Consider the following 57,671-nt stretch of genomic DNA (forward strand, 5'->3'; position numbering starts at 1 on the left):
TATTCTGAACGCCGCGGAAGCGGGAGCGGACGTTTCCGTAACGGGAACGGTAAGCGGTGACTTCAACGCCGGGGATACGGTGACCCTAACGGTCGACGGAACAAATTATACGGGAACGGTAGACGCCCTTGGCGCATACAGTATCGATGTACCGGGCAGCAAACTGGCGACCGATGCGGATACCACGGTAGACGGAAGCGTAACGACGACGGACGCGGCCGGAAACGTAGGAACAATAACAGAAACAAAAGCCTATACGGTGGATACCACATTACCTGTACCGGTCTTGGAAATAGACGACATCACTGCCGATAACATCCTGAACGCCGCGGAAGCGGGAGCGGACGTTTCCGTAACGGGAACGGTAAGCGGTGACTTCAATGCCGGGGATACGGTGACCCTAACGGTCGACGGAACAAATTATACCGGAACGGTAGACGCCTTGGGCGCTTACAGTATCGATGTACCTGGAAGTGCTTTGGCGGCCGATGGGGATACCACGGTAGATGGTAGTGTAACCACAACGGATGCAGCTGGTAATTCTGCAAGTGCTACGGATACACAGGTATATAGTGTAGATGTAGTAGCGCCAATTCCAACATTGACTATCGACGACATCACGGCGGACAACATCCTGAACGCTGCGGAAGCGGGAGCGGACGTTACCGTAACGGGAACGGTAAGCGGTGACTTCAATGATGGGGATACGGTAACCTTGACGGTGGACGGCACGGACTATACCGGAACGGTAGACACCTTGGGCGCCTACAGTATCGACGTACCGGGCAGCAAACTGGCCGCCGATGCCGATACCACGGTAGACGGAAGCGTGACCACAACGGACGCGGCCGGAAACGTAGGAACAGTAACAGAAACAAAAGCCTATACGGTGGATACCACGGCACCGGTACCAACATTGACCATAGACGACATCACTGCGGACAACATATTGAACGCTGCGGAAGCCGGTGCGGACGTTTCCGTAACGGGAACGGTAAGCGGTGACTTCAATGCCGGGGATACGGTGACCCTAACGGTCGACGGAACGGATTATACCGGAACGGTAGACGCCTTGGGCGCCTACAGTATCGATGTACCGGGCAGCGCACTGGCCGCCGATGCCGATACCACGGTAGACGGAAGCGTGACCACTACGGATGCAGCTGGAAACTCTGCAAGTGCTACGGATACACAAGTGTATTCGGTAGATACCACATTACCTGTACCGGTCTTGGAAATAGACGACATCACTGCCGATAACATATTGAACGCCGCGGAAGCGGGAGCGGACGTTTCCGTAACGGGAACGGTAAGCGGTGACTTCAACGCCGGGGATACGGTGACCCTAACGGTCGACGGCACGGATTATACCGGAACGGTAGACGCCCTGGGCGCGTACAGTATCGACGTACCGGGAAGCGCACTGGCCGCCGATGCCGATAGCACGGTAAACGGTAGCGTGACCACTACGGACGCAGCTGGTAATTCTGCAAGTGCTACGGATACACAAGTGTATTCGGTAGATACCACATTGCCAATTCCAACATTAACTATCGACGACATCACGGCCGATAACATATTGAACGCCGCGGAAGCGGGAGCGGACGTTACCGTAACGGGAACGGTAAGCGGTGACTTCAATGACGGGGATACGGTGACCCTAACGGTCGACGGAACGGACTATACCGGAACCGTGGACGCCCTTGGCGCCTACAGTATCGACGTACCGGGCAGCGCACTGGCGGCCGATGGGGATACAACTGTTGATGGTAGCGTGACCACTACGGACGCGGCCGGGAACTCTGCAAGTGCTACGGATACGCAGGTATACACTGTAGATACCACATTACCGGTACCGGTCTTGGAGATAGACGACATCACCGCGGACAATATATTGAACGCTGCGGAAGCGGGAGCTGACGTTTCCGTAACGGGAACCGTATCCGGTGATTTCAATACCGGTGATACCGTTACTTTAACGGTGGACGGAACAAATTACACGGGAACGGTGGACGCCCTTGGCGCGTACAGTATCGACGTACCCGGCAGCAAACTGGCCGCCGATGCCGATACGACTGTAGACGGTAGCGTGACCACCACGGACGCTGCCGGAAATGTAGGAACCGCGACGGATACCCAGATATACACAGTTAATACCACTTCTCCGGCAATCACAATTGATACTGTCGCAGGCGATGATATTATAAATGATACTGAAGATGACAGTCCTGTAACGATAAGTGGTACTACCTCCAATGTAGAAGACGGACAAATAGTGACGGTAACATTGAACGGAGAAACGTATACTGCTCCTGTTAGTTCCAATACTTGGACCTTGAATATTCCGGCTTTGGATGCCCAAGCCTTGGACGCTAATGAAACCGTTACTGCTGATGTAAGTAACCTGGGAGGTAATCCTGCAGCTCAAATAACTAGGGATATTGAGCATGATGCAATAGCTCCGGTACCGGTCTTGGAGATAGACGACATCACGGCGGACAACATATTGAACGCCGCGGAAGCGGGAGCTGACGTTTCCGTAACGGGTACGGTAAGCGGTGACTTCAACGACGGGGATACGGTGACCCTAACGGTAGACGGCACGGATTATACGGGAACGGTGGACGCCCTTGGCGCGTACAGTATCGACGTACCGGGCAGCAAACTGGCCGCCGATGCCGATACGACTGTTGACGGAAGCGTAACGACGACGGATGCCGCCGGCAATATAGGAACGGCAACTGATACACAGGTATATAGTGTAGATGTAGTAGCGCCGATTCCAACATTGACCATCGACGACATCACTGCCGATAACATCTTGAACGCTGCGGAAGCGGGAGCGGACGTTTCCGTAACGGGAACGGTAAGCGGTGACTTCAATGCCGGCGATACGGTGACCCTAACGGTAGACGGAACAAATTATACGGGAACGGTAGACGCCCTTGGCGCGTACAGTATTGACGTACCGGGCAGCAAACTGGCCGCCGATGCGGACACCACGGTGGACGGAAGCGTGACCACTACGGATGCCGCCGGAAACTCTGCAAGTGCTACGGATACACAGGTATATAGTGTAGATGTAGTAGCGCCGATTCCAACATTGACCATCGACGACATCACGGCTGACAACATATTGAACGCTACGGAAGCGGGAGCGGACGTTGCCGTAACGGGAACTGTCTCTGGAGATTTCAATGAAAATGACCCGGTAACCTTGACCGTCAATGGTACAGATTATATAGGAACGGTTGATGCTTCCGGAAACTTTAGCATTGATGTTCCGGGTAGTGAATTAGCTGCCGATGCAGATACTACTGTCGAAGGAAGTGTTTCTACGACTGATACTGGTGGAAATACTGGAACATCCGTAGAAACAAAAACATATAGTGTAGATAATTCTGCGCCGATAGTGGCATTGACTATCGATGATGTTACGGATAATAAAAGTATCGATGCTACCGAAGCTGTTTCGGATGTTGCAATAACGGGAACGGTAACTGGTGATTTCAATGAGAATGATGTAGTGTCCTTGATTATCAACGGAAACACTTACACAGGTACTGTTGATTCCCTAGGTAACTTTAACATAGACGTGCCCGGTAGTGATTTGGTAGCGGATGATGACACTTCAATTGAAATAAGTCTGACAACCACCGATACAGCAGGTAACAGTATTACGGTAAATGAAACTAAGGCTTATAGCATTGATGTCGTAGATAATGATCCAGACAATGACGGACTGACCAATGATGAGGAAGCTGTTTTAGGTACTAATCCAAACAATCCGGATACGGATGGTGACGGAATTAGTGATGGAGAAGAAGTCTTGGACGATACGAATCCGCTAGACGATTGTGATTCGGATGGAGGCGCTCCTTTGGGTACATCAGATTGTGATGATGATGGTCTTTCCGTAGATGAAGAGGAAGATCGAGGAACGGATCCTAACAATGCCGATACCGATGGCGATGGTATATTAGATGGTCAAGAGGTAACTGATAACACCGATCCGTTAGATGGCTGTAGTTCACTTGGGGGTACTCCTCCCACAGGTAGTGCATGTGATATTGAAGTTAAGAACGACCTAGTAACGCCACAGTTGAACGATGGTAGATTCATTATCACAAATATTGAAAGCTTCCCAAGAAATACGGTGGAAGTCTATAATCGATGGGGTGTGAAGGTGTACGAAACAGATGGGTATAACAATGCTGATAAAGCCTTTACCGGTGTTTCGAACGGAAGGGTGACCATTCAACAGAAAGAAGAGTTACCGGTGGGCGTTTATTTCTACATCATTAAGTATGTAAATAACAACGATCAGCGTTCTCAATCAGGATACCTCTATATAAATAGATAATTACCAACCACTAGTAGAAACAAAATCATGAACAGATTAGTTTTAGTTGTATTACTTTGTTTGGGCGCCCTGAAAGGGGCTGCCCAACAAGATGCACAGTACACCCAATATATGTACAACACCATAACGATCAACCCAGCTTATGCGGGCTCAAGGGGTACGTTTAGCGCAATGCTTCTACACCGCTCTCAGTGGGTCGGTCTCGATGGTGCACCGATGACCCAAACTTTAAACGTGCACAGCCCTATTGGTAAAAGATTGGGCCTAGGGCTGTCTATTGTTAACGATGAAATCGGAAATGGAACCAATCAAGATACTTATTTCGATATTCCTGTTTCTTATACCGTTCCTGTATCGCAAGAAGGTAAATTGTCATTTGGGGTAAAGGCCGGGGGTCATTTGCTATCCGTAGATTTTAATAAACTCCAAAATTACGAGATGGAGGCTAGGGGAGTAACGGCGGCAAGTATCGATAAAAAGTTTTCACCAAATTTTGGTGCGGGGGTTTATTACCATACCGAAAATTTCTATTCTGGACTTTCAATACCCAATTTTCTAAAGACCGAGCATTTTGACAATTCAGGAGAATCAGTTTCTTATTTAGCCCAGGAGCGAATGAACTGGTACTTTATTACGGGTTATGTTTTCGAGATGAATCGTGATGTGAAGCTAAAACCTGCCGTATTGTTCAAAGCGGTCAAGGGTGCACCCTTGCAAGCGGATCTATCTGCTAGTGTACTGTTGAGGGATAAATTTTCAATGGGCCTAGCTTACCGTTGGGACGCTGCCGTGAGTGCGATGGTCGGGTTTCAATTTTCGGACCAATTTATGGCCGGTCTTGCCTATGACAAAGAAACGACTGAATTGGGCAGTACCCGATTTAATGATGGTTCTTTCGAAATCTTTTTACGCTACGAAGTATTTAGAAGAATTCGCAGCACCATTTCACCACGTTTTTTCTAATAGCACTAATCATTGGCCAAGTAGAGAAACCCTTGAAATTCAAGGTTTAAATCGTCTAGGGAAACAATATAAAAATACACTCCCGAAGGCAGTCCGTTTTCACGACCGATAACGAAATTATTTTGGTTCGAAAACCCGTTGAACTCATTGGTATAATCATCCAACTCAAAAACTTTAGAACCATTTCGGTCAAAAATCATAATGTGGTTATTGGGTGATAATGCCAATTCAGGAATTTCCAAGAAATCGTTGATACCATCACCGTTCGGGGACACAAAGTAATTTTCAAGGTCGAGAAAATCACGTGGTTCTCCGAAAGCCCCAAAAGTGAGCACTTCATAATCATCGGGAATAAAAGAACCGGAAATGGCTACCCCATTGATCAGATCACCAACTGAAGACGGGCCGCCCAACATTTCCCATTGATCGGTAGTTTTACTCCACCCGACAATAACAATTTCTTCGACCACCCGACTCAAAGAGGCAATGTCGCTTCGATCGTTCCAAGAAAGTTGTACCGAAGAAGGTACGGAACCTTCCAGTCGCCAAAATTCAGTAGTGCTGATATCACCAAGGCCATTCGCTTTGGTATTGGTATTAAAGGAGGTAAAGGTCGAGGGACTATTCGGATCTTCAAAAAAGTAGGCCGCTTTCGCCAGAGCGTTCACTCCCTCGGAGTTCAGAATCAAAGGTCGCAATTGTTCTACATCGCCCACCGGAAAGTTAAAACTTTGCTGATTGTTGATGCTGGCATAACCGTCGACCTTACTGATATCGTTTTCTCCAAATGAAAACCCTAGATCCAGAAAGTTCAATGTAGTTGCGTTTTGAGTTCTAGGGGTCAATACGTTGCCCGAAACAAAATTGGCATTGTTGGCCACATTGACCGGAATATCTAGAAAAGTGCCGTTTTGGGTCATAAACTCTACATCGAAAAAAGTAGGGGGCAAGCTACCACTAATATTGCGCAAATTGGTGCCATAAAAACCGGCGAGGCCTTGGTTCTCATCAAAAGAACCATCGTTTATGAGGTCGGTATGAAAACCCATTTGACCTCCATCATGTAAACGAAGGTTGCCCGTATTGTACAAAGCGGTTTGGGCCTGAGCGGTTGTCGCCCCTACTAACATCAATAAAAATGAAATTGTCTTATTCATAATCAATTGATTTGGTGCCAAGCTGAACCATCGCTTTGCAGCTGAGTCACACCTGCTGGTAAGCTAGTTGAAGGTGTTCCGACAGAATCAATAAATGAATCTATAGTTATTGCTCCTCCTGTGATATTTTTTAATATATAAATTTTACCGACGTTAATGCCTGTGCCACCTGTGGAAGGCGCAGGTAAATTTACTGTGGTTGCATTACCAATAATTACTGTATGATCGTCATCGGCAACAAATATAGAACCGCCGCCAGCTTCTGTTCTTATATTGGTTGAGAATGCACCTTTTACTGTGACATTAGTTATTCCTGCACTTGGTTCATCAATAGTTAAAGCTTGAAATCCGCCAACATCAAAACCTATTTGGTCCGCTTCAACTCGATACACACCCGTGTCGGGGTCACTTGAAAAGCCATAGGCAAACCCATCACCGGCGGAAAAGGTTGCAGCTCTAACTTGTCCACCAGAAACATGGAATTTAGCAGCAGGTGTTGTTGTGCCTATTCCTATTAAACCAGCTCCGTCAAAGTATAAGTTTGAACCGTTCAAATTATACGTTCTATCTTCACCAAAGGTTTGTGTCAAGTCTGTAGTAGAAAGATTTGCGCCAGCATTATCATCTACATATTTTTTGGTAGCTGCATCTGCATCAAGGGTAGGAGTGCCAAGATTAACGATTTTTTGGGTGTTTAAATCGATACTGGCTGTAGGTACACCAAAACCACTTAAGGGAATATTGGCCTTGTCTAATTTAGCATTGGTGATGCCTGCATCTCTTACCTGTAATATATCTGATGCGGTTTCAATAGTTGCACCATCTACGTTAACGCTGAAATCATTGGTGCCTGATAGCGTAAGTCCGTCACCTCCAGTATAAGTAGTCGATCCACCGTTATCTGTACCGATAGTCCAGACTAAGTTATCTTGGTCCCATTTTAAAATTTGTCCATTGGTTGTTGCACCCATATTATTAAGGTCATCTAAAGTAATTGTATTTGGTGCTATCTTAGCTGATGTCACCGCATTGGCATTGATGTTTTCTTCAAAAACAGCGTTTACGGTCAATTCATCAGTACCTATAACATCGTCGGCAATGACAGTAGCCGAAGTAGGTCCGGTCACTTCTCCAGCTAAATCATTTACAGCAAAAGTTGTTCCGGTAAGAGTAAGTCCGGCTCCACCCGTATAGGTAGTAGAACCTCCAGCATCTTCCCAAGAGACGGCCCCGGCTCCATTGGAAGTCAAGACTTGATTGGCATCACCACGATCTCCGGCAATTTCTATACCGTTGTAAAGGACTATATCCCCATCATTCTGAATGGTAAAGGCTTTGTCGGAGGCTAGCTGAGGAGCTTGTCGGGCGCCACTATTGTTATTCAATACAAAATGAAAATCGCCTACTCCGAAGTTCCCTGTTCTTTGAAACACCAGAGAACCTTTTCCATCATTGAATCTATCGTGAGCAAACAATATGCCTACTGCCGACCCGGCACCTTCTTGTCGGTTCTGCACTTCTAAAGGATATGATACATTTCCACCAACATTATCTATGATATGCACTTTAACATTATTGTTTATAGCCTGGCCGTCAAGACCAATACCTAAAGCTCCGTAGGCTCTCCCGGATACTACCCTTGCTTCATAATCCCATATGAAACTTGGGTTGCCATTCGTCGGGTGAAAAAATTGGGAAGGATCACCGTTTTCATCTGCAAAAAATATTGATTTTGATTGACCGGTATGGCTTGCTGCAGAAGCTATCTCCCATTGTCCGTTGGTTTCGCTCCATCTCATGACTTGGCCGTCTGCATCGGCCCCCATATCACTAAAATCTTCAAGAGCGATGGTAGCATCCTTAATTTTTAGTGACGTTATAGAATCGTTTTGTATGGTCAGAACCCCAGCGTTATCCATGGTGGCATCGCCGCTAATTTCTAACTGTTGGGCTACATCGCCTGCACCTCCAATAAGAATTGAACCATCGGTTAAGGCTCCGCCCGAGGCTACCGTTGCATCGACATAAGCTTTTGTGGCGGCATCTTGGGCAGCAGTGGGATCCAATAATTCTTTTATTTGTTGATTTAGCGCACCGTTTCCTGCTGCTAGTACTTCACTCAAAATAGGTGTAGTACCTGTAGCAGGTACATTGGCCCAAACTACATCTCCACTGGCATCCGTAGTTAAAAATTGCCCGTTAGTTGCAGAGGGCTCGATTTTAAAAGGGTTTGCAGCTGTACCTGTACCTGTTAGAGTAGTGCCGTCCACTACTTCGGTAGACCCTCCACCGCCACCTGCAAGGGCCGCATCGATCCCTGCCAAGTGTGCTTCTACATCGGCTGTTGCAGCCGTATAGTTAGCGGGGGTAGCTGCCACGGGTACCTCACCGGCATTTTGGTCATCGGTACCTCCACCACCAGCCAAAGCACTTAAATCAACTTGATTGGTAGAACTGGCCGGGTTGCTAAGCGTCAGAATATTTGTAGCGTCGTCGAACAATAAATCTTGTAACTCGTTAGTGTCACTTATATCGACCCCCGTAATATTTATAGCATAGGGCGTAGCAATAGTACCATTACCTGATACGATGGTATTGGTGCCATTCTCTATTTTGGTATCTGAACCATCAGCAGTGGGTAAAGTCACAAAACCTGTAACCCCGGTAATCGATAGCTCGTTACCGTTGTTTAGTTCCAAACTTTGAATTTCGTTCGTGGCATCGGTATCTCCGTCAGCGGCAATATTGGTCGCATTGGTAGTTATTTGAGTCTGCAAGCCAGAATCGTCATAAAATGCGCCGTTATCGGTTCCTGCACTAATAGCGTTACCAAGATCATTACTGATGATATCAGCGTTTGTGATAAAGCCTTCATCGTTGGTGAAATCTGACAGGTTGATATTATCATTATCCAATGCAAAAGCACCTACGGAGTTCTCAGAAAGTTTATCTTGCGTAACCGAATTGTTCTGAAGCTTTCCTTGGCCTATCGATCCATCTTGAATATCAATACCGTTGATACCGCCATTCACAATCTGTTCACTATTAATGCTGTTCGGGGCAATTTCGAAGTTGCTGCCATCCGCCGTAGGCGTAATCACAATAGTACTAATATCATTAACCAAGGGGTCAGCGGTTAGGTTTCCGCCTTCTCCGTTTACGTTACACATATTATTCCACTGTGCGCCATCATAATAATATATACAATCTGCGGTAGTATTATAGACCATGGCCCCCCGATTAGGGACTATGGTGGTCATTTGCAAAGAATCTACCCGGGTAATCACGAGAACCTTGTCAGAGCTTTGAAGCTCTAAAAGAGATGCGGCATCAATGGTCTGGGGGTCATCACCGATTTTGACCTGGGCCTGTGCAGCCGTCGTTACAAGAAGACCGATCAGTACGAAAGGTATTGCTAAGTGCTTGAGCATATGATCAAGATTTAAGGTATTAGGGTCAACAAAAATATAATTATCTGTATACATTACTAACTTATCAGGATAAACTACTTGTTCGTCTAGTTAAACGGAGAAAGTTTTTCCTACAAAGTACATTCTTTAACCTTCGGTATGTCAAAAATGAATTAACAAAAGTTTAGATATGACCGTTTTTTTAAAACCGGTACTTGTGCTTTCTTTATGAACTTTTTAAATTCAAGAACACATATGACCGAGGGTTTGGCCGCTTAGAAATAGGCTCTCACGCAAAGTGAGACCTGCTAAGCCGAATCTAATTTATATATTAAAACAATCTGATGAAGAATATCCCTACCTTGATTTTTATACTTTTTATTTCTTTTTATACCGCTGCGCAAAATGGTGACCGTAATGTTTTGAGAGGTACGGTTTTATATAGAAATGTACCGGTGCCGAATGAAAATGTAATTAACATTACGACAGAGAATGCCGTAATTTCAAATGATAAGGGTCAATTCGCCATTGACGCCAAAGTGGGTGATGAATTGGCGTTTACTGCTGTGAATTATCAGTTGAAGGTTATTAAAGTCACCAATGAAATAATTGCAAATGGTCGTTTGGTCGTTGAAGTAAAAGAAAAGGTGACCGAGCTTGACGAAGTTGTGGTTACACCGGAGAATAGAGAACGGTTTTTAAAAGTACAGAATCAAGAGTTCAAAGAAGTTGAATACGAAATAGACCGTTCTACCGAAGTGGAAAATGTGTCGCTGAGCCAAACGGAAAGGGGTATGCAAGACGGTTTAAACTTTGTCAATATTTTCAAGGCCTTGTCTAAAGTGGCCCAAAAAGATGGGCAGCAACGGCCGAAATTAAAAATGAGCGAAGTATTACGTCAGGTATACGACGATGAATTTTTTGTGGTCGACCTAAAACTTTCACAGGCACAGATAGACGATTTTCTTACATATGTCGATGGCCGTGCGCCACAGTATGATCTGTTATTGAAGAAGAACGAATTTCAATTGATCGATTTTTTGGTGACCGAGAGTGAATTTTATCGCGAACAAATGAATGAAGAAGAGTAGTGTCTTTCTACTTATGTTATTTTGGTCTCTTACGTCGGTGGTGGCCCAAGACTTTTTTTCTGAAAAATTGGAAGGAAGGGTCTATAGTAAAGATGGCGATGTGGCGGCTACGCACGTATTGAACACCACTACCAAAAAGGCAACGATTACCGATATCAACGGTTTTTTTTCCATTGCAGTAAATCTTAACGACACTTTGGTATTTTCGGCGATACAGTATCGACGCAAAGAAATGGTCGTTACCCTTTCTGTGTTGGAAAGCAAGCTTTTAATGGTGCCTCTCGATGAAGCACTGACCGAGCTGGAAGAGGTAATTGTTATGCCCTATAACCTTTCGGGCGATGTGGGTCGCGATCTGAACCGTTTAAAAACGGAGCCTGTCGTTACGGCTTCTACGTTAGGGTTGCCAAATGCTTATGCAGTTTTTCCAAGTCAGGCCGAACGCTTGCTGAACGAAGCGACTACGGGTGGAGGTATACCTTTTAATCCGATTATTAATGCCATCACCGGGCGTACAAAAATGTTGAAATCACGGGTAGCAAGAAACGCGACCTACAACAGAACACAGCGAGTGCGTAGCTTTTATGCCGATTCTTTATATGTTTCTAGGTTTAAGATTCCCGAAGATAAAATAGACGATTTTATGTATTTCTGTGAAATTGATCCTGTTTTTCAAGTTACCGTCGATACCCACGATCGTTTAAAGATATGGGAGTTTATGCGACGAAAGAGTATGGTTTACCGAAAAAACAACAATCACGATTGATACCGTTTTGGCATAGGTTTTGTTTATTTTTGCAACCACTAAGGCCAGCATATGCAACACTTTAAAAAACTCTTCTTTCTTTTAGTCCTCCCCCTTTTTGCATTTACGGTAGCACATAAGTTTTATGTAAGTGTGACCAACGTAAATTTCTCTGAAAAAGATCAGGCTGTTCAGATTACGTCACGAATATTTATTGATGATTTCAATCGCCTGTTAATGGCGCGATATGATGTAGATGCCGAGCTTGATACGGAAAAGGAATCAGAGCTTGCCGACGAATATATCGAGAAATACCTGCGTAGCAAATTTGTTGTTTCGATAAACGGAAAACCCATACAGTACAATTATATCGGAAAAAAATACGACGCCGATGTGATGATATGTTTTATCGAAGTTGCAGATATAAATCTGACCGAATTGAAATCGATAGCCATTGAAAATGAAGTCTTGACCGATCTTTTCGACGACCAACAAAATGTGGTTCACATCAATGTGAATGACAAAAAGAAAAGTTTTGTACTTCTTAAATCTCGTACTAAAGGAATGTTAAACTTGTAACATTCAATTAACATATCCTTAAAAAACTTTATTTTTCACGGATTATAAACTAACGAAGAATATGAACAAATTCAAGTATCACATTTTTTCCGCTCTCTTTTTGTTCGCTACTTTATCAAGCGCTCAAGAGCAGCAAATGAAACAAGAAAGAGAACCGGGTCACTACAACCAAAGCAAGTTCAAGCAGCTTTATGAAGAATTTGCAACCCCCAACGCCTACCGGTCTGCTTCAGGGGCGCCAGGTCCTGATTACTACCAACAACAGGCAGATTATGTTATGGATATCGAACTCGATGACAAAAATGCCAAAATTTATGGGGAAGAGACCATTACCTATACCAATAACTCACCCGATAACCTAGAATACCTATGGGTTCAGTTAGATCAGAATGTAAGGGCCAAAACCTCCAAATCACCTTTAAGAGATGGTGGTGGGGTACCTATGGCAGAGCAAGCCGGTAGTTTTGTCCAAAAATATATTACAGAACCTTTCGATGGTGGATTCGTAATCGAACATGTTAAAGATGCCAATGGCAAACCTTTGAAATATACGGTCAACCAAACGATGATGCGTATTGATATTCCGCAACCCTTAAAGAGCAAAGAACAAATTTCATTTTCTATTAAATGGAACTACAATATACCAGACCATACCGTTAATAGGGCACGTTCAGGGTACGAATATTTTCCTGAAGATGGCAACCGTGCCTATGTGATTGCACAGTTTTTTCCGAGAATGGCAGTATATAGCGATGTAGAAGGTTGGCAAAACCATCAATTCTGGGGTAGTGGTGAGTTTGCGCTCCCTTTCGGTGATTACGAAGTGAACATAACAGTACCCGATGATCATGTGCTCGATGCGACCGGAGTACTCCAAAACCGGAAAGATGTTTTTTCAAAGGAAATGATGAATCGTTACGAAAAAGCGAAAAAGTCGTACGACAAGCCGGTATTGATCGTTACCCAAGAAGAGGCCGAAGCAGCTGAAAAGAATGTTTCAGAAAAGAAAAAAACCTGGAAGTTTAAAGCTAAGAACGTACGTGATTACGGTTTTGCCACTTCGCGTAAGTTTATTTGGGATATGCAAGCCGTTAAACTGGGCAATCGTGATGTAATGGCTATTTCAATGTACCCAAAAGAAGGTAATCCGCTATGGGAAGAGTATTCGACCAAGGCAGTGGCGCATACCTTAAAATCGTACTCGTCGCATACCTTTGATTACCCTTACCCCAAGGCAATTTCCGTTCATGCAAAGAACCAGGGTATGGAGTACCCGATGATATGCTGGAACTATGGCAGACCTAATGAAGATGGTTCCTATTCTGATCGTGTAAAATATGGTATGATCAGTGTAATCATCCACGAAGTGGGGCACAACTTCTTTCCGATGATCGTGAACTCCGACGAGCGTCAGTGGGGTTGGATGGACGAAGGTCTAGATACCTTTATGCAGTTTGTGGCCGAACAAGAATTCGGTGAAATTTATCCGGAAGCTATTGCGCCCAATAGCAAATATCCATCGCGTAGGGGAGAACCCTCTAAAATCGTGCCTTATATGAGCGGTGACCAGAGTACTATCGCTCCCATCATGTCCAACCCTGAAAATGTTTATCAGCTAGGACCAAATGCCTACGGAAAACCAGCTACGGCCTTGAATATTTTACGAGAAACGGTAATGGGAAGAGAACTTTTTGACCATGCCTTTAAGACGTATTCTCAACGATGGAAATTTAAACACCCAACACCGGAAGATTTTTTCAGAACGATGGAAGACGCTTCGGCCGTTGACCTTGATTGGTATTGGAGAGGATGGTTTTACACTACGGATTATGTGGATATTGGCGTGAAGGGAATCAAAAAATACTATGTGACCGACAAGCCAAGTAAAAAAATGCAAGAATATATGGCCGCCCGTAACATTACGGAAGCTGAATTGCCTCCATTAGTTTATTTGGCAGAAGAAGGTAGTGAAGATGCCGACCCGAACCTAAAGGGAAAGGCACCGACCGAAAGTTCAAAGACCTTGAAAGAGTTCATGATGGACAATTTGACCGAAGCAGAGAGAGCCGCGGTAAAAGAGCCTAAGTATTTTTATGAGGTAACCTACGATAAACCAGGTGGCATTCCCATGCCATTGATCGCTGAGTATACCTATGCCGATGGCACAACTAAAAATATTACTTACCCCGCAGAAATATGGCGTAAGAACGATAAAGAGGTAAGTGTCGTAATTTCCTCTCAGGTTGAGCTTACGGGTATAGTAGTCGACCCTAAAATGGAGACTGCCGATATAGACGTCACCAATAATGCTTGGCCTTCAAAAGAAACTCCGTCAGAGTTTGATGAGATGAAGGAGAATATCAAGGGTAAATAATTCGATATTTTTTTATTGATATAAGACCCGTTAGATTCTTTACTTTACCCAATGGAAGCGGTAATAAAAAAACCTAGCGGGTCTTTTTATGCAACGAACACAATCTTCACTATATTTGTCTTATGTATTTGATGCAATTTCTTTTTATTAGTGGTGGAGAGATATTCTTTATCATGTTTATTGTGGTCATGGTATTCGGTGCCGATAAGATTCCGGGTATTGCAAAGGGCCTTGGTAGCGGTATGCGCCAACTTAAAGATGCAACCGAAGATATTAAGCGTGAAATTCAAAAAAGTGCTGATAAGCAAGGCATAGATACCAGTTTTGTCGATGATATCAAAAAGGATATCAATGACGTAAAAGAAAACCTGACTTCAGGTATTGGTACTGATATTAAAAAAGAAATCGACGAGGTAAAGAAGAACGTTGACGACGTTACGGGAACCATCAAAAGAAACTAGATTTGCTCGAAAAGATTCTTGAAAAGATTCTTAAATGGGACAGTGATACTTTTGTCTATCTCAATAACCTAGGTATAGAGGATTATGATGTTTTCTGGACTACTGTAACCAATTTCAATACTTGGATTCCCCTTTTTATTCTATTTATCGTATTGATTTTCATAAAATATCCGAAGCGGGAAGCTTTCTTCGTAATCGGTACTATATTGGTGATGGCACTTTTTGTAAGTACGATTACCGATCTCACAAAATATTCGGTTGCACGCTTACGACCCAATAATGATGAGGAAATTAATACCCTTATCCGAATCTTAAAGACGCCAACGACCTATAGCTTTTTCTCTGGTCATTCCTCTAGTTCTTTCTCTATTACGACCTTGGTAGTGTTGTTTCTGAAAAACCGATTTAAGTGGAGCTGGTTGTTTTATATATGGCCCTTAATTTTTGTAATGAGCAGAATATTCGTCGGGGTTCATTTTCCAGTAGATATTATTGTAGGTAGTACGGTGGGTGTTCTTTCGGCCATTTTCTTCTATATGCTCTATACGCGATTTATAGCACCCTCGTTAGGGTTAGGCCATCCCTGACCGGTAAGAGAACTGTTTCTACCCTTTTGTCTTCCTTCAATATCTTATTATAGTTTAGTAGTATAGGGGTCACTTTATCTTTTTTGTCGACAGGTTCTACCACTTTGCCCGACCAAAGCACATTATCGGATAGAATAACGCTTCCCGGCCGTGTTTTTTCGAGTACAAGTTCGAAATACTCGGGATAATCTTTTTTTTCAGCATCTATAAAAACGAGGTCAAAGGTGATATCTAGTTTAGGTATTATCGATTTGGCGTCTCCAGTGTGCTGCGATATTTGACTTCCGTAGCCGCTTTTATCAAAATATTTTCTTTGAATATCTTGAAGTTCTTCATTGATATCAATGGTGTGTAGCTGACCATCTGGTTGCATACCTTCGGCCAAGCAAATAGCTGAATAGCCAGTATAGGTGCCTATTTCTAAAATATTTTTTGGTGCAATAATTTTTGAGAGCATACTCAACACTCTACCTTGAAAATGCCCGGTAAGCATTCGAGGTCTCAGTATTTTTAAGTGTGTTTCTCGGGTGAGTTCTTGAAGTATTTTTGGTTCATCTTCCGAGTTGCTCTGTATGTAATTCTCCAATACCGGCGATAGAAAGTGCATATCACTTTTTGTGCAAATATATAGTACTTTAGAACTTCGAACACAGTACAAACAAGAAGTTGATTAATGGGAGAATTTTTTTTAAGAAAAGCCACGGTCTCAGATTTAGAACATCTTTTAAGATTTGAACAAGAAATTATTCGGGCAGAGCGGCGGTTCGACCCCACCATAAGAAAGGGCCAAATCAGCTATTACGATATTGAAGAATTAATTCTTAGTGATGAGGCAGAAGTATTGGTCATCGAGAACAAAGATAAGCTTGTAGCTTCGGGCTATGCTAAAATACGGGAAGCAAGACATTATTTAGACCATGAGGTGTATGCTTATCTAGGCTTTATGTATACCGATCCAGAGTGCAGAGGTATGGGTTTAAATCGAAAAATTGTTGACGCCTTGCGAGAGTGGTCATACAACAGAGGGGTTAAAGAAGTTCGATTGACCGTATATCAAGAAAATTTGGGAGCTGTAAAAGCTTATGAAAAAGCAGGTTTTAAAAAGCATATAATCGAGATGCGATTAGAAGATGACAAACTTGACGAAGGGCCTACGGAATCGGCATCATAATCGTATTTTTGAATAAACTTTTTTCTATGCAGTTTGAAAATACGCTTGGGTTTGCCCAGTCGCTCGATAAAGCCGATTCTTTGGCAAAATATAGAGATGAATTTCATTTTCCTCAAGTAAATGGAAAGCAAGCCATCTATTTCACGGGAAACTCTTTGGGGTTGCAACCCAAACGTACCAAAAACTACATTGATGAGATTATGACCGATTGGGCAGAGTTGGCAGTCGAAGGCCATTTTCACTCGAAAAAGCCTTGGTGGGACTATCATGAGCGGTTAGCGGAACCTATGGCAAAAGTCGTAGGGGCAAAGCCAGAAGAGGTCTGTGCGATGAACACACTGACCGTCAATTTACATTTGCTTATGGTAACCTTTTACAGGCCTACTAAAGAGCGTTACAAGATTATTTGTGAAGAAAAGGCATTTCCTTCCGATCAATACATGTTGCAAAGTCAGGTGAGGCATCATGGTTTTACACCTGAAGAGGCAATTGTAGAGGTAAAAAAGAGAGAAGGCGAGAACCATTGGCATACAGAAGATATCTTAAAAGTTATCGAAGATACAGGTGATGAGTTGGCCCTGGTTCTTATCGGTGGGGTCAATTATTATAATGGGCAGGTTTTCGATATGGAAACCATTACAACAGCGGGTAAAAAAGTTGGCGCTATGGTAGGCTGGGACCTTGCGCATGCTGCTGGTAATATCGAGCTAAAGCTTCATGATTGGAATGCAGATTTTGCAGCTTGGTGCAGTTATAAATATATGAATAGTGGCCCGGGCAATGCTTCGGGAATTTTTATTCATGAGAAGCATTTAGATAAAAAAGACATCAATCGTTTCGAAGGATGGTGGGGCACCAAAAAAGATTCTCGGTTTTTGATGAAACCCGAATTCGAAGCACCAGCGTCTGCCGATGCTTGGCAACTAAGTAATCCGCCGGTATTGTCATTAGCACCGTATTTAGCTTCTTTAGAGATGTTTGAAGAAGTGGGTATGAAGGCGCTCATAGATAAACGAAATCTTATTGTATCATATCTAGAATATGTTCTGACTGAAATAGATAAACAGACCGAAGGATCCTTTGAAATAATTACACCTGAAGATCGAGGCTGTCAATTATCTGTTTTTTTGCATGGTCAAGGTAAAGAACTTTTCGATTATTTAATGAAGAACGGTGTTGTTATCGATTGGCGAGAGCCTAACGTAATACGCTTGGCGCCTGCGCCCTTCTATTGTTCTTTTGAAGATATGTTCAGGTTTGGCCAAATTCTGAAACAAGGTATACGCTCTCTGGCATGAGAGGTAGTGTCTTAATATAGAAATCGACTATTTTAAACAATTCGGCTCCTTAGTTTTTCAGTAATAAAAAGCATTTCTTCTTTTAGTTTGTCTTCATCAATAGGTTTACTGATAATGTGCAAAGGGTCGGTTTTGCGGGCACGTTCTAGGGTAGGCCGGTCTGAATTTCCCGTTAGGAAAACAAATGGTATTTGATATTTGTCTTTTATCGTTTGCGCTAAATCAATACCGCTTAAAGAGCCTGATAGCCCAATATCTAAAAATATAATGTTCGGGGTGTTGGTCTCGATAAAAGAAAGAGTATCGGCACCGGTGTCGACAGCTCCCAGCACTTCATGACCTAAGGTGGTCAAGGCTTCTTCTAAAAACATTTGGATGATAAAATTATCTTCTACGATTAAAATACTTAAATCCATATAATCAATTATTCATCAAAATTTTAAAATTTCTATCTAAGATATCTGCTCAATTTCTTTAAAGCTTATAATGTAATAGGTGCCCGGTTTTGAGTTATCTTTTTCAATATTTCCTCGTAATTGCAGCACTAATTTGTGAATTAGTTTCAAGCCTAACGATTTGGTGTTTCTAAAATTAACGTCCGCAGGAAAACCGGATCCATTATCGCTGATCACCATTTTATAATTGTAACCGGATGATTGAACTTTCTCCAATCTTATAAAAATCACTCCTTTTTTAGTGTCTTGAAAACCATACTTAAGAGAATTGGTAATTATCTCATTTATAATAAGGCCTAGGGGTATCGAAGTGTCGATATTAAGGTAAATGTTATCGATTTCGGTCTCTAAGGCTATATCGTTGTCCCTACCTTTCATCGACTGTATAAGGGCCGTAACCATTTCATTGATGTAGGTGTTGTAGTCTATTTTGCTTAGGTCACCACTCTTATATAGCATTTCATGAACCATACCCATAGAGTTAATTCGGTACTGGCTATACCTAAATAGCATTTTTATGGTTTCGTCTTTGATGAAACTCGATTGCAAGCTCAATAGACTAGCTACTACTTGAAGGTTATTTTTTACTCTATGATGTATTTCTTTGATAAGTGTATCTCTTTCTACTAGTTGATTTTCGATACTCTTGTTCAACTGTGATATTTTAATATAATTTTTATTTAGAAAGTAGGTAACGATGAGTAAAAAAAGAACACCTGCAGAAAGCATGGCCGCGTTTTTATAAGTATCTCTTTTGAATTTTGCCAGCTTACTACTGATCAATGCAGTATTATTTCGAGTATAAAGTGTCCAGGTTTGTGCACCATCTAGACTTATTTTTTTATAGAAATATTCTGATTTTCCGTTTTCATCGACCTTATCTAAATCTTCGGTAAATTCACTATAAAGTTCTTGATTTTCATCGTAATATATTTCATTCGATGCATTGAGTAGACCAATATTCTTTCCCTTAAAGGTGTCGAACCAATTTTGAATATTTAGATTTAGCCCGATAACACCGATTTTTTTGGTAGCTGAAAACAGCGGACTAAAAAAACGAACGGTAGGCCTGTGCGGAAGCTCAATTTTACCATCTTCGATATTCAGATCTAATTGAGAGATATAGACTTGCCCTTTGTCAGCTTTCAGGGCCTCTCGAAAATAGTAGCGATCACCTTTATATTGAAGTTTCTCAGGGTTTGTTATTTGAAGCGAATGGTTTTGCATTTCCGCTCTAATAATTTCATTTCCGGTATCATCTATTATTCGGGCTTGAAAATAGTTGTCATCAAGTTTAATGAATGCTCCTAATTTTCTTGCAATAGACTCAGGGGGATCACCGGCCATAAGTTCAAACTCAACCATATTGCGAATAAGGGCAATATTTTTTTTGCTTATCTTAAATAGGTTCATAAACTGGTTCTCAGCATCCTTTACCCTATTAGTTGCTTTTACCTCTTCAATTTCATATATGTTTTTCTTGTAGGTCGAAATTCGTCTCACTACAGATGTCCATAGTAGTACGTTGGTGATAAGAAATAATATAAGCGAGATAATAATCAGATTAACATTAGTTAATTTGAACTTCATATTGTTAAGCAAATTTGATTTAAGTGATTGAATTAAAAGAAAGTAGGTTAAGCTTGGCGTTTTTAATTCAAAAATTTCACTCATAAAAATATTATTTTTTTTTCAATAAAGCTCTCTTATTTTAAGAAATATCTTACATAATTACACGCTCAAAACCACAGTTTTCGCAAACGTTTGCGAAGATGTTCATTGTGAGTTGGTTAAGTTAAAACCGTAAGAAGTGATAATTTATAGTGCCGTCTTAAGCTCATATCTAAGTCGAAAGATTTTCGATTTTTAGATTATATTCGTCGACCAGATATAGGGTTACTATGAAATCTTTGCTTCTAATTTTTACTAATGCCCGATACTTTGGTCCCTCATGGGTTTTTGCGAGTATTAATATTCTATTCGGTACTTGGGCCATCTATATCCCCACGGTAAAAGAGAATCTTGATATCGACAAGTCGCAATTGGGTATTGCCATATTTTTTTTGGCGTTGGGTGTTTTTATTGTATTTCCTTTTGCTTCAATTATTATAAATCGTATCGGAGTCGGCAAGGCCACGCGAGCGGGTGTGATTTTAAGTTGTTTCGCGGCTCTATTTCCCCTTTTGGCACCAAATTATTATTTGCTGGCCTTTTCACTTTTTTTATTTGGGGCATGCAATGGGTTTACAGATATTTCAATGAACACTTTGGTAACCGAAATAGAGAAAGAAGATAAACAGAAGTTTATGTCGGCCTCTCATGGTTTCTTTAGTCTGGGCGGGGTCTTGGCCGGTTTGGGTAGTTTTTTAATTGGGCCTTTAAATAATCCGCCTCTGCATATGGGGTTGGCCGTAGTTTTGGTATTGATCGTAAATGCTTTCTTTCATAAGCGTTTTAAAGATGTGGTCGCTGCCACTGAAGAAAAAGAAGCCTTTAGCCTTAAATTATTTAAACCTTTGTTGTTTTTGGGGATTATTTCTTTTGTTGCCATGGGCAGTGAAGGCGCTATTGTGGACTGGAGCGGACTTTATCTCAAAGAAATAAGTTTGGCACCTGAAATTCTTTGGGGTGCAGGTTTTCTTGGTTTTCAAGTTACTATGACCGTAGGTCGCTTTCTGGGAGACGGTATAAGTTCGAAAATAGGTTCTATTAAAATGGTAACTATCGCTTCGATTGTGGTGATGCTAGGCTATGCTCTGGTTTTAACTACCGATATTTATATGGCTATCATCGGGTTTGCCTTGAGCGGACTTGGTTTTTCGGTTATTGTACCAGAGGTCTTTCGCATCGGGGGCAATGTTAAAGGTATAGATTCTTCGCAAGGCGTCTCGTTTATAGCCGGTACTGGTTATACAGGGTTTTTATTGGCACCACCACTTTTAGGTTTTGTAGCCGACACATCGTCTCTTGTAACCTGTTTTATAGTATTATTGGGCTGTGCACTACTTATACTTTCTGCTACAATTGTACTTCAGCGCCGTTATGGCAAATAACATATCGTATTATTTGGAAGTGGTTGCCTCTAAGCCTGTAAAATAAAGTTTGAAGCTTCCATCTTCGTTTTTGTGCATTTTTGCCAATTTTAGGCCTCCGACGTCGGTATAATCTTCCCAAGTGGTAATCATCGAAGGTTCTTCTTGGTTCGCTTTGCGAAATACCCACTCTTTTACGATGTAATCGTCCTCAAAATAAAAATCATACGCATCACCAGGGGTGTAACCTCCTTCTTGGCCATAGGTAACCGTTAATTTTTGCATCGATTTTTTACTCATAGGAGCTTCCACATCGGTAGAATGTTGGGTTGAACTTCCGTTTTCATCCCAAAGAATATTTATGGGTGCCATTAACCAATATTTGTCGTTTATAAAACTGCCATTGGTTTTGTAAGCGGTACTGTCCATCTCCTTGCGGCTATAGGTTAGCGTGTCTTCTGCGGTTATGGCGGTAACTTCATTAGATTTCGGTTTCCATACCCAGCTTCGTTCATAATGGGAAGTATCGCGATCAACATTGAAGGTGAATTTAAGTTCTTCGATATTGTTCCAATTTTCGTAGCCATTGGCATAGGCTATTTTCTCTAAAAGACTCAACTCTTTTTTTGGTGTTTCAGTCTGTGTCTCTTCCTTCTTAGTTTCTTTACAAGACAAAATAACAATAGAAAGGATTAGGATTGCGGATAGATATTTCTTCATGACGAGTGGTTTTTTCAAAGATAACAGCTTTTAGAACCTAAGTATAGGATATGAAGGAAAACTTATCAAGGCTTGTTGAGGGGATTCAGGGTATTCAATTCCAATAAATCTACCATTTCTTTTGGTGATATTTCTTGACGCACTGCCCGTGTTGGCATTTAAATAAATTGCTTAATTTTGAGCATATCAAAATAGATAAAATGAGTTCTAAAAAAGGAAAAGTACAAGAAACGATAGACGAGAAATTATTGGAGGAAAGAAAAGTGTTCTTATGGGGCATGGTCGATGATGATACCGCCAAACATGTTATCGATCGTCTTATGTACTTAGATATGCAAAATAATAAAGAGATTCAATTATTCATTAATAGCCCTGGTGGCTACGTAACCTCTGGCTTTGCCATGTACGACACCATCAAATCGCTAAAAAGCCCGGTATCGACCATTTGTACCGGTCTAGCGGCTTCTATGGGTTCGATACTATTATCTGTAGGCAAGAAGGGGAGAAGGTTTATTCAACCTCATGCGCAAGTTATGATACATCAACCTAGTGGTGGTGCTCGTGGCCAAGCATCGAATATTGAAATACAGGCCAAAGAGATTATCAAGACCAAAGAATTGAGTGCTAGAATTTTGGCAGATAACTGCGGACAAGATTATGAGAAGGTCTTAAAAGATTTTGATAGAGATTATTGGATGAATGCTGAAGAGTCAATTGAGTATGGCATCGTTGATGGTGTACTAGAATAGAGCTATTTTTAACAGCATGAAAAAAGTCCTTCGCAAAATTAGTTGTGAAGGACTTTCTTTTTGGATATATATAGGCGCTTTCGCGGAATGTTCAACTTATTTACGCATCAACAACATTTGATGGATGACCGCTTAGAGTTAAAAGAATATTAAATCAATTTAAAACCGTTCAGGATGCTCTATAATTTCTCTTGCCCTTGTTTTTAAATCTTCAAGTTCTCTTTTATTTTTCTTGTTCAACAGATTCATCATCATGGCCATACGGTTATTATTCTCAAAGTGATTTCTTTTTTCGTCTAAAAAGTTCCAGTATAATGCATTGAATGGGCAAGCGTTTTCTCCCAGTTTCTTTGTGTGGCTATAATGGCAACCCTTACAATAATTACTCATTTTGTTGATATAGTTTGCGCTACTTACATAAGGTTTGGTGCCAACGATGCCCCCATCGGCAAACTGACTCATGCCCCTGGTATTGGTAATTTCGACCCATTCTATGGCATCAATGTAAATACCAAGATACCAAGCATCGACTTCGTCAGGGTCGGTCATGGTTAATAGGGCGTAATTGCCGGTTATCATCAGGCGCTGAATATGATGGGCGTATGCTTCGTTCAGGCTTTGTTTAATGCTATGCCTTAAGCAGTTCATTTTAGTATCAGCGGTCCAAAAGAAATCGGGCAATTTATTACTATTCTCGAGCTTGTTAAGGTTGGCGTAATTGGGCATTTCTTTCCAATAAATACCTCTCATATATTCTCGCCAGCCTAAAATTTGACGTATAAAACCTTCTACTTGAGAAATATGTATTGCATCGGTATGGTTGTAGTAATAATCTAATACCTTGTCAATTACCTCTTTAGGAGATATCATTTTGCTATTCATAGCAAAGGACAATCGAGAGTGAAAAAGAAAATGCTGATCGGTGTGCATAGCATCTTGAAAGTCACCAAAATGAACCAGGAAATTTTGAACGAAGTAATTTAATACGGAGAGACTATCTGAGCGCGAAGTGGGCCAATTAAAATTGGTGGGGTCAATCTCCCCGAAGTAATTGATATCGACCTGTTCAATATCGTCAAAAATGGATGAGACATCTTTTCTAAAACCGCGTTCATGGGGTATTTCGGGTTCACCATTCCATTTTTTACGGTTACTTTGGTCAAAGTTCCATTTACCGCCTTCGGGTTGCCCACTGTTGACCATGATATGATGCTTTTTCCGCATCATGCGATAGAAGCTTTCCATTATCAAGCTCTTTTTATTCGCGAAGAAATTTTTAACCTCGTATCTAGAAGTATAAAAATGTTCGGTGTCGAATACTTCGGTTTGTAATTTTATCGATTTGCAAGTGTTATTTAATTGAAGATCTAATCGATATTCATCGGGTAGCAGATATTCGAATTTTGTGGCGTTCGCCCGATCGATGCCGTACTGAATAACTTTTGTTAAGTCTTGAGGGTTTTTGGGGTCATTGATTTTGAGATAAATTACCCGATGGCCTTTCTGCGTTAATTCCCTTGAAAAGTTACGCATGGCGCAAAAAAAAGCGACGATTTTTTGAATATGATGCTTAACATAGTCTGTTTCTTGTTTCATCTCTGCGATGATGTAGGTCACATTATTGTCCACTTTTTGAAACCAAGAGTGCTTGTGGTTCAGTTGGTCGCCTAAAATCAATCTTAAGGTATGCATGGCTATGTAGTATTCTGTTTGTTTGTGACTACTAAGTAAATTAGAGAAAAGCTTTTCGATGGCCCTTATCGCATTTTAGTTGAATGTATTTAAATCTATCGTTTTTGATTTTGCTATAAAAAGCTGTTTAAACCTTATATTTGTTCGATTTGCCGATTTTCATGGTAAATGCCAACAATAAATAATGAAGGTCTGATTCATTTTTTAGAAGAGAATCTTTTATTAATAAATATCTCATTTTTAGCCCCTTTCAAATTTTAGGGTAGCATATCTTATATATGATTCAAAATCAGAAAAACATTGCCATTATTGGTTCAGGGCTAGTTGGATCATTGTTGGCTATCTATTTAAAAAGGCTAGGGCACACGATAACGGTTTTTGACCGAAGACCTGATATACGAAATATTACCTTTTCGGGCAGGTCAATCAATCTTGCCATGAGCAATAGAGGGTGGAGAGCTTTGAAAGAGGTAGGTATAGCTGACGAAATCAGAAATTTGGCCATACCTCTTGATAAAAGGGCGATGCACGTAATCGGCGAACCCATGTATTTTCAGAAATATGGTAAAGATGGTGAAGCAATTTGGTCAATTTCACGGGGAATACTGAACAAACGTATGATCGATTTGGCCGAAGAGGCGGGGGTTACTTTTCGATTCGAAGAGAAAGTTTGGGATGTTAACCTGCCGGAAGCTAAAATTTATACGGGGCAATCTGAAAAAAGTGAGTGGAAAGAGTACAAGTATGACATGATTTTTGGATGCGATGGTGCCTTTTCAAGAGTTCGTCATAAAATGCAAAGACGTAGCCGATTCGACTATTCTCAAGATTTTATTGACGTTGGTTATAAAGAACTCTCTATACCACCGAATGACGATGGCACCCATAAATTTGATAGTAACTCATTTCATATTTGGCCACGGGGTAAGTTTATGCTTATAGCTATGCCAAACCTAGATGGCAGTTTCACCTGTACCTTGTTTTTGCCATTCGAAGGTGAGGTATCTTTTGAAAGTCTAAAAACCAAAGAAGAGGCAAAAGCCTTTTTTAAAGAATACTTTCCGAATGTGCGTAAAGAAATCGAAAACCTGACTGGTGATTTCTTTAAGAACCCGACTAGTGCGATGGTGACTATGAAGTGCTACCCATGGTCGTATTGGGACAAGGTCGCTTTGGTAGGAGACTCTGCCCATGCTGTAGTACCTTTTTATGGTCAAGGAATGAATGCGGGTTTTGAAGATATTTATATTTTGAATAAGCTTATTCATAAGTACGGAGATGACTGGGGTCGTATTTTTCAAGAATATCAAGAAGATAGAAAGCCAAATGCAGATGCGATTGCAGAATTAAGCTATCGTAATTTTGTCGAAATGAGCAGTAAAACCGCAGATCCTAAATTTTTACTTCAAAAAAAGATAGAAAAGCATTTTGCGGCCAAACACCCTGATAAGTGGATACCGGTCTATAGTAGGGTAACATTTTCAGAGCGACCTTATGCGGAAGCCTTGGCTGTCGGGGATGCTCAAGAAAAGGTAATGAAAGAAATAATGCAAATACCCAATATTGAAAATAAATGGGATAGTGTAGAGGTGGAACAGAAAATTTTGGAACTACTTTAATTTCAAAATATTCACTAAAGTTATTGCATAAAAAAAGCCGCTCATGAGCGGCTTTTTTACTTATATGAAACACTGTTACATCTTAGCGAACAGTTTTTGCATTTTTTCTTGCTCTTCTTCAGCCAATACAGGATCGACCAAAATTCTACCACTATGCTCATCGGTGATAATCTTCTTTCGAGAAGCAATTTCAACCTGAACCTGAGGTGGTATGGTAAAGAAAGAACCACCTGAAGCACCTCTTTCGATTGGTACAACGGCCAAGCCATTCTTTACGTTATTGCGAATTCGTGCATAAGCCTTTACCAAACGTTCTTCTATTTCGGTTTGGTACTTTTCTGACTGCTCTAATAAAGACTGCTCTTCTTTCTCGGTCTCGGCCAAAATAGCATCGAGTTCACTCTTTTTGTGCTTAAGGTGTGCCTCACGCTCACTTAATCGCTCTTTGGTTTCAGAAATAACCACTTTCTTTTGTTCAATTTGCGCTTTGAACTCTTTAATGTTCTTTTCGGCCAATTGAATTTCAAGCTCTTGAAACTCTAGCTCTTTACTGATGGAGTTGAACTCTCTACTGTTACGAACGTTTTTTTGTTGCTCGTTGTATTTTTTAATAAGTGTCTTGGCTTCCTCGATCAAGTTTTTCTTCGCGCCGATTTCAAAATTAATGGTTTCAACATCGGTCTTCAACTTGTCAATTCTGGTTTTAAGTCCCAGAACCTCGTCTTCCAAATCCTCAACTTCTAGTGGTAGTTCGCCTCGAACGTTTCGTATTTCATCTACTCTTGAATCAATCAATTGCAGGTCATACAATGCCCTAAGTTTTTGTTCTACCGAAGCCTCTTCTTTTTTTGCCATAAATTTTTATAAATACTTGATGGGATTGGTTTTACTTTCCGATAAACGGACTGCAAAATTAGGAATTTTTTTTGTAAGATAGTCAACTAAAATATTTTTTGTAAACTGTTCTGTTTCATAGTGTCCTATATCGGCGATCACTATCTTGTTTTCAGCTTTGTAAAACTCGTGATACTTTAGGTCTGAAGTTATGTAAACATCTGCTCCTGCTGATTTTGCGGCTTCAATTGCAAAAGCTCCACTTCCTCCCAAGACAGCAACCTTTTTAATCTGTTTCCCCAACAACTCTGAATGTCTGACTATAGATGCATTCATTTTTTTCTTCACATGCTCGAGAAATTCAATTTCGTTTACAGAATCGTTCAAGGTGCCGACCATTCCTATACCTATGTTTTGGTCTGTATTGTCTAAAGTTGAAATTTCATAAGCTACTTCTTCATATGGGTGAGAGTCCAACAGGGCTTTTATTATTTTAGATTGATGAATTTTAGAGAATACTACATTGATCTGCGTTTCTTTTTCATAGTGTAGTTCCCCAACATTGCCTTTTGACGGATTGGCGTCTGAACCTGCTTTATAATTACCAATACCATCTATGCTGAAACTACAGTTGCTATATTTGCCAATATTACCTGCACCTGCTTCGAACAGGGCTTCTTTTACACTATTGACATTTTCTAGAGGAACATAAGTAGTAAGTTTTTTGAGAGTTCCCTTCTGGGGAATCAAAATTTTAGAATCCGCAATACCAAGTACTTCGCATATTTTGGCATTTACGCCCTGCGGAACATTATCGAGTGCGGTATGCATACTGTAAATTGCAATATCGTTTCGAATGGCCTTTAACACTACACGTTCTACGTATGTGCGCCCGGTTATTTTTTTGAGTCCTGAAAAAATAATAGGGTGAAAGCTTACAATTAGATTACACCGGTTCGCAATAGCCTCGTCAATAACGCTTTCCAAAGTGTCTAAAGTCACCAAAACTCCAGTTACCTCTGAATTTGGGTTACCGACTAAAAGCCCAACATTATCAAAATCTTCAGCATAGCCCAGTGGTGCCAGCTCTTCTAAAACGGTACTAACTTCTTTTACGGTCATATAGGTTTTTCTGCTGTCTAAAGATAAAATATTATAATTTCGCCTTAATGCAAGTACTTAGAAAAATTCTATTTCCTGTCTCGATTGTTTATGCATTTGTAGTACATCTGCGCAATTACTTCTATGATAAAGGTTTTTTTAGTTCTAAATCATATCGAACACCTACTGTTTGCATAGGTAACCTAAGTGTAGGCGGTACTGGAAAAACACCTATGATCGAGTTTTTGATTTCTAAACTTAAGAGCGATTACAAGGTCGCCATTTTGAGTAGAGGGTACATGCGAAAGTCGAAGGGCTTTATTCTAGCTAACGACAATAGTTCCGTCGAAGACATAGGTGACGAACCTTTTCAGATTTTTAACAAGTTTTCTGAAGTGGTTGTTGCCGTCGACGCTAACAGACAAAATGGTATTGAACATTTAGAGCGGGAATGTAGCCCAGATATTATCTTGCTAGATGATGCATATCAGCACCGTAAGGTAAAAAGTGATTTTTATATTTTATTAACGGCCTTTGACAATTTGTATGTTAATGACTGGTATTTGCCCACAGGAGATTTACGAGATGCAAAAAGCCAAGCTGACAGGGCTCATACCATTGTGGTAACGAAGTGCCCTTCTGATTTAACTCTGCAAAAGAGAAAGGAAATTATAGAAAAGCTGAAATTAAAGGCTTATCAACAAGTCTTGTTCAGCTTTCTGGCATATAGTAAAATGATTGTAGGTCATGAAAGTGAATGCCCATTGAATGATTTGATAGGAAAAAAAGTGACTTTGGTCACAGGTATCGCCAATCCACGTCCCTTAACTTCGTATTTAGAGGAGATGGGGCTGTCTTTCGAGCATTTGAAGTATAAAGATCATCACTTTTTTACTTCAGCAGAACTGGAAATGTTAGCTCAAAAGGAATTCGTGCTAACAACTGAAAAGGATTATGTACGTCTAAAGAACAACCTATCGAATGTACATTACATTGCTGTTGCCCATAAATTTTTTGACGATGGTGAACAGTTATTGTTAGAAGGTCTAAAAAAGATTATGTAACCGAACTTCTTAGGTTTTTATTGTCAAAAATGTTTTCACCTATTTTCTGGTAGAAAACTTCGGGTTTAAAAGGTTTGGTTATTACATCGTTACACCCCGCAGCATAAAAACTTTCTAAACTATCGTCAAGTGAGATTGCGGTAAGCGCCACTATCGGTGTGATCTTATCGAATTTACGAATCTCAATCGTCGCCTCCTCTCCACCTATACCGGGCATATGAATATCCATTAAAATACCGTCGTACTTATTCGCTTTGGCCAAATCGATGGCTTCACCACCATTGTTGGCTATATCGCTTGTGATTTCTTTTTTGGTCAGCATTTTCTTGGTAATTACCTGGTTGATCTTGTTATCTTCAACAATCAATAGGTGCAGCCCTTTAAATTCAAAGTCCTTTTCAGATATTTCAAACGGTACGTCATCGACTAGGGCGTCTTTGCTCTTCATGTCTAGTTCAAAAAAAAACGAACTTCCTTCGCCTAACTTACTCTCTAATTGTATTTTACTGTCGAATAAGCCTAATAAACTTTTAACTATTGTCAAGCCTAATCCTGTACCACCGTATTCGCGATTAATTTGAATAGATCCCTGCTCAAAACCTTCGAAAATATTTTCTTGTTGATCTCGTGAAATTCCGATACCATTATCTTTGACCTCAAAGTAGAGTTTTACATTTTCCTCTTTTTTCTCCACCAAATTAGCGATTACCTTAACTTCTCCGTTTTTAGTAAATTTTAGAGCATTACCCACAAGGTTCATAAATACCTGCGACAACTTAATGGGGTCGCTCATTAGATGGGAAGGTATATCTTCATCGTACTCCAGAATAATATCGGTATCATTACTGTGGGCACTTTGTTGAAGTGAATCGATAACTTCTTGCAAAATCTTTTTGAGATTGAACTCAACGTTCATCGGCTCTAACTTGTCGGCATCGATTTTGTTGATCTGAAGAATGTCATTAATGAAGTTAAGTAAATAATCACCTGAAAATTTTAGTGCTTTAAGATGTTCTTTTTGGTTTTCACTAGGGTTTTCCTCCAATAGAAGGTGAGTCAGGCCGGTAACTGCATAAAGAGGAGTACGTAATTCATGGCTTACTGTCGACAAAAAGTTTGTTTTTGCCTCCATAGCAGTAACCGCTGCATCTCGAGCTCCTTTGAGTTCGGTGTTTTTGGTTTGTAAAAGATCGTTCGTTTTTAACTTTATCTGATTGTTTCTAAAAAGTGAAACCGCTAATAGAGTTATGATGATCAGCAATGCAGAGGTGAGAATAGCGGCAATGTCAGACTGGTTTTTAGATTCGTTCAATTCTTCGATTTTTTGTTCTTGGCGCCTTATTTCATCGCTCATAAAATCGAATTGAATTTTTTCTGCTGTCTTCGTTTCTGTTTTCATTTTGGCAATGTTGAACAACGAATCTCTAATATGCAGTAGATTTTTATTGCTTGCCAATGATGAATCATATTTCCCAAGAGATTCATAGACCTTTGTGAGCAATTCATTGGCTTCCCAAATTTCTTTGGCGAAAGCATTTTCTTTGGCAAGTTTTAGAGCACTCTCAGCGTTGGAGGCACTTTCCTCTAAGTTCTCCGTTACAAAATTAAGTTGAGCCAGCCCTAAATATGCTTTTGCGGCCAAAAACTCACTTTCATAAATGTCTGTATTGATTATGAGCGAGTTAAAGTTCTTAGCAGCACTTTCATACTTCTCAAGGTTCATATAGATCTTGGCCTCTACCAGTAGTACATTATTGAAAAAATTACGGTCGTTGTTGAGGTGCTTGGCTTCATTAAGTAAAAATATAGCTTGAAAATTCTTTCCGTCATGAAACAAAAGAATAGCTTCTATATACTTTTGCATAGCATCGCCATAGGGGTATTCGATATCTTTTAGCAAGGCTTTTGCACGGTCCCAGAAAAAATAGGTAGTTTCTTCTTTATTTAGTTTTAAATAAAGCAATGCATGTTCTTGGTAGCTGTTAATCAAAGATTTTACATCTTCATTTTCTTCTGCCGCTTTCGATGCTTTTTCTAATTCTTCAAGTGCTAGATCGGTCTGACCTTGATTGCTAAATATTCGGGCTCTATCGAAATATATTTTGGGGTCTTGAAGTTCAAGGGTGTCTTGAGTTTCAAGTATAGATTCTTGAGCGGTACTCTTTAAAAATGAAAAGAGAACCACTAATACTAGAATTAAACGGTAAGTTGCTATATGTCTAAAATTAAATTTCAAACGTAATTTTTATGTCTCAATAATTGGATTAAATCGACAATTCTACTACTGTAACCGGTTTCATTATCATACCAACCAATTATTTTTACCATCTTTCCAATTACAGAGGTCATCTCAGAATCAAACGTACAAGAGTGATAACTATTGTTTATATCGATAGATACTATCGGGTTTTCGGTATATAAAATTATGTTTTTCAATTCATTAAGCGAATTTTTTTTAAAAGATGCATTAACTTCTTCTATCGAAGTCTCTTTTTTAACATTGAATGTGATATCGGTCAGAGAGCCGTTCGGTACAGGTACTCTTATGCCGCAACCACCGATTACATTGGCCAAATGGGGAAAAATTTTAGTGAGTGCCTTTGCCGCACCGGTGGTGGTAGGTACAATCGATTGCGCTGCTGCCCTGGCCCTTCTTAAATCGTGATGAGGTTGGTCATGCAAACTTTGATCACTCGTGTAAGAATGAATGGTAGTTATATAAGCTTGTTCGATGCCGCATAGTTCGTCTATAATTTTAATCATTGGAGCGGCGTTATTGGTCGTGCAAGAAGCATTCGATATAATAGCGTCAGATTCTTCGATAATAGCTTCATTAACACCCAAAACTACCATAGGAATGCCCTCATCTGCAGGAGGGGCGGAAAGAATAACCTTGGTTGCCCCATTTTTGATATGATACATAAGAGTATCACGAGTTTTGAACTTGCCCGAACATTCAATAACTATGTCAACTTCATTTCTAGACCAATCAATTGTTTTTGGTGAAAGATGGTTCGTAAGCTCAATTTTCTGCCCTTCAACGATTATTTGATCCTGATCGTAACCGACCTCACACTCAAAAACACCATGAATGCTATCGAATTTCAGAAGGTGCGATAAAGTTCGGGCATCCGCTAGGTCATTAATGGCAGTTACCTGTAACTCGGGATGTCTGTGCAACATTCGGAATAGGGTGCGACCAATTCGTCCAAACCCGTTGATGCCTATTTTTGTTGTTTTCATGGATTTTTGGGGAGGTAAACTTCCTAAAGGAGCTCAAAATAACTTAATCAATATGCTTATGGGCCTTGTATGACGATCTGACCAAAGCACCACTCTCCACATGTCTAAAGCCCATTTTTAAACCTATTTCTTCGTACTTCTTAAACTGCTCGGGAAGTATAAATTCTTTCACAGGGAGATGTTTTTTTGAGGGTTGTAAGTATTGGCCAATGGTTACAACGTCGACTTTTGCATTTCGAAGATCTTCCATAGTCTCGATAACTTCTTCCTCAAGTTCTCCAAGACCTAGCATTATGCCCGATTTGGTACGGTTTACACCGCTGTCACGAAGGTATCTAAGTACTTCAAGACTACGGTCGTATTTCGCTTGAATCCGCACTTCTCGAGTGAGTCTTTTAACGGTTTCCATGTTATGGGAGACCACCTCTGGAGCTACTTTCACGATTCTATCGATATGTCTTTCTATCCCTTGAAAATCAGGAATTAAAGTTTCTAGGGTGGTATTCGGGTTCATACGACGGATTGCCTTTACGGTTTCCGCCCATATTATAGAACCCATATCTTTTAAGTCATCACGATCTACCGAGGTAACAACTGCATGTTTAATACCCATGATCTTAATAGATCGGGCCACTTTTTCAGGTTCGGCCCAATCAACCGTTGATGGGCGGCCCGTTTTAACGCCACAAAAACCGCATGACCGGGTACATACATTACCTAAAATCATGAAGGTCGCAGTACCTTCACCCCAACATTCGCCCATATTCGGGCAGCTGCCCGATGTGCAGATGGTATGCAAGTCGTATTTGTCGACCAGACCTCTTAATTGTGTATATTTCTTACCTGTAGGAAGCTTTACCCTTAACCATTTTGGTTTACCTTTTGGAGGTGCTACACTAGCTACGGTGTCTGTGCTCATACTTAAACTCTGTTTGGTACAAATATACGAAACTAATAAGGGTTAGTTGTTAAAGCGAGATAACCGATTTGATACATCGGGTTCACGTCGTATTAGTCTATCTTATGTGTCTTTACCCCTAATAACTTGGGCCAGAAGCTTTTTTGCCCTCAGAATTTTAACTTTTACATTGTTGATAGGCTCATTAAGTTCTTCGGCAATATCGGCGTAACTTAATTCTTTGAAGTATCGAAGATTGATAATCTCTTGATAATGGGGTTTTAACTTCTTAATATGTGAAAGAAGATTGGCAAGATTTTGCTCTGAAATTAAAAGATCTTCTGCCGATGGTGCGTCGTCGAGTACCTTTCTCACCGAGTCTTGATTTCCACCTGTTTCTAAACTTTTTTTTCTCTTTCGAATAAGGTCTACGTGAATATTCTTCGAAATAGCGATGAGCCAAGTTTTAAACTCGTACTTCTCGTTATACGTATTCAATTTGTCGAACGCCTTAGAGAAGGTTTGAATGGTAATATCTTCGGCGTCGTTTTCGTTTTCGGTTCGCTTAAGTTGAAAGCCGTAGACTCCGTTCCAAAATTTATCCAACAAGTGGCTATAGGCAATTTGGCTACCCGAAAGCGCTTTTTTTATAGTGGCTTGGGTATCGTCGGGTGATGCCAAGGCTGGGGGCTTTTTGTGTTAGGGGGTCTGTAATTCTGACCCAGATTCGTTTCTGCAATCTTGTTCACTCGGTAGTTTACCGCACATGCCACACGCTTCACCTTCTTGGTTCAAAAACGGACTTTGACTTGCACAGGTACCTGCGAATTCACCATCTTTTTTAGACCAGATTTTAATGGCGATACCGGCAAATGCCAAAGCCAATAAACCTACGGTCAATAATATCAACTTCATAATTCGTTCAATTTGCTACAAAGATACAAAATAAGCCCCGAAACAAAAGTCTCGAGGCTTGAGGATATATAAGTGCTATAGTTGATTTTAGTACGCGATATTAGCAACAATATTTTCAACCGTTGGGGTTTGATTGCCACCCTTGGGTTCTATAGTAATATAGCTTATGGCTTTGTCGGCATAAGGTAGTGCCAATAACTTTTCTTGACTATCGGCTTCATGAATTATACCTAGGTTGACCATGCTGCCATTGACTTCGGCCCACATCTGATAACATTGGTCTTGGGGTAAATTCGGTAATTTACTGACATTAATGTACGAAAGTTTCTTGACCGGGTTAATATAAGCTACGGCCTTAAGCTCTTTGGCCTTTTTATTGCCCTCAACACTAACTTTTTTGGTCTCGGGGTTTTGAAGAACGATAAACTGATTGCGAACATCTTCTAACTGCTCGCGCATAGTTTCTTCTAAATCGTCTATTTTATTGTTAACGATAGCATTCTCTTCCTGAAGACTTTGATTTTGGTCCCAGAAGAAAAAGCTTGCACCTGCAGAAATTAAAACAGCTATACTGGCCGCAATGGCCATTCTGTAAAATTTGTTACGGCCTACATGCTCTTTTCTCACCCTTGCAAAAACCTTGTCGCGAAGCTCATCGGATGCTTTTACGGCATGTAACTTGGCATAAGCTTCTAAATTTTCTTGAAGTTCATTATAAGCTTCTCTCACTTCAGGGTACATGGCTATATAGCGCTCAGCTTGCATAGCCTCCTCTTCACTAGTAGTACCTATTAGATACTTTTCTAGAATGTCAGAATCTAAAAATTGTTTTATTTTTTGTTTCATGATGTTATGGTATCAGGTTCAATGATAAAACCAAAAGCAATATTGGGACATAAATTTTTCTGAGTTCCCTTAATCCGATTTTAAGTCGAGACTTTATAGTTCCCAGTGGAATACCCAGTTCATCGCTAGCCTCTTGCTGTGTCATGCCCTGAAAAAAGAGGGCATCTAACACAATCTGATATTTTGGCTCTATCTTATCTAGATTTTCACTAACGTCCATAAGCTCCGGTCTGGTGCTATCGACGCCTAGATTATATACGTCTGAAACGTCGATTTGGATTTCTTTGTCACTTTTTGTATTTACGCTGCGCAATTTATCGATTGCAGTATTTCTTGTTATACGAAATAACCAGGTAAAAAGTTTGGCTTTTGATACATCGTATGAATCTGATTTTTTCCATATTTTAACGAAACTTTCTTGTAATACATCTTGCGCCAACTCTTCGTCACGAACCACCTTATTGGCAACACCTAATAAAGTGTCTCCGTAGTGTTCATACAATAACGAAATAGCTTTTTCATTTCGCTCTTGAAGTAATTCAACAATGTGCTTTTCAAGTAAGGTGCTCATAAATTTTGTGAGGTCTCAAAAAAAATTTCATATTGGGGCATCCAGCATGGTAAGTTCGACCGTATATGTTAAAACGCTAAAATATAAAATTGATTGCTATATCAGCGTTTTGCAAAAATATTAATGTATAAATGTGCACTTGGTAACTGCACATTTAATTTTTGGTTAGTTTGGTTTGGTATAACCCCTAAAGTTTTCTTTAGGGGTTATTTTATTATGTTGACCTCTGGAGTTATCTGTATTTCAAACGTTTGGTCCACTTTTTCTATAATTATATAGGCCAGATTCAATATCTCTTTTCCTGTGGCTTCGCCATGATTGACCAAAACCAAAGCCTGATTTTTGTGAATACCGGCATCGCCATATCTTTTGCCCTTAAAACCACATTGTTCAATAAGCCAACCTGCAGGAATCTTATATGCTTCATCAGAAATTTTATAAAAAGGAGCGGTAGGGTGTTTTTTGTAGAACTTTTTAAATTGTTCTGCGGTAATTATCGGGTTTTTAAAGAAACTGCCACTATTGCCCAACTTTGTAGGGTCGGGTAGTTTTTCTTGTCGTATGGCTATTACAGCATTCGAAATATCTTTGATCGATGGTTCTTTTATGCCATGCTCTTGAAGTTTGGCTTCAATAGCGCCATAAGACGTATTCTTTTTGTGGTTGTTTTTAGTGAGTTTGAGTGTTACCGAGGTAATTATGTATTTTCCTCTTCCTTGATTCTTAAAATAGGAATCGCGATAGCCAAACTCACAGTCTTCTTTGGTAAAGGTCTCTAATTCTTGGGTTTGAACGTTCATAGCTTCACAACGAACAAAGGTGTCTTTAAGCTCCACACCATAGGCCCCAATGTTTTGAATGGGAGCGGTACCGGTATTACCCGGAATCAGAGACATGTTTTCCAGTCCTCCATAGCCTTGCTCTAAAGTATGAAGAACCATTTGATGCCAATTTTCACCGGCCATTATTTTTAGTTCAACATGGTTTGGAGTATCTTTTTCTACCGAAATTCCTTTAATATTGATATGCATTACCAAAGCATCGATATCAGCGGTAATGAGCATATTGCTTCCTCCGCTGATTACAAATTTTTCGGAATATCCTTCAAGTTGCAAGGCCTTTCGAAGGTCATCGACACTTTTTATTTCACAAAAGAACTTAGCTGTAGCATTTATGCCAAAAGTGTTATAAGGTTTGAGAGATATATTTTGTTTTATTTCCATCAACCTTTATAACTCTTTAAGGCTGTATTTAGTATTCTAACCGCCCTTTTAAGACTTTCTTTTTCGAGTACATATGCTATTCGTACTTGATTCTTTCCGTAGCCATCGCTGGCATAAAAGCCTGCAGCAGGTGCCACCATCACCGTTTCACCATCAAGCTCAAAGTCTTGGAGTAGCCATTGTGCAAAATGATCGGAATCTTTGATGGGTAACTCGGCAATACAATAAAAAGCACCTTGAGGTCGACCGATCTTTACTCCATCTATTTTTTCGAGCTCTTCTATTAATAAATTTCTTCGACCTACATATTCTTCTTTTACATCGTCAAAATATTGCTGTGGGGTTTCTAAAGCCGCTTCACTGGCTATCTGTGCAAAAGTTGGGGGTGATAGGCGTGCTTGAGCGAATTTCAGCGCTGTTTGTACAATTTCTTTGTTTTTAGTGACCAAACACCCGATGCGAGCGCCGCACATGCTATACCTTTTAGATACAGAATCTACTATAATGGCATTCGCTTCTAAACCTTCTTCCTGTAAAATCGAATAATGTTCGCGGCCATCGTAGGTGAATTCTCTGTACACTTCATCGGCCACCAGAAAAATATCATGTTTCTTGACTATCGCGGCCAATTTTTTGATTTCATCTTTGGTGTACAGATACCCAGTTGGATTACCGGGGTTGCAGATAAGTATCGCTTTGGTTTTCTCGGTAATCAGTTTCTCGAACTCTTCGATGGGAGGGAGGGCAAAATTATTGTCTATATGGGAAATTACGGGTACAACATTCACTCCCGCCGCTGCGGCGAAACCATTGTAATTGGCATAAAAAGGTTCGGGTACGATTATCTCGTCACCATAATCTGTAATACTGCCCATAGTAAAAGCCAATGCTTCAGAACCTCCGGTGGTAACTATTATGTCACTCGCATCTACATGTATGTTATTTTTCGCATAATAGGCTGCCAATTTTTCTCGGTATTCTTCAGAACCCTCGGTACGGCTGTATTCCACTATTTCGAGCGTATTGTTTTTTACGGCATCAAGGGCAATTTGAGGAGTCTTGATATCGGGTTGGCCGATATTCAGGTGAATGACCTTTTTTCCTTTTTTCTTTGCTTCCTCCGCAAAAGGAACCAATTTTCTAATAGGGGATGCAGGCATATTCAGCCCTTTTTCTGACACTAATGGCATAAAATTTCTATTTTGAAGCAAAAATGCTAAAACCAATTCGATAAAACTAGCATACCCACAGACATTTACGGTAATAGGTTTCTGTTAAACTTTTAAACGTCAAGCTAAAAAATTCGTAAATTATAGAGGTTAAGTATTTAATTCACTGATGGTTGAAAATTAACTTCTTCGATATTATACGCTTGCTTTTGTTGATTCCTGCTATAATGTCAGGGCAGGGTTTCAAGATAGTTGGTGGTCAAAAACTAGAAAAGCTGAAGTTTGAATTGATTAACAACCTTATCGTTTTGCCTGTTGAAGTTAACGGCACAGAACTCTTTTTTCTATTGGATTCTGGAGTGAGCTTTCCGATTTTATTCAATGTTTCGAGAAGCGATTCAATACAAATCAACAACGTTTCAGAAATTACGATTCGCGGTGTGGGTAATGGCCAGCCTATAAAGGCACTGAGTTCGACCGGCAATACCTTCCGTATAAAAAATATCGAAAATAAGAATCAAAGGTTGTATGTGGTGATGGATAAAGGTATTAATCTATCGCCTTCGCTTGGGGTGCCTATTCATGGTATTATGGGATATGAGCTTTTCAGAGATTTTATAGTCGATATTAATTATGCTAAAGAAAAAATTAAGTTCAACGATCCTATAGGTTATAGCTATAAAAAAGATAGAAGGGCAGAAACTTTTCCTCTTTCGATCAGTAAGAAGAAGGCGTATATAAATGGGAACCTCTTCTTAGAAGATAATAAGGAGGAACAGATAAAGTTGCTGGTAGATACGGGAAGTAGCGATGCTATTTGGTTGTTTGAAGATGAAAGAATAACGATACCTGATACAAATTATGATGTATTTCTTGGTAAAGGTCTTAATGGTGATATTTATGGGAAACGCTCTAAGGTAAAGGGGTTCAAAATTGGAAGTTTTGCTCTAAAGGAGGCGAAAGTTGCCTTTCCGGATAGGGATTCATTCAGGTCTATTGAAAATTTCGGATCTCGAAACGGTAGTGTTGGAGGCGAAGTGTTGAAGCGATTTAATATCATCTTCGATTATAAGAATGGTAAGGTGACCTTAGTGAAAAACCATAATTATAATAAGCCCTTTCATTATAATCTTAGTGGGGTCGACCTGCAACATAATGGTATGCGTTATATAGCGGAAAGCATTGCAGATTCACGGGGGGTGGTTAAAAGTGAAAATAAAAGTTTTGGTGATGTGCAATTATTATTTGAAAACCGTACGAGACTTAGCCTAGTGCCCGAAATTATTATTTCGGCCATTAGGGCCGGTTGCCCTGCTCATGTAGCTGGTGTAAAGGAAGGTGATGTGATTTTGGCGGTTAATGGTAAGAAAGTTCACAGATATAAGCTACAAGAAGTAGTAAGAATGCTCAATGAAAAAGAGGGTAAGCGAATTAAATTAAAGGTAGGGCGCTATGATTCTGATTTGCTTTTTACCTTTGTACTTGAAAATATGCTGAAATAAAAAACCCTGATCAATCGATCAGGGTTCGTACTTAGTTTTCAAAAAACTATTTATTTTCCTTCGGCAGATTTTACTTCACCTTTTATTTTCAAAACCTTGGTGGGCGTATCGGCATTCGATATAACGGTAATGGCCTTTCTTATAGGGCCAACTCTATTCGTGTCATATTTCACTTGAATCTCTCCAGTTTTACCTGGCATAATCGGTTCTTCAGGTTTCTTAGGTATAGTGCAGCCGCAGCTTGAACTGACTTTGCTTATGATCAAAGGTGATTCACCAGTATTTGTGAATTCAAATACTCTTACACCATCGGCGCCCTTAGTAATCTCACCGTAATCAACGGTCTCTGACTTAAATTCGATTTTAGCGGCCTTTTCTTGTGCTGTTAAGGATAAGCCCATTAGGCCAACAAATAATACAAGTACTATTTTTTTCATCTTTTTAAATTTAGGGAATCTCAAAAATAAATCTTTTCAGATGAACCTCCAAAATTCTTTTGTTATCTGTTAACGTTACTTATTTTTGTTTCGTATTTAAAAAGTGGCAATTTTGCCATTATTTATTAACAACGAAACTTCTTGTTCCGGTCCTGTCTTTTTGACCGACACCATTAAAACAAAAACTGTTCCAAACTATGGATATCCCTTCGAAATACGACTCGCAAAAAGCGGAGAACCACTGGTATGACTACTGGATGGAGAATAACTACTTTTCATCTCTACCCGATGAAAGAGAGCCGTATACTATTGTAATCCCCCCACCCAATGTAACAGGAGTATTGCATATGGGGCACATGCTGAACAATACTATTCAAGATGTATTGACCCGAAGGGCCCGTCTAATGGGTAAAAATGCATGCTGGGTACCTGGTATGGATCATGCATCGATTGCAACAGAAGCGAAAGTAGTGGCCAAACTCAAAAGTGAGGGTATTGAAAAGACCGACTTAAGCAGAGATGAGTTTTTAAAGCATGCTTGGGATTGGACGAATGAGTACGGTGGGGTGATTCTAGAACAACTCAAGAAATTAGGATGTTCATGTGATTGGAACCGTACTAAGTTTACCATGGATGATGACATGTATCAATCAGTTATCAAGGTTTTCGTCGATTTATTCAATAAAGGTCTTATCTATCGCGGTCATCGCATGGTCAATTGGGACCCTGAAGCACTTACCACACTATCAGATGAAGAAGTTATCTATGAAGAGAAACAAGGGCTTTTATATTATTTGTCATATGCCATTGAAGGTTCTGATGAAAAGGTAACCATTGCTACCACGAGACCGGAAACTATTTTGGGTGATACGGCAATATGTATCAACCCTAATGACGATAGATATAAGCACCTCAAGGGAAAAAATGCCATTGTACCTATTTGTAATAGGGTAATCCCGATAATCGAAGACGAATATGTAGATATCGAGTTTGGTACGGGGTGTTTGAAGATTACGCCGGCCCATGATATAAACGATAAGGCACTTGGTGAAAAGCATAAGCTTGAGACCATCGATATTTTTAATGCCAATGCCACTCTAAATTCTTTCGGACTTCATTATGAAGGCAAAGACCGTTTTGTAGTGAGAAAGGAGATTTCAAAAGAATTGGAAGAAAACGGTTTTCTAATAAAGAAAGAAAACTATGTGAATAAAGTAGGTACTTCAGAACGAACAAAAGCTGTTATTGAGCCCCGTTTGAGCGATCAATGGTTCTTGAAGATGGAAGATTTGGTCAAACCGGCTTTAAAAGCTGTTCTAGAGACCGAAGAAGTACGATTTTTTCCTAAAAAATTTGAAAATACCTACCGTCACTGGATGGAGAACATCAGAGACTGGAATATATCACGCCAACTTTGGTGGGGTCAACAGATACCTGCCTATTATTTTGGTGACGGGCAAAATGATTTTGTAGTAGCGGAAACCATCGAAAGTGCTCTCAAGCTGGCACAGGAGAAATCGGGTAACACTGGTTTATCAAAAGAAGACTTACGACAAGATGAAGATGCATTGGATACCTGGTTCTCTTCTTGGTTGTGGCCTATAAGCGTATTCAATGGTATACTTGAGCCCGATAATAAAGAGGTAAATTATTACTATCCAACCAGTGATTTGGTTACCGGGCCCGACATTATTTTCTTCTGGGTAGCACGAATGATAATTTCTGGCTATGAATACCGTGATGAGCGACCGTTCAAAAATGTATATTTTACGGGTTTGGTGAGGGATAAGCAACGTCGTAAGATGTCAAAATCTCTAGGAAACTCCCCAGACGCTCTAAACCTTATTGAGACCTATGGGGCAGACGGTGTAAGGGTAGGACTTTTACTAAGCTCAGCTGCCGGTAATGATTTAATGTTTGATGAAGACCTTTGCCAACAAGGCAAGAATTTTGCCAATAAAATTTGGAACGGGTTTCGTTTGCTAAAAGGGTGGGAGGTAAAAGAACAAGCCCAGCCAGAAGCTTCTAAATTGGGTATCGAGTGGTATACTGCTAAATTCAATCAGGTTTTAGAAGAGATTGAAGACCATTTTAGTAAATATAGAATTTCTGATGCCCTAATGGCAATTTATAAGTTGGTTTGGGATGATTACAGTTCTTGGTTGTTAGAGATAATTAAGCCGGAATATCAAAAGCCTATCGATAAGACTACGTACGACGCCGTAATTCATCTTTTTGAGCAGAACCTTAAGTTATTGCATCCATTTATGCCGTTTCTTACTGAGGAGGTTTGGCAGCATATTACCGAGAGAAGCGCGGAAGATGCCTTAGTGGTTTCGGAGTGGCCGAAGGTGCAAAAGACCGATCAAAGTTTGATTAACAATTTCGATTTTGCCTCTGAAGTGGTTTCCGGTGTGCGTAACATCCGTAAAGAGAAAAACATACCCATGAAAGAAGCTTTGCAGCTTTCAGTGCTTAATGAAGGCGGGGTAAGCAATAGTTGGGATGAAGTAATAAAAAAACTGACCAATGTTTCTGAAATCAGTTATGTTGAGGCATCAGTAGATGGGGCTTTATCTTTTAGGGTAAAAAGCAATGAGTATTTTGTTCCGATGAACGGTGCTATAGATATAGAAGCTGAGATTAAGAAAATTCAAGAAGAACTAAAATACACCAAAGGGTTTTTAAATTCGGTTGAAAAGAAATTGGCTAACGAACGATTTGTCAATAACGCCCCTGAGCAAGTTATTGTAAATGAGAGAAAAAAACAGTCCGATGCCATTTCTAAAATAGAGACTTTAGAAAAAAGTTTGGCAAGTTTAAAGTAAGTAACTATCTGTATCTTTCAAATTGGGTTTCATTTTTCTTGTGACCAAGGGTGAGTTCGCCATTTATTCTTGATAAATGACCGTGATAGTTTGTATTTGTAGAAGTATCAAACTTCGGGTGGTTGTCACCTGTTGATGTTTGAGATAAGTTTAAACTTGTTGAAAATATGGTTTTAACGGGAGTATTTTAGGTCTGACTGATAGTTGCTTTAGAGCTTGTTTAGGTTATTTTATAAGTGAATTATAATTCACTTATTTGATTATCTTAGTTGCGTGAGATTAAAAGATGATGCCAAAGTAGAGGCAATTTTCAATGCAACTATTGAACTGACCGGTGAGGTCGGTTTGAATAGGCTTACCATGTCGGCTATAGCCACTAGGGCAAAAATTGCAAGTGGAACGTTGTATATCTATTTCAACGGCAAAGAACAATTATTGAACAACCTGTATAAGAGACTTATCTCTGAGGGAACTTTATCTCTTTTACCTGCTATAACACACCTACCGATAAAACAGCAAATTTTCAACATCTGGTCTAGCGTTCTAAAATTTAGAATGGACAATACCTCAGAGGTAGCGTTTATGCACGAATTTAGATATTCTCCTCTGATTTCAGACAAGGCCAAAGAAATGGATAAAGAGTTTGTTCTGCACGTACTTCGGCTTTTGAATGAAGGAAAAAAAGAACTGATTGTTAAGGATCTCGATAACGATGTCTTGTTTCCATTGTTGTATGGTTACGTTGATAATCTTGCTAGACATCTCACACATAAGAAAATTAAACTTACCCCTGAAATTGTACGCCAAACGTTTCAAGTTTGTTGGGATGCTATTAAGGCCTGAGAAATTTAACTATCATAAATGAATACATATTCATTTATAATGGTATCTTTGTTCTTAGCTAAGAGAAATCTTTGCTTACTCATAATTTTTAAGTTTATAGTTTTAGCTCATTTCGCTAAATGAGTTGACAGAAACCCCGAAAATGCTAGAAGTGGAAATGTTCCCCCCAACACCATTTTTGCAGAGGGGTTTCTGTACTAATTGACTATACTGATTATTGATTCCATTTTTATAAATATCTTTTATTGCTTATCAAATATATTCTCATCTTTTTAGGTTAAAGTCTACAGTCCGCTGAAAAAATTAATGATTTGTTTTGATGCTAGCTGAACAATTTTAAAGCTTACTTTACTAAGTTTGTTCATAAATCAGACTAAAATGAGACCTTATATTCTTGCCGAAACGAATTGGAATATTTTAAAAGAATTTAGATTTGATATGGCCATTTTACCTTGGGGAGCTACAGAAGCCCACAACTATCATCTGCCATATGCTACAGATAACATTCAGGCCGATTGTATGACAGCGGAGATTGCGAAACAAGTGTGGGAAAAGGGCGGTAAGCCAATTGTTTTGCCAACCATACCTTTTGGCGTCAACACAGGGCAGTCAGATATTTATTTGGATATAAATCTGAATCCGAGTACCCAATTGGCCATACTGACCGATATAGTAGAGGTCTTGAATAGACAAGGTGTTTACAAACTGCTTATATTTAATGGTCATGGGGGCAATAACTTCAAGCCTCTAGTTCGCGAACTCGGCCTCAAGTTTCCTAAAATGTTCATTAGCTTTTGCTTCTTTCCTCAAGTATTGAATAAAGACAAATACTTTGAAGAACAAGGGGATCATGCCGATGAGATGGAAACCAGTTTAATGCTTTATTTAAGATCTGATTTGGTTTTGCCCAAAGAAAAATGGGGTAGTGGAGCTTCTAAAAAACATAAAATAAAAGCTTTTACCGAAGGTTGGGCATGGTCTGAGCGAAAATGGTCCGAAATTAGTGTAGACACCGGTGTTGGAAATCCGTCTAAAGCATCAAAGGAAAAAGGAGAACTTTTCTTTAATGATGTTACCAAAAAAATAGGAGATTTTGTGCTTGAGGTCTGTCATGCCGATATCGAAGACCTATACGAATGAAAGTAATTCGAATTTACGATTTTACATCTTTCTTTACTAGTTTGATGTAGGCTTTCATGGCATCTGTGCGGCTCATATTCTTTGCTTGAATCAATGCGTTGGCCTTAAATGCATTTATAAGAGGTACACTGCTATCTGGGCTGCGAAAGTTCTTATTAGCGATTTTATAATAGGCGTATAGCTTTAAGAGCAAGTCAGCAGGCAATGGTTCGGTGTAGTTGTTGATAAAGTCAACAGCCTTTTCGAAATCAGTATGTAATTTCTCCTTCTTCATCCTTTTTAACGATGGCAGCGATACAGGTGGTTGCACCTATTACCTTTTGGTTCAATTTAACCGTTACCGCACAGTCAAGGGGCAAAAACACATCTACTCTTGAACCGAACTTGATAAAACCGGCATCTTCACCTTGTTGTACGCTTTCACCCTCTTCGGCATAATTAACAATACGTCGCGCCAAGGCACCGGCAATTTGCCGATATAAAATATCACCGAACTTTGGAGTTCTGATTACCACGGTCGTGCGTTCGTTCTCGGTGCTTGATTTTGGGTGCCATGCCACTAGATATTTACCAGGATGATATTTTGAATATTTAACGCTTCCACTCGCAGGATAACGGGTTACATGCACGTTGGTGGGCGACATGAATATGGAAACTTGACGCCTTTTGCCCTTAAAGTATTCGGTTTCTTCTACTTCTTCAATCACCACGACTTTACCATCGACAGGAGCTAAAATTTCATCAAAGTTTTTATTGGCCCTTCGAGAAGGGTTTCGAAAAAATTGAAGTATTAGAATCAAGAAAATTACTGCCAGAACCTGAAGCCCCCAACGTAGCCATAGAATATTTACATAGAATTGAGATACCAATATAATGGCACAAACGATAAAAAAGGTGGTCAATATTATCTTTTGACCCTCTCTATGAAACATAGGCTATAATTTTTAACGTTAAATAAGCGAACGGAGCTGCGAATACCAAACTGTCTAACCGATCTAGCATGCCTCCATGCCCGGGCAGTATCGCTCCACTATCCTTTACCCCTGCGGCTCGTTTAAATTTTGACTCCACTAAATCTCCTAAACTTCCTGCTACTACAATCACTACTGAAATGAACACCCATTGCAAGGGGGTTACTATAGGCTCATATTTGCCCAAAAAGTAAGCCGTTGCCATTGCAAAAAGTAAACCTCCAACAGCTCCTTCCACTGTTTTTTTCGGAGAAACACGACTAAATAATTTGTGTTTTCCAAACGCACGGCCAGTAATATAGGCAAACGAATCGTTCACCCAAATCAGGATAAAAATACCTATAATAAGGAACTTGACAAAGTCATTATTCGTATAGGGGATCATTGTTAAAAAAATAAATCCCCCACCTACGTAAAATAGCCCGATTATGAACTTTTGAAGGGTGTTAAAAAGCTTTTCTTTCTTAGAAAAAAGATAGACCAATAAGGTGAAATTAGTGGTAATCGTGCAAAAAAGAAGGGCATAGACCATCCAAATTTTCGTAACGAAGTAAATATAGGCCCACCAAAGAACCAAATATGCGAAGTAGATGTGCAGGCCTCTTAGACCTACTAGTTTTTTGTACTCATTTAGGCACGCAAGCCCAAAAACCATGAACAAAAAATCAAATGCATCTGAACTCAGAAATACGACGGATAGCAGTAAAATTATATATACGGCACCAGTTAATGATCTTCTAAGTATTTCCCTCATAGTCTACAGGTCTTCCAAAAGTAAAAGATACAGATTTTTGGAACTACTACCGTAGGTGAGAAAATCATCAGAATTCTCTTCGTTAGCTTGAAAGTGTTTTAATGTGGTGATATTGGCCGGTATACTGCGGCCATATTTCTTCTTAATAGTCTTTAATCCTTCACCAATAGATTCGACCAACTGACTTGTTGTAGCGAAAACAATGACATTATAGGGTAGCTCGTTGAGCTTTTTATCCATCAACTGATTTGAGCACACCAAAATAGAGCCATTTTGCGCAATTAAATGTTCGCATGTCGTAAAGAAGACATCACTGTCTTTGCTTCTATCGGTAAAACTGATTTTTTCTTTGGCGAACTTTTCCTTAAGCTTAGGATTCAGCGCAAAAAACGGATGATCTTGCCAGCTATTTTCATTCACAATATTTCTTAAGGCCTGCGATATTTCAGCAAAAGAGTCACAATAGAGAAATTTACCTCCGTTTTTCTTAAAATGGATGGTAAATTTTTCATCAACGGGAAGGTTGAGGTCGGGCATATGGGCTCCTCTGGTTTCCGTTGTTTCTTTGGAAACCTGCTTCTTGTTGCCTCCACCAAATAATTTGTCAAATAGCCCCATGTACTCTTATATACTCTATATGCGCGCTTTCTTTAGACTAAGAAAACATTGAATAATTTTATTTATTTTTCTTCACCTTCTTCAGCCAAAGTGCCTGTTACCTCCGAATCGTCGGCACTTGCATCGCTCAGCTTCTCTTGGCCTTTCTCGTCGAACTCTTTATCAAAAGGTCTTTTTCCAAAAATTTTCTCTAAATCTTCTTTAAAAATAACTTCTTTTTCTAAAAGTCTTTCTGCCAAAGTGGTGAGTTTGTCTTTATTATCTTCTAATACCTTAATAGCTCTTTGGTACTGTTCTTCAATAATCTTAGATATTTCTTCATCGATTTTCTTGGCAGTATCTTCGCTATAAGGTTTTGAAAAGCCATAAGAATCTTGACCTGATGAATCGTAATAGGTTAAGTTTCCTATTTCGTCATTGAGTCCGTAAATGGTGACCATGGCCCTCGCTTGTTTGGTTACTTTTTCCAAATCGCTTAGAGCTCCTGTAGATATTTTGTCGAAAATAACTCTTTCAGCTGCACGGCCTCCCATGGTGGCACACATCTCATCGAGCATTTGCTCAGGTCTCACAATCAAACGCTCTTCCGGTAGATACCATGCGGCACCTAAAGATTGCCCTCTAGGAACGATGGTAACCTTCACCAAAGGCGCAGCGTGTTCCAACATCCAACTCACGGTTGCATGACCAGCTTCATGAAAAGCAATTGTCTTTTTTTCGCCTGGAGTGATGATTTTATTTTTCTTTTCGAGTCCGCCTACGATTCTATCTACGGCATCCAAGAAATCTTGTTTTGTCACCGCCTTACGTTCTTTTCGTGCGGCTATCAAGGCAGCTTCATTACATACATTGGCAATATCGGCGCCTGAGAACCCAGGGGTCTGTCTGGCCAAGAACTCCATATCTAGAGCCTCAGCAGTTTTTATTGGTCTTAAATGAACTTCGAAGATTTCTCTTCTTTCCCTGATATCGGGAAGATCGACATAGATCTGTCTGTCGAACCTACCAGCGCGCATAAGGGCTTTATCCAATACATCGGCCCGGTTCGTAGCCGCAAGTACGATTACATTGGTATTGGTACCGAAACCATCCATTTCGGTCAATAACTGGTTCAAAGTATTCTCTCGTTCGTCGTTACTGCCTGTGAAATTGTTTTTTCCGCGAGCGCGCCCGATTGCATCGATCTCATCAATAAAGATAATCGCCGGTGATTTATCTTTCGCTTGCTTGAAGAGGTCACGTACCCTAGAGGCACCTACACCTACGAACATTTCGACAAAATCAGAACCTGACAGCGAAAAGAAGGGTACTTTGGCCTCGCCTGCAACAGCTTTCGCCAAGAGGGTCTTACCCGTACCAGGAGGGCCAACTAACAGGGCGCCTTTAGGAATTTTACCTCCTAGAGAGGTATATTTATCCGGATTTTTAAGAAATTCTACAATTTCTTCTACCTCTTCTTTGGCACCTTCGAGCCCTGCAACATCTTTGAACGATGTACGGGTATCAGTCTTTTCATCAAATAGTTTCGCTTTCGATTTACCGATGTTAAAAATTTGACCTCCAGCGCCGCCGCCGCCGCCGCCTGACATTCTGCGCATAAGATAAATCCATATACCGATAATCAGTACAAAAGGTAGAATACCTAACAATAAATCCATGAGGTAATTGTTGTCGGTATCATAATCTACGATTGTATCGAGATTATTTTCCTTTTTTATGTTCTTGATTTCATTTTCGAAATTCTGAAGGTCACCATAATCAAGTACATACTGTGGCGTAACGCCCGTTGATGGCAAAAAAGGTTTGTCATTCACATCGTTATGCACATCTTTGGCAAGCGCCTCGTCAGTTAGAAATACCTTGGCCTGTCTAGTATTGGTGATTATCATTATCTCTTTGACATCACCATTTCTTAAGTACTCTTGTAATTCTGAAGTGGTCGTTTTCTTAGTGCTGGCGAAATTGCCACTACCCAAAAATTGAAAACCTATTAAAAGTACCGCAATCAATCCGTAAATCCACCATGAGCTGAACTTTGGTTTCTTCGGGTTCACATTATTATCTTTAGCCATTCTTTTTTTTTACTGGTTTAAACTACTTTCCACTGAGGTTACTTTGGCATCTCCCCAAAGACCCTCAATGTCATAAAATTCTCGAATCTGTTTTTGGAAAACATGTACGACCACATTAACATAATCCATCAAAATCCACTCGGCATTGTCTTCACCTTCTACATGCCAAGGTTTATCTTTGATAGCTTTGCTAACTGTTTTTCGAATCGAGCCTACTATTGCATTTACATGCGTATTAGAAGTACCATTACATATTATAAAGTAGTCACAAACGGTATTTTCAATATCTCTAAGATCGAGCAAATTAATATCCTGTCCTTTAACTTCTTCAATCCCTTGTAAGATCAATGCAATTAATTCATCTGCACTGGCTTTGCTTTCTTGCATTCAAATATTTTAGTTTGTACAAAGTTATTATTTTTTTGTTCTTTTAGCCCCAGTTTTTTTACAATAGACGTAAACATTACCGAAACCTTATCTTATGCATTTAATCAAACTTGATGCCACGCCCTCTACAAATGACTATTTAAAGGCGCTATCTGCATCAAGTAGTCTAGTTGATTTTACAACTGTGTGGGCGATACAACAGTCGAAAGGTAAAGGTCAAATGGGATCCGTTTGGCTGTCAGAGATTGGTAAAAACCTCACTTTTAGTGTTTTAAAAAATAATTTAAATTTATTAGTCAGTGAGAGTTATACTTTAAATGTTTGCATTAGCCTTGTGCTCTATGATTTTTTAAACGACCTGAATGTACCACAGTTAAGTATAAAATGGCCAAACGACATTCTGTCAGGCACTTCTAAACTTTGTGGTGTTTTAATAGAGAACCAGTTAAAAGGTAATCAAGTAAGCTCTGCAATCATTGGTATCGGACTAAATGTAAATCAAACTGATTTCCACTCTTTGAAAAACGTAACGTCGTTAAAATTGTTGTTCGGTCGTGATTTTAATTTGGACAATCTACTGTCTAAAATAATGGTAAAGTTACAAAGCATTTTCATAGCGTTGAAAGAAAATGGCAGAGAAGCATTTTGGAAAGCGTATGAAAATGTACTTTTTAGAAAAGATAAGCCATCAACCTTTGAAGATACGCACGGCCAAATGTTTATGGGCTTCATACGTGAAGTTTCATTTGACGGCCAATTGGTAGTAGAGCTGGAAGATAAAATATTAAAAAAGTTTAACCTGAAAGAATTAAAGTTACTTTATTGATATGGTAAGCTCTGTTCTAGCACTATTTTGAAATGCCCATAAGGATGAAAATAAAACTAAAATTGTTGATTGTATGTCTCTTGATATTTCCGATTTCGGTTGCTCATGGTCAAAATATAGTTGAAGAATACCAAGAGGCCATGAACGATAGTTTGCAAATCGGTGAAATGGATACCGATTTTCTAAAGTACATAAAAAAAGGATATACCCTTTTTAGACCTAACAATAATAGAGAAATTACCGGTGTAATTATCTTTTTAGAAGACTCTGGGTTTGAACTAAAAAATAAGAGTGCAACACAAATGTATTATCAGGCGAATAAGGCTGGATTTGCAGTTTTGTCGGTTTCGACGGAAATACCGTTAGACTTCTTTTTTTCTGATGTCTCGATTTTAGATGCTCACAAAACAATCAAAGAAGCATTTGACAAAAACAACCTGCCGAATAAAAACGTCTTCTTGGTCGGTGTCGGATTGTCTGGGCATCGAATTTTAAAATATGTTGAATATGTGAAGAAAACCAACGAAAATTTTTTATTGAAGATATCTGGACTTGTTATTTGTGATGCACCGTTAGATTGGGTCAGACAATACAATGAAGGTAGAAGAGACAGAAGAATTAATTTTGACGAAGGAGCTGTGTGGGAAGGTACTTTTTCTAATTATATTCTTGAGAAGAATTTAAATGGTACTCCAACGACAAATCTCGAGAAATATCTTGACTTTTCGACTTATAGCTATTCTGATGAAAAAAATAGGAAGATTAAATATTTTAAAGACTATCCGGTAAGAGCCTATATGGAAGTTGCGGTAAAATATTGGTTGGAAAGGAAACGAAAAACTACAATTGACAACAATGGACCAGATATGGTCGGATTTATTGCACAGTTAAAACTTGCTGGAAATGACAAATCGGAATTGGTAGTCTTTTATCCGCAAGATAGTAAAACCGAGAAAAAAAATACTGATGCAACTTGGCTTACTGTTGATAAAGATGAGCTAATGGATTGGATGATTAAGTTATCGGAGCAACAACCATAAAAACGAACAGTAGTAAATCTGAGGGCACTGGTTTGCGTATTACGCCACAAGAAAAGCATTTTAAGTGCTCTAGCAACGGGTTTTCGATGAAGGCGAAAAAGTTCCCTTAGCTCTCCCCAAATTCATGTGTCAGAAATTTTATGACTAATTTAAATTTTAGATAAATTATCGGAGAGCGTACCCATAAAATTGGTAATCGGCTTTTTAATCATCATCGCCATCATGGCATTGAATTCGCCCTCAAAGCTAAGAGTTACCTCGCTAGAGTTTTCAGAAATTGAATTGATGTTTGCGGTCAATGTAAAAGGTAGTTTTTCACTTGCCGCACCGAGAACAATTTGATTGTAAGGCGTCTGATTTTTTCTTTGAAGTACGATTTCGGGCATGCCCTTCAACGCAAAAAGAAATCGGTCTTCGTTTATGATTTCAAACTTGTCAATGTTATCGGGCATCAATTTTTCGAAATTCTTAAGGTCGGTCAAAAATTCAAAAACATCTTTGTCGCCTTTGGGTACGAGGGTATTTGGTGTTTCTATATGCATATTGCTATTGTTGCCACTGAGAAGGCTGTTCGCGCCATGCTCTAAGTGTATTTAATTGATTGTCTTTGACAAAATGGGTTTCTAAAGCTTGTTCGATCAAATGATCGTAGTCGCTTAATGTATGAAGTTCTATGCCTCTATTTTCGAAATTTTCACTTGCCACTTCAAATCCGTAGGTGAAAATAGCTAGCATACCCTTGACATTGGCACCTGCTTCAATTAGCGCGGTTACGGCATTCAAACTGCTGTTTCCGGTGCTGATTAAGTCTTCGATGACCACTACCGTCTGATTGGCTTCGAGCTGCCCTTCAATTTGATTTTTTCTACCATGCTTCTTGGGTTCGGGCCTCACATATATAAAGGGAAGCCCTAAAACATCAGCGATCAACGCGCCGATACCTATAGCCCCGGTCGCGACCCCTGCGATCACATCAGGCTTGCCGTACAACTCTTCGACTTGCTTGGCCATTTCTTCGCGAACGTAGTTGCGAATCGAAGGGTATGAAAGCAAAATTCGGTTATCACAATAAATAGGCGATTTCCATCCGGAAGCCCATGTAAATGGATTTTCGGGTTTCAACTTTATTGCATTAATTTGCAGAAGAAGCTCGGCTGTTTTTTTGGCAGTGTTTTTGTTTAAAACCATGACGCAAATGTATAAAGTTTTTGTGAACGAATTACCGTTGATCTTAACAAATAAGCTCTCGGAAACCGCCAATGGTGAATATTTTTTATTGAATGAAAATTCCATTCAAGATGCTATCAAATTGCTGAGAAAGAAAAAACTCTCTACGGCCTATGTTTACCATCCCAATCACGAAGAAATTTTAAAAAAATTTACAAAGGAAATTCCTCTTGTTGTTGCTGCAGGAGGTGTAGTAACGAATGAAATCGGTGAGGTGCTTTTTATCTATAGAAACGATAAGTGGGATTTGCCGAAGGGTAAACTTGATAAAGGAGAGTCGATAGAAGATTGTGCCATACGTGAAGTCATGGAAGAGACGGGAGTTAAAAACCTACGAATTGAAAATTTTTTAAAAACTACCTATCATGTTTTCAGTAACAGCGGAAAGTACACACTCAAGGAGGTGCATTGGTACGCCATGAAGACTGATTATACTGGTAAACTTCGACCTGAGAAAAAAGAAGGTATTGTGAAGGTCAAATGGAAAGGGCCTCAAAAAATACAAAAGGCCCTTCAAAATTCTTATCCAAATATTAAGCTTTTGTTCGGCGATTGATTTAAACCTATTTTAGGTTTTTTTTCATTACTCGATAAGCAGGGTATTGCAAGTGGGCACTTTCATAATACTCGGAGTTTTTATATATCCAGTCGAGTTGGGCATACCAATTAGAAGCAAATTCAGCTTCTTTTTCTTTTTTAAGGTCAAAACTGTCTCTTAAAACTTTGTTTTCTTGCAAAATTTCAAAAGCTATATCTTCAAAAACGTAGGGAGAAAAACCTTCTTTTTGCTGCAATATGGCATCGAAAAAATTCCAATTAAAGAATGAGTCATGTGCTTCAGGCTCTAAAGTTTCCATGATATACCTAATACCAATTTGGTCTGTCGGTATATAGATATCACCTTGATGAAACATCACCTCTTTTAATCGCCCTTCGACCTCTGTGCTATTATGGGGGTAATGTCCTTCATAAGCTTGACCTGACGTTTTGAATTCTTTGATTTTGTATGATTCAACAACGACTGTGGTATCTTTTTGTAAAGTTCTATAATTGATATGGTTTAGATTTAGAAGGTCTTGAACTTTTGACCAGCCTTTTTTTAGCAGATACCCTTGCGGAATTTCTACTGAGTCTGTAGGTGTGTAATAATTGCTATAAGCGACAGGTTTGGTGAAAGGTCGACTTTCGTCATATTTCAGTCTTTCGAAACCTGTTACTTTGCTTATGATTGTATCTGCCTCAAAACCCTTAAAGTCAATTGTGCTAACACGAGTAGTATCTATAGTCCACCGAGTAGGGTAGTACTTCCATTCTCTATGTCTAAAACTGGCTTCGGTTCGTAGGCGCTTTATTTCATCTTTATCTTGCTCGGCAATAGCGATCGTTTTATTCATAAGCTCATAAGTACCTTCAACTCTTTGTTTGTAAGGCTTTAGCATATGAGTTTCTACCATCATTCCGAAAGTATTCCAGAGTGTGGTATAGCCTGAAGAATACCTGGGGTGGTCTATAAATTGTGTAAAACCGCTCTCGGGAACTTTGTTGAATACATTCACATATGGAGTTATTTCCCAATCCGACTTTTTCAACTCTTGTTCTAAAGAGGGCATTAATTTATTATGCAGGTAGTGGCCTAGATCACCTCCTAATTTATTGTGTTGGGTGAAAAGATGGGTCAAGGTATATTGATAATCAGCACCATTGCTCACATGGTTATCTATGAATATATCGGGCTTGACCAAATGAAAAATTTGATAGAAGGTTCTGGCATTCTTGGTATCAGCTTTAATAAAATCACGGTTAAGGTCGTAATTGAGGGCATTACCTCGAAAGCCGTATGATTTTGGGCCGTTTTGGTTGGCTCTTGTCGTACTGTTTCTGTTGAGTGCCCCGCCTATATTGTATATGGGAATGGTGACCAATACCGTATTTTTCGGAGTCTTCAGTTTGCCCTTTACCAAATCGCGATACAAGAGCATGGTAGCATCAATTCCGTCGCTTTCTCCTGGGTGAATACCGTTATTGATTAATATGATTGTCTTATCGTCACCAATTTTCTGAAAATTAAAATCACCGTCTGGGTTGTATGTAATAATATGTAATGGATAGCCACTATCTGTAGGCCCAACCGTTTGCATATTAATTTCAGGAAATTCTTTAGCCAGTTGAATATAAAAGTCAATGGTCTGAAGATAGGTTGCCGTTTCTTTGCCTTGTGTAGCTTCAAAATGGGTTTGGTAAGTTTTTCTATCATCCTCTTCTTTTGTTTCGCAGGAAAGTAGAATGAAAACAGCGGATAGCGCAACGATGGCCTTTAGGCTGATATTTCTCAAATGAAATGCTTTCATTTGGCGAAATTACACAAAATGCAAATTGAAAATAAACTTTCCTCTATGGGGAGATAAAATAGTTCAAGTTTAATTAGGGCCTAGAAGGTCTTTTTGGTAATCTCGGCTATCTGCTTTTTAAATAGAGGTTTATGGTTGTAGGTGATAAGATGATCGGTTCTTTTCTGATAATGTTCCCATTTATCTTTATCAAAAGCATCGATTGAAGAAGTGATAATGTTGATGCGGATGTTTTCTTTTACGGGAAGAGCAATGAATTCCTCTAAAAACTGCCACCCGTCCATAATTGGCATATTAATATCCAGAAATATAATTTCAGGAATACTATCATTTTCATTTAGTTGTTCTTTAATTCCGTCAATGGCTTTCTTTCCATTCACAAAAGATGATATATTATCGCAGTCAACCACAAGGCTTAACATCTTACGTACCCCGAAAACAGTTATCGGATCATCGTCTATAATACAAATGCTATTAATCTTCGTCATTAAAATAAATCTTGAACGTGGTGCCTTTGCCCACTTCGCTGCACACAACGACACGGCCTTTCATGGCTTCAATTTGATTTTTGGTAATATAGAGACCTATACCTCTTGAATCTTTATGTTGGTGAAAGGTTTTATACATGCCGAAGAGTTTGTCTCCGTATTTTTTTAGATCTATGCCCAAGCCATTATCTTTAATAGATAAGATGGTCATTCCGTTTTGATGCCCACTACTTAGTTCTACAACTGGTTTTCGATTGGGCTCTTTGTATTTGACGGCATTTGTCATGAAATTCATCAAAATACTTTCAATATAAGCTGGTACGACCTTAACCATGACATTTTCTTCGACATCATTTATTATAGTCGCGTTATGACTCTTTAAAAAAGCGGTCAAGTTCTGTTGAACGGTTTCAATTTTTTTGTTGAGATTGGTCGGTTTTTTCTCTAGACCGGCATTGGTATTGATTGCCACTACCTCATTGAGGTTTTCTAATGTCTCCATTAAATTATCAGAGGCATTGGTTAACATTCTTATAATATTCTTCTTTTCTTCTTCGCTCTTCTCGTCTATAAGAAACTCTAACAACATTGAGAAATTGGCCGTGTGCGATCTTAAATTGTGAGATACAATATGGGCGAAATTAACCAATTTTTTATTTTGTAAAGATGCCACATCGACCAGATTGCGCAGCTTCTCTTCTTTTTGTTTTAGCTCTGAAATATCATGGCTAATTCCTACGAGACCATTGGCGTGCCCATTCTCATCTAACAATGGAATTTTCGAAACCAAAAAGGTCGTTGTTTTGCCGCTTTTGTCTCTAATAGAACTCTCTTTGTTAATCATGGGAACAAGAGTATCCATTATGGTCTGATCTTCTCTATTTAGTTGCTCTGCAATATCTGAATCATAGAGATCGGAGTTGCTTTTGCCCAATAATTCACTGGGGTCACTAAAACCTAAATAATCACTTTCGGCTTTGTTTACCAGTATTTTTCTAGACTCGGTATCCTTTATATAGATGTTGAGAGGTAAATTATCGATTAAGGTATGTAAGAGCTTTTCGTTGGCTTTGGTTTTTGTTTCGGTTAGCACCTTATCATTTATATCTTGAAAGGTGCCCCTGATGGCTATTAACTTGCCATCGTCATATACAGGGGTGCCGTTCGACCTAACCCAAATTTCATTTCCTTTAGCGGTTACTATCTGTAACTTTTCGCTCCAACCTGATCCACCACTAATTGCGTCGTGCACGGCCATTGAGATAATATTTTTACTGTACCCTTCTTTGTAAAAACCTATACCATCTTCAATATTTGGGACAAAGTCATCTGATATCTCATGAATTTTTTTGGTCACACTGCACCAAATCAATTTGTCTTCAACAATATCGTACTCCCAACTGCCGATTTTACCTATTTCCGATATTATTTCTAGCTTTGATCTTAAACGTCCTAAATTGGTTTCTGTAAGTTTTTGTTGGGTTACATCTTCCGTTGTTAAAATCAGACCGATAACATTTTCTTGTTCGTCTAACCAAGGGTTACAGCTCCACTCGTACCACTTCTTACCTGTTGGGTCGTAATTGAATTCTTCAAAGGTTTTGTCAACTTGTTTAGAAAGACAATCATTAAGAGTGTCTGCAAGATCACTGTTCGAATCGGTGAATAAGTAATCTATTCTTTTGCCTACAACCTCGGTACGTTTAAGCTTATAAAGCTCCATCCATTTATCAGAGGCATACACCACCTCAAAATCGATATTGACAAAAGCAGTTGCTGATGGCAATTGTTTGATGAGATGAATATTTGTATCTATATGGTCTCCTTTCGGCATGTTGCGAAATTTCGTACTAAAGTAGA

51 protein-coding genes are annotated in these 57,671 nt (G+C 39.7%); 21 read left to right on the forward strand and 30 right to left on the reverse strand.

Annotated elements, in window-relative coordinates; translation table 11 throughout:
• Both IV512_RS18535 and IV512_RS18540 read left to right on the forward strand, forming a co-directional pair.
• Positions 1-4,363, forward strand: a 4,363-nt coding sequence (locus IV512_RS18535) for an Ig-like domain-containing protein (protein WP_209406086.1), incomplete at its 5' end; no start/stop codon positions are given.
• Positions 4,364-4,390: 27 nt separating this feature from the next.
• On the forward strand, positions 4,391-5,326 hold the full coding sequence (locus IV512_RS18540) for a type IX secretion system membrane protein PorP/SprF (RefSeq protein ID WP_209406088.1): 936 nt from the start codon (positions 4,391-4,393) through the stop codon (positions 5,324-5,326).
• 5 nt (positions 5,327-5,331) lie between these two features.
• On the opposite strand, the gene IV512_RS18545 is transcribed toward IV512_RS18540, so the two are convergent.
• Both IV512_RS18545 and IV512_RS18550 read right to left on the reverse strand, forming a co-directional pair.
• Positions 5,332-6,483, reverse strand: a complete 1,152-nt coding sequence (locus IV512_RS18545; RefSeq protein ID WP_209406090.1) for a gliding motility-associated C-terminal domain-containing protein — start codon at positions 6,481-6,483, stop codon at positions 5,332-5,334.
• 2 nt (positions 6,484-6,485) lie between these two features.
• The gene (locus IV512_RS18550; protein ID WP_209406092.1) at positions 6,486-9,914 is read right to left on the reverse strand and encodes a hypothetical protein; all 3,429 of its coding nucleotides are present in this window, start codon (positions 9,912-9,914) and stop codon (positions 6,486-6,488) included.
• 323 nt (positions 9,915-10,237) lie between these two features.
• Here IV512_RS18550 and IV512_RS18555 point away from each other — a divergent pair, with 323 nt between their 5' ends.
• The 6 genes from IV512_RS18555 to IV512_RS18580 all read left to right on the forward strand — a co-directional run bounded on the left by IV512_RS18555 (position 10,238) and on the right by IV512_RS18580 (position 15,730).
• Entirely contained in the window at positions 10,238-10,984 is a 747-nt protein-coding gene (locus IV512_RS18555) for a hypothetical protein (protein ID WP_209406094.1), read from the forward strand.
• Positions 10,971-11,750, forward strand: coding sequence for a carboxypeptidase-like regulatory domain-containing protein (locus IV512_RS18560; RefSeq protein WP_209406096.1), 780 nt, complete (start codon positions 10,971-10,973; stop codon positions 11,748-11,750). Before IV512_RS18555 ends, IV512_RS18560 begins: the two co-directional genes overlap by 14 nt.
• Before the next feature lie 51 nt (positions 11,751-11,801).
• Positions 11,802-12,308: a DUF6702 family protein gene (locus tag IV512_RS18565; protein WP_209406098.1), complete on the forward strand. Its 507-nt coding sequence runs from the start codon at positions 11,802-11,804 to the stop codon at positions 12,306-12,308.
• Positions 12,309-12,369: 61 nt separating this feature from the next.
• Positions 12,370-14,682 (forward strand): M1 family metallopeptidase, encoded by a 2,313-nt coding sequence (locus tag IV512_RS18570; RefSeq protein WP_209406100.1) that lies wholly within the window; start codon positions 12,370-12,372, stop codon positions 14,680-14,682.
• 131 nt (positions 14,683-14,813) lie between these two features.
• Positions 14,814-15,143, forward strand: coding sequence for a twin-arginine translocase TatA/TatE family subunit (locus IV512_RS18575; protein ID WP_209406102.1), 330 nt, complete (start codon positions 14,814-14,816; stop codon positions 15,141-15,143).
• Between the two features lie 2 nt (positions 15,144-15,145).
• The gene (locus IV512_RS18580; protein WP_245224959.1) at positions 15,146-15,730 is read left to right on the forward strand and encodes a phosphatase PAP2 family protein; all 585 of its coding nucleotides are present in this window, start codon (positions 15,146-15,148) and stop codon (positions 15,728-15,730) included.
• On the opposite strand, the gene IV512_RS18585 is transcribed toward IV512_RS18580, so the two are convergent.
• Positions 15,696-16,337, reverse strand: coding sequence for an O-methyltransferase (locus IV512_RS18585; protein ID WP_209406104.1), 642 nt, complete (start codon positions 16,335-16,337; stop codon positions 15,696-15,698). The genes IV512_RS18580 and IV512_RS18585 overlap by 35 nt on opposite strands.
• 66 nt (positions 16,338-16,403) lie before the next feature.
• Between IV512_RS18585 and IV512_RS18590 the strand changes: the two genes are divergently transcribed.
• Entirely contained in the window at positions 16,404-16,901 is a 498-nt protein-coding gene (locus IV512_RS18590; protein WP_209406106.1) for a GNAT family N-acetyltransferase, read from the forward strand.
• A gap of 26 nt (positions 16,902-16,927) precedes the next feature.
• Positions 16,928-18,199, forward strand: coding sequence for a kynureninase (gene kynU, locus IV512_RS18595; protein WP_209406108.1), 1,272 nt, complete (start codon positions 16,928-16,930; stop codon positions 18,197-18,199).
• Positions 18,200-18,231: 32 nt separating this feature from the next.
• Here the strand turns inward: kynU and IV512_RS18600 are convergent, their stop codons facing one another.
• Both IV512_RS18600 and IV512_RS18605 read right to left on the reverse strand, forming a co-directional pair.
• A complete protein-coding gene (locus IV512_RS18600) occupies positions 18,232-18,615 on the reverse strand; it encodes a response regulator (RefSeq protein ID WP_209406110.1) in 384 nt (127 codons plus the stop codon).
• A gap of 36 nt (positions 18,616-18,651) precedes the next feature.
• Positions 18,652-20,244 carry a sensor histidine kinase gene (locus IV512_RS18605; protein ID WP_209406112.1) on the reverse strand — a complete coding sequence of 531 codons (1,593 nt, stop codon included), beginning with the start codon at positions 20,242-20,244 and terminating at the stop codon, positions 18,652-18,654.
• A gap of 311 nt (positions 20,245-20,555) precedes the next feature.
• Here IV512_RS18605 and IV512_RS18610 point away from each other — a divergent pair, with 311 nt between their 5' ends.
• Positions 20,556-21,707, forward strand: a complete 1,152-nt coding sequence (locus tag IV512_RS18610; RefSeq protein WP_209406114.1) for an MFS transporter — start codon at positions 20,556-20,558, stop codon at positions 21,705-21,707.
• A gap of 9 nt (positions 21,708-21,716) precedes the next feature.
• On the opposite strand, the gene IV512_RS18615 is transcribed toward IV512_RS18610, so the two are convergent.
• Entirely contained in the window at positions 21,717-22,406 is a 690-nt protein-coding gene (locus tag IV512_RS18615) for a hypothetical protein (RefSeq protein WP_209406116.1), read from the reverse strand.
• Positions 22,407-22,606: 200 nt separating this feature from the next.
• Between IV512_RS18615 and IV512_RS18620 the strand changes: the two genes are divergently transcribed.
• A complete protein-coding gene (locus tag IV512_RS18620; protein ID WP_100871261.1) occupies positions 22,607-23,155 on the forward strand; it encodes a ClpP family protease in 549 nt (182 codons plus the stop codon).
• A 159-nt stretch (positions 23,156-23,314) separates the two neighbouring features.
• Here IV512_RS18620 and IV512_RS18625 read toward each other — a convergent pair whose 3' ends face one another.
• The gene (locus IV512_RS18625) at positions 23,315-24,847 is read right to left on the reverse strand and encodes a cryptochrome/photolyase family protein (protein WP_209406118.1); all 1,533 of its coding nucleotides are present in this window, start codon (positions 24,845-24,847) and stop codon (positions 23,315-23,317) included.
• A gap of 278 nt (positions 24,848-25,125) precedes the next feature.
• Between IV512_RS18625 and IV512_RS18630 the strand changes: the two genes are divergently transcribed.
• Entirely contained in the window at positions 25,126-26,466 is a 1,341-nt protein-coding gene (locus tag IV512_RS18630; RefSeq protein ID WP_209406120.1) for an NAD(P)/FAD-dependent oxidoreductase, read from the forward strand.
• A gap of 75 nt (positions 26,467-26,541) precedes the next feature.
• Here the strand turns inward: IV512_RS18630 and IV512_RS18635 are convergent, their stop codons facing one another.
• On the reverse strand, positions 26,542-27,321 hold the full coding sequence (locus IV512_RS18635) for a zinc ribbon domain-containing protein (RefSeq protein ID WP_100871264.1): 780 nt from the start codon (positions 27,319-27,321) through the stop codon (positions 26,542-26,544).
• Positions 27,322-27,327: 6 nt separating this feature from the next.
• Positions 27,328-28,422 carry a Nif3-like dinuclear metal center hexameric protein gene (locus IV512_RS18640; protein ID WP_209406123.1) on the reverse strand — a complete coding sequence of 365 codons (1,095 nt, stop codon included), beginning with the start codon at positions 28,420-28,422 and terminating at the stop codon, positions 27,328-27,330.
• 47 nt (positions 28,423-28,469) lie between these two features.
• Between IV512_RS18640 and lpxK the strand changes: the two genes are divergently transcribed.
• Positions 28,470-29,465 carry a tetraacyldisaccharide 4'-kinase gene (gene lpxK, locus IV512_RS18645; protein ID WP_209406125.1) on the forward strand — a complete coding sequence of 332 codons (996 nt, stop codon included), beginning with the start codon at positions 28,470-28,472 and terminating at the stop codon, positions 29,463-29,465.
• On the opposite strand, the gene IV512_RS18650 is transcribed toward lpxK, so the two are convergent.
• From IV512_RS18650 to IV512_RS18690, 9 genes are all read right to left on the reverse strand, one after another.
• Positions 29,458-31,701: an ATP-binding protein gene (locus IV512_RS18650; protein WP_209406127.1), complete on the reverse strand. Its 2,244-nt coding sequence runs from the start codon at positions 31,699-31,701 to the stop codon at positions 29,458-29,460. The two genes, lpxK and IV512_RS18650, sit on opposite strands and share 8 nt — an antisense overlap.
• Positions 31,698-32,708: a type I glyceraldehyde-3-phosphate dehydrogenase gene (gene gap / locus IV512_RS18655; RefSeq protein WP_209406129.1), complete on the reverse strand. Its 1,011-nt coding sequence runs from the start codon at positions 32,706-32,708 to the stop codon at positions 31,698-31,700. The genes IV512_RS18650 and gap overlap by 4 nt, the downstream gene beginning before the upstream one ends.
• 43 nt (positions 32,709-32,751) lie before the next feature.
• Positions 32,752-33,627: a lipoyl synthase gene (gene lipA, locus IV512_RS18660; RefSeq protein WP_100871269.1), complete on the reverse strand. Its 876-nt coding sequence runs from the start codon at positions 33,625-33,627 to the stop codon at positions 32,752-32,754.
• Positions 33,628-33,729: 102 nt separating this feature from the next.
• Positions 33,730-34,287 (reverse strand): RNA polymerase sigma factor, encoded by a 558-nt coding sequence (locus IV512_RS18665; protein WP_209406131.1) that lies wholly within the window; start codon positions 34,285-34,287, stop codon positions 33,730-33,732.
• Positions 34,288-34,305: 18 nt separating this feature from the next.
• On the reverse strand, positions 34,306-34,521 hold the full coding sequence (locus IV512_RS18670) for a membrane or secreted protein (protein ID WP_209406132.1): 216 nt from the start codon (positions 34,519-34,521) through the stop codon (positions 34,306-34,308).
• Positions 34,522-34,608: 87 nt separating this feature from the next.
• Entirely contained in the window at positions 34,609-35,367 is a 759-nt protein-coding gene (locus tag IV512_RS18675) for an anti-sigma factor domain-containing protein (RefSeq protein WP_209406134.1), read from the reverse strand.
• Between the two features lie 4 nt (positions 35,368-35,371).
• The gene (locus IV512_RS18680) at positions 35,372-35,938 is read right to left on the reverse strand and encodes an RNA polymerase sigma factor (protein ID WP_209406136.1); all 567 of its coding nucleotides are present in this window, start codon (positions 35,936-35,938) and stop codon (positions 35,372-35,374) included.
• Between the two features lie 206 nt (positions 35,939-36,144).
• Positions 36,145-37,161: a UDP-N-acetylmuramate dehydrogenase gene (murB, locus tag IV512_RS18685; protein WP_209406138.1), complete on the reverse strand. Its 1,017-nt coding sequence runs from the start codon at positions 37,159-37,161 to the stop codon at positions 36,145-36,147.
• The gene (locus IV512_RS18690; RefSeq protein WP_209406140.1) at positions 37,161-38,351 is read right to left on the reverse strand and encodes a pyridoxal phosphate-dependent aminotransferase; all 1,191 of its coding nucleotides are present in this window, start codon (positions 38,349-38,351) and stop codon (positions 37,161-37,163) included. Before IV512_RS18690 ends, murB begins: the two co-directional genes overlap by 1 nt.
• A gap of 152 nt (positions 38,352-38,503) precedes the next feature.
• On the opposite strand from IV512_RS18690, the gene IV512_RS18695 reads away from it, so the two are divergent.
• The gene (locus tag IV512_RS18695; RefSeq protein ID WP_245224961.1) at positions 38,504-39,832 is read left to right on the forward strand and encodes an aspartyl protease family protein; all 1,329 of its coding nucleotides are present in this window, start codon (positions 38,504-38,506) and stop codon (positions 39,830-39,832) included.
• 50 nt (positions 39,833-39,882) lie between these two features.
• Here IV512_RS18695 and IV512_RS18700 read toward each other — a convergent pair whose 3' ends face one another.
• The gene (locus tag IV512_RS18700) at positions 39,883-40,269 is read right to left on the reverse strand and encodes a DUF1573 domain-containing protein (RefSeq protein ID WP_100871277.1); all 387 of its coding nucleotides are present in this window, start codon (positions 40,267-40,269) and stop codon (positions 39,883-39,885) included.
• A gap of 197 nt (positions 40,270-40,466) precedes the next feature.
• Between IV512_RS18700 and IV512_RS18705 the strand changes: the two genes are divergently transcribed.
• From IV512_RS18705 to IV512_RS18715, 3 genes are all read left to right on the forward strand, one after another.
• A complete protein-coding gene (locus tag IV512_RS18705; RefSeq protein ID WP_209406142.1) occupies positions 40,467-43,097 on the forward strand; it encodes a valine--tRNA ligase in 2,631 nt (876 codons plus the stop codon).
• A 273-nt stretch (positions 43,098-43,370) separates the two neighbouring features.
• Complete coding sequence (locus IV512_RS18710) at positions 43,371-43,940, forward strand: TetR/AcrR family transcriptional regulator (RefSeq protein ID WP_209406143.1); 570 nt, start codon at positions 43,371-43,373, stop codon at positions 43,938-43,940.
• 378 nt (positions 43,941-44,318) lie between these two features.
• Entirely contained in the window at positions 44,319-45,080 is a 762-nt protein-coding gene (locus tag IV512_RS18715; protein WP_209406145.1) for a creatininase family protein, read from the forward strand.
• A 13-nt stretch (positions 45,081-45,093) separates the two neighbouring features.
• Here the strand turns inward: IV512_RS18715 and IV512_RS18720 are convergent, their stop codons facing one another.
• The 6 genes from IV512_RS18720 to rsfS all read right to left on the reverse strand — a co-directional run bounded on the left by IV512_RS18720 (position 45,094) and on the right by rsfS (position 49,882).
• The gene (locus IV512_RS18720) at positions 45,094-45,354 is read right to left on the reverse strand and encodes an acyl-CoA-binding protein (RefSeq protein ID WP_209406147.1); all 261 of its coding nucleotides are present in this window, start codon (positions 45,352-45,354) and stop codon (positions 45,094-45,096) included.
• Positions 45,329-46,012 (reverse strand): phosphatidylserine decarboxylase family protein, encoded by a 684-nt coding sequence (locus IV512_RS18725; protein WP_209406149.1) that lies wholly within the window; start codon positions 46,010-46,012, stop codon positions 45,329-45,331. Before IV512_RS18725 ends, IV512_RS18720 begins: the two co-directional genes overlap by 26 nt.
• Complete coding sequence (locus tag IV512_RS18730) at positions 46,002-46,805, reverse strand: phosphatidate cytidylyltransferase (protein WP_209406151.1); 804 nt, start codon at positions 46,803-46,805, stop codon at positions 46,002-46,004. Before IV512_RS18730 ends, IV512_RS18725 begins: the two co-directional genes overlap by 11 nt.
• Before the next feature lie 3 nt (positions 46,806-46,808).
• A complete protein-coding gene (locus IV512_RS18735; protein WP_209406153.1) occupies positions 46,809-47,423 on the reverse strand; it encodes an LUD domain-containing protein in 615 nt (204 codons plus the stop codon).
• 62 nt (positions 47,424-47,485) lie between these two features.
• Positions 47,486-49,495, reverse strand: a complete 2,010-nt coding sequence (gene ftsH, locus IV512_RS18740; RefSeq protein ID WP_100871285.1) for an ATP-dependent zinc metalloprotease FtsH — start codon at positions 49,493-49,495, stop codon at positions 47,486-47,488.
• A gap of 9 nt (positions 49,496-49,504) precedes the next feature.
• Positions 49,505-49,882 carry a ribosome silencing factor gene (rsfS, locus tag IV512_RS18745; protein ID WP_100871286.1) on the reverse strand — a complete coding sequence of 126 codons (378 nt, stop codon included), beginning with the start codon at positions 49,880-49,882 and terminating at the stop codon, positions 49,505-49,507.
• 94 nt (positions 49,883-49,976) lie between these two features.
• Between rsfS and IV512_RS18750 the strand changes: the two genes are divergently transcribed.
• Together IV512_RS18750 and IV512_RS18755 are read left to right on the forward strand one after the other, a co-directional pair.
• Complete coding sequence (locus IV512_RS18750) at positions 49,977-50,708, forward strand: biotin--[acetyl-CoA-carboxylase] ligase (protein WP_209406155.1); 732 nt, start codon at positions 49,977-49,979, stop codon at positions 50,706-50,708.
• A 44-nt stretch (positions 50,709-50,752) separates the two neighbouring features.
• Positions 50,753-51,748 (forward strand): hypothetical protein, encoded by a 996-nt coding sequence (locus tag IV512_RS18755; protein ID WP_209406157.1) that lies wholly within the window; start codon positions 50,753-50,755, stop codon positions 51,746-51,748.
• Positions 51,749-51,897: 149 nt separating this feature from the next.
• Here the strand turns inward: IV512_RS18755 and IV512_RS18760 are convergent, their stop codons facing one another.
• Positions 51,898-52,290, reverse strand: a complete 393-nt coding sequence (locus IV512_RS18760) for an SRPBCC family protein (protein ID WP_209406159.1) — start codon at positions 52,288-52,290, stop codon at positions 51,898-51,900.
• A 4-nt stretch (positions 52,291-52,294) separates the two neighbouring features.
• The gene (gene pyrE, locus IV512_RS18765; RefSeq protein ID WP_209406160.1) at positions 52,295-52,936 is read right to left on the reverse strand and encodes an orotate phosphoribosyltransferase; all 642 of its coding nucleotides are present in this window, start codon (positions 52,934-52,936) and stop codon (positions 52,295-52,297) included.
• A gap of 7 nt (positions 52,937-52,943) precedes the next feature.
• Between pyrE and IV512_RS18770 the strand changes: the two genes are divergently transcribed.
• Positions 52,944-53,531, forward strand: a complete 588-nt coding sequence (locus IV512_RS18770) for an NUDIX hydrolase (RefSeq protein WP_209406162.1) — start codon at positions 52,944-52,946, stop codon at positions 53,529-53,531.
• A gap of 7 nt (positions 53,532-53,538) precedes the next feature.
• On the opposite strand, the gene IV512_RS18775 is transcribed toward IV512_RS18770, so the two are convergent.
• From IV512_RS18775 to IV512_RS18785, 3 genes are all read right to left on the reverse strand, one after another.
• Complete coding sequence (locus IV512_RS18775) at positions 53,539-55,323, reverse strand: M14 family metallopeptidase (protein ID WP_209406164.1); 1,785 nt, start codon at positions 55,321-55,323, stop codon at positions 53,539-53,541.
• An 80-nt stretch (positions 55,324-55,403) separates the two neighbouring features.
• Positions 55,404-55,811: a response regulator gene (locus tag IV512_RS18780; RefSeq protein WP_209406166.1), complete on the reverse strand. Its 408-nt coding sequence runs from the start codon at positions 55,809-55,811 to the stop codon at positions 55,404-55,406.
• Positions 55,798-57,645 carry a PAS domain-containing protein gene (locus tag IV512_RS18785; RefSeq protein ID WP_209406168.1) on the reverse strand — a complete coding sequence of 616 codons (1,848 nt, stop codon included), beginning with the start codon at positions 57,643-57,645 and terminating at the stop codon, positions 55,798-55,800. The genes IV512_RS18780 and IV512_RS18785 overlap by 14 nt, the downstream gene beginning before the upstream one ends.
• Positions 57,646-57,671: the final 26 nt, after the last annotated feature.

This window comes from Pseudozobellia sp. WGM2, assembly GCF_017810075.1.
In the GTDB taxonomy this organism is placed as follows: Bacteria; Bacteroidota; Bacteroidia; order Flavobacteriales; family Flavobacteriaceae; genus JADNYK01.

Coding starts and splice junctions, on each gene's coding strand:
- IV512_RS18720 (WP_209406147.1), bottom strand. CDS start 45,354: ATGAAGAAGGAGAAATTACATACTGATTTCGAAAAGGCTGTTGACTTT.
- IV512_RS18590 (WP_209406106.1), top strand. CDS start 16,404: ATGGGAGAATTTTTTTTAAGAAAAGCCACGGTCTCAGATTTAGAACAT.
- IV512_RS18675 (WP_209406134.1), bottom strand. CDS start 35,367: ATGAAACAAAAAATAAAACAATTTTTAGATTCTGACATTCTAGAAAAG.
- IV512_RS18670 (WP_209406132.1), bottom strand. CDS start 34,521: ATGAAGTTGATATTATTGACCGTAGGTTTATTGGCTTTGGCATTTGCC.
- IV512_RS18680 (WP_209406136.1), bottom strand. CDS start 35,938: ATGAGCACCTTACTTGAAAAGCACATTGTTGAATTACTTCAAGAGCGA.
- IV512_RS18615 (WP_209406116.1), bottom strand. CDS start 22,406: ATGAAGAAATATCTATCCGCAATCCTAATCCTTTCTATTGTTATTTTG.
- ftsH (WP_100871285.1), bottom strand. CDS start 49,495: ATGGCTAAAGATAATAATGTGAACCCGAAGAAACCAAAGTTCAGCTCA.
- gap (WP_209406129.1), bottom strand. CDS start 32,708: ATGAAAACAACAAAAATAGGCATCAACGGGTTTGGACGAATTGGTCGC.
- IV512_RS18725 (WP_209406149.1), bottom strand. CDS start 46,012: ATGTTTCATAGAGAGGGTCAAAAGATAATATTGACCACCTTTTTTATC.
- IV512_RS18755 (WP_209406157.1), top strand. CDS start 50,753: ATGAAAATAAAACTAAAATTGTTGATTGTATGTCTCTTGATATTTCCG.
- IV512_RS18705 (WP_209406142.1), top strand. CDS start 40,467: ATGGATATCCCTTCGAAATACGACTCGCAAAAAGCGGAGAACCACTGG.
- IV512_RS18760 (WP_209406159.1), bottom strand. CDS start 52,290: ATGCATATAGAAACACCAAATACCCTCGTACCCAAAGGCGACAAAGAT.
- IV512_RS18565 (WP_209406098.1), top strand. CDS start 11,802: ATGCAACACTTTAAAAAACTCTTCTTTCTTTTAGTCCTCCCCCTTTTT.
- rsfS (WP_100871286.1), bottom strand. CDS start 49,882: ATGCAAGAAAGCAAAGCCAGTGCAGATGAATTAATTGCATTGATCTTA.
- lipA (WP_100871269.1), bottom strand. CDS start 33,627: ATGAGCACAGACACCGTAGCTAGTGTAGCACCTCCAAAAGGTAAACCA.
- IV512_RS18775 (WP_209406164.1), bottom strand. CDS start 55,323: ATGAAAGCATTTCATTTGAGAAATATCAGCCTAAAGGCCATCGTTGCG.
- IV512_RS18570 (WP_209406100.1), top strand. CDS start 12,370: ATGAACAAATTCAAGTATCACATTTTTTCCGCTCTCTTTTTGTTCGCT.
- IV512_RS18785 (WP_209406168.1), bottom strand. CDS start 57,645: ATGCCGAAAGGAGACCATATAGATACAAATATTCATCTCATCAAACAA.
- IV512_RS18620 (WP_100871261.1), top strand. CDS start 22,607: ATGAGTTCTAAAAAAGGAAAAGTACAAGAAACGATAGACGAGAAATTA.
- kynU (WP_209406108.1), top strand. CDS start 16,928: ATGCAGTTTGAAAATACGCTTGGGTTTGCCCAGTCGCTCGATAAAGCC.
- murB (WP_209406138.1), bottom strand. CDS start 37,161: ATGGAAATAAAACAAAATATATCTCTCAAACCTTATAACACTTTTGGC.
- IV512_RS18770 (WP_209406162.1), top strand. CDS start 52,944: ATGTATAAAGTTTTTGTGAACGAATTACCGTTGATCTTAACAAATAAG.
- IV512_RS18610 (WP_209406114.1), top strand. CDS start 20,556: ATGAAATCTTTGCTTCTAATTTTTACTAATGCCCGATACTTTGGTCCC.
- IV512_RS18555 (WP_209406094.1), top strand. CDS start 10,238: ATGAAGAATATCCCTACCTTGATTTTTATACTTTTTATTTCTTTTTAT.
- IV512_RS18635 (WP_100871264.1), bottom strand. CDS start 27,321: ATGGCAAAAAAAGAAGAGGCTTCGGTAGAACAAAAACTTAGGGCATTG.
- IV512_RS18690 (WP_209406140.1), bottom strand. CDS start 38,351: ATGCCATTAGTGTCAGAAAAAGGGCTGAATATGCCTGCATCCCCTATT.
- IV512_RS18750 (WP_209406155.1), top strand. CDS start 49,977: ATGCATTTAATCAAACTTGATGCCACGCCCTCTACAAATGACTATTTA.
- IV512_RS18630 (WP_209406120.1), top strand. CDS start 25,126: ATGATTCAAAATCAGAAAAACATTGCCATTATTGGTTCAGGGCTAGTT.
- IV512_RS18550 (WP_209406092.1), bottom strand. CDS start 9,914: ATGCTCAAGCACTTAGCAATACCTTTCGTACTGATCGGTCTTCTTGTA.
- IV512_RS18780 (WP_209406166.1), bottom strand. CDS start 55,811: ATGACGAAGATTAATAGCATTTGTATTATAGACGATGATCCGATAACT.
- IV512_RS18605 (WP_209406112.1), bottom strand. CDS start 20,244: ATGAAGTTCAAATTAACTAATGTTAATCTGATTATTATCTCGCTTATA.
- IV512_RS18715 (WP_209406145.1), top strand. CDS start 44,319: ATGAGACCTTATATTCTTGCCGAAACGAATTGGAATATTTTAAAAGAA.
- IV512_RS18600 (WP_209406110.1), bottom strand. CDS start 18,615: ATGGATTTAAGTATTTTAATCGTAGAAGATAATTTTATCATCCAAATG.
- IV512_RS18540 (WP_209406088.1), top strand. CDS start 4,391: ATGAACAGATTAGTTTTAGTTGTATTACTTTGTTTGGGCGCCCTGAAA.
- IV512_RS18575 (WP_209406102.1), top strand. CDS start 14,814: ATGCAATTTCTTTTTATTAGTGGTGGAGAGATATTCTTTATCATGTTT.
- IV512_RS18585 (WP_209406104.1), bottom strand. CDS start 16,337: ATGCACTTTCTATCGCCGGTATTGGAGAATTACATACAGAGCAACTCG.
- IV512_RS18735 (WP_209406153.1), bottom strand. CDS start 47,423: ATGGGGCTATTTGACAAATTATTTGGTGGAGGCAACAAGAAGCAGGTT.
- lpxK (WP_209406125.1), top strand. CDS start 28,470: ATGCAAGTACTTAGAAAAATTCTATTTCCTGTCTCGATTGTTTATGCA.
- IV512_RS18625 (WP_209406118.1), bottom strand. CDS start 24,847: ATGCATACCTTAAGATTGATTTTAGGCGACCAACTGAACCACAAGCAC.
- IV512_RS18545 (WP_209406090.1), bottom strand. CDS start 6,483: ATGAATAAGACAATTTCATTTTTATTGATGTTAGTAGGGGCGACAACC.
- IV512_RS18730 (WP_209406151.1), bottom strand. CDS start 46,805: ATGAGGGAAATACTTAGAAGATCATTAACTGGTGCCGTATATATAATT.
- IV512_RS18640 (WP_209406123.1), bottom strand. CDS start 28,422: ATGACCGTAAAAGAAGTTAGTACCGTTTTAGAAGAGCTGGCACCACTG.
- pyrE (WP_209406160.1), bottom strand. CDS start 52,936: ATGGTTTTAAACAAAAACACTGCCAAAAAAACAGCCGAGCTTCTTCTG.
- IV512_RS18560 (WP_209406096.1), top strand. CDS start 10,971: ATGAAGAAGAGTAGTGTCTTTCTACTTATGTTATTTTGGTCTCTTACG.
- IV512_RS18700 (WP_100871277.1), bottom strand. CDS start 40,269: ATGAAAAAAATAGTACTTGTATTATTTGTTGGCCTAATGGGCTTATCC.